Here is a 55,900-nt window from a genome sequence, read left to right as displayed (position 1 = left end):
ACAAAATGTTGCCGAATAATAAAGGGACTGCGACTGTTGTCACAGCACCGACCACGGCACCTGTGGTTAGCTCTACTGAACCGACTGCAAGCAGTCAGAATGCCAGTTCGTCCATCACCGCATGGCGCTGGCCAACCGACGGCAAGATTATCGAGAACTTCGCAACCTCTGAGGGTGGGAACAAAGGGATCGATATCGCAGGCAGTAAAGGACAGGCTATCATCGCGACCGCAGACGGACGCGTTGTGTATGCCGGTAACGCGCTGCGCGGTTACGGTAATCTGATTATCATCAAACATAACGATGATTACCTGAGTGCCTACGCCCATAACGACACAATGCTGGTCCGGGAACAACAAGAAGTTAAGGCGGGGCAAAAAATCGCTACCATGGGTAGCACCGGAACCAGTTCTACACGCTTGCATTTTGAAATTCGTTACAAGGGGAAATCCGTAAACCCGCTGCAGTACTTGCCGCAGCGATAAATTGACGGGGCATGCCAGCCAGGGTGTCTCGTTCAGGGATCACGGGTAGGAGCCACCTTATGAGTCAGAATACGCTGAAAGTTCATGATTTAAATGAAGACGCGGAATTTGATGAGAACGGAGCAGAGGCTTTTGACGAAAAAGCCTTAGTAGAAGAGGAACCCAGTGATAACGATTTGGCTGAAGAAGAGCTGTTATCGCAGGGCGCCACACAGCGTGTACTGGACGCGACTCAGCTTTACCTTGGGGAGATTGGTTACTCCCCACTGCTAACGGCCGAAGAAGAAGTCTATTTCGCACGTCGTGCTTTGCGTGGTGATGTTGCCTCGCGTCGTCGCATGATCGAAAGTAACCTGCGACTGGTCGTGAAAATTGCCCGCCGTTACGGCAATCGTGGTCTGGCTCTGCTGGATCTGATTGAAGAGGGCAACTTAGGTCTCATCCGCGCAGTTGAGAAGTTTGACCCGGAACGCGGGTTCCGTTTCTCAACCTACGCGACCTGGTGGATTCGTCAGACCATCGAACGGGCTATTATGAACCAGACCCGTACGATCCGACTGCCGATCCACATCGTCAAAGAGTTGAACGTCTATCTGCGTACCGCGCGCGAGTTGTCCCATAAACTGGACCACGAGCCAAGCGCAGAAGAAATTGCCGAACAACTCGACAAACCGGTTGATGACGTAAGCCGTATGCTGCGTCTCAACGAGCGCATTACCTCGGTTGACACCCCGTTGGGTGGCGACTCCGAAAAAGCGCTGCTGGACATCCTGGCCGATGAAAAAGACAACGGCCCGGAAGACACCACGCAGGACGATGACATGAAGCAGAGCATCGTCAAATGGCTGTTCGAATTGAACGCCAAACAGCGTGAAGTGCTGGCACGTCGTTTCGGTTTACTGGGGTATGAAGCTGCGACACTGGAAGACGTCGGCCGCGAAATTGGCCTGACCCGTGAACGTGTTCGTCAGATTCAGGTAGAAGGTCTGCGCCGCCTGCGTGAAATCCTGCAGGGGCAAGGTCTGAATATCGAAGCGCTGTTCCGCGAATAAGCATCCTTTCGTCAAAAAAGGCCCGTCGTGAGACGGGCCTTTTTCTTTTGTGCTACGGCTGGGCCGTTTCGTGCAGCAGACGCCATGTAATCCCGCCGCCTTCCTGATTAAGCACCGCGGTTGACCAGCGCACGTTGACGGGCAGGTCCGGCCGGGTTTGCGTCTCCCGGTAGTGCAGTACCGCGCCACGATCCCAGCGCTCGATCGTGGATAATTCGTTAATGACGATCTTCAGTCCGGGGCGGCATCCTCGCTGACTGTGCAGAAAGTCCACAAGGCCGTGATAGTCGATATGAACGCCACCCGGTGGGATCATCAGAAAATCTGGCCGGAAACGGGCGAGCAGGGCGTCGGAGTCGCCTTCGCCTTTGCCTAACCAGTTTTCAAGCGCAATGTGGAGGTCGATAATGTCGTGTTCAAAAGGCGTCATGAATTCTCCTGTCGCAGCTGGGCGAGCACCTGCGTATTGTTAAGTCGGAAAACGTACAGTACAGGCAATAGGGTCATGCCTGCGGCAAAAAGAAACATTCCGTGCCAGGCGGCGAGCGGCGCCAGATAACTCTGCGCCAGACTCAGCACCTCTGCCAGCAGCAGGGCACCGGCAAAAAAACTCAACTGACGATTGAGATTCCACAGCGCGCTGGCATCCGGCATCTCTTCCCGGCGCGTTGTCAGAAAAGCGCTGCTCTGAGCGGTACTGCTGCACAGGCTTCCCCCCGCGCCCATCAGGGTAAACGCAACGACAGGAAGCAGCGTAGCCGAACTGACGTTAAGCAAAAGCAGAATGCCCGTCGCCTGCAGCAGGCAGCCGATAACAATCAGCGGCTTTGGGCCGATACGGTTAAAATAGCGTCCCGTCGCCGTGATGGCGATAAACGATGCCACGGACCACGGCAGCATGAGCATACCCGTTGCGGCTGGGCTCATGTTCGCCTCGTGCTGAAGATAAAACATGCCCGTAACGTTCACCCCGATAAATACGCCAGGAACGCATACATAGACAAGCATGGCAAAACGCAAAAGCGGGTCCGCGAGCAACCGCAGGTTGAGCAGCCTGGCCGCTTTCATCGCGGGTATTTCATGTTTAAGCCACAGGCAGGCCAACACAAAGGTCAGGATGGCCACCGGAAGCGTCGCGAAAAATATCCACCGCCAGCTTAGCATCTGTACCAGCAGGCCCCCGATAGCGGGGGAGCAGGCGGGAGCAAGCAGCGCGATCAGCATGACCGCCGAGGAGAGTCTGGCTCGCTCGTGAGGCTGAAACAGTTGCCAGGTCAGCGCCTGTCCGACGGGGATCAGTAAGCCACCGCCCACGCCCTGCAGCACGCGCCAGGCGATCAGACTTTCCAGCGTTGCAGACAAGCCTGCCGCAGCAGAAGCTGCGCTGAACAGAAAAAGCGAGATCAGGATGACCCGCTTTGGTCCGAAACGGCGCGTGAGCATGCTGCTGAACGGGATCGCCAGCGTCAGGCCGGCAATGTACCCGTTACTGATCCAGGCAAGCGCTGAAGGCGTGGCGTTAAGAGCTTGCGCCATCGCCGGAAAAGCGACGCTGGCAATAAACATGTTGATCAAATCAAGAAAAAAGCCCAGCAGATAGACAGCGGCGACTTTGCTGCGATACGTCATGGTGGATCCTCCCGTGAGGTGGCGTATCGTATCGACCCCGGAAGCACGGATAAACCTGGCAAAGCGCGATATACTGTCAAAAAAATTTTGACGGTAAAAGGCGTAATGATGATTAACCTACAGCGGACGCAGATGTTTGTTGCGGTGGCCGATACCGGCAGCTTTACTGCCGCAGCCGATGCACTGGGCCTGACAAAAGCCGTGGTCAGCTTCAATATTCGCCAGCTCGAAGCCGAGCTGGGGGTGACGCTGCTGCTGCGCTCCACCCGCCGCCTGACATTAACCGAGGCGGGAGCGCTTTTTCATCAGCGCAGCGTGGCGCTTCTGAAGGACGCAGAACGGCTGCAGGATGATGTTCGCGCGAATCATGCAGGACTCACGGGTGAATTGCGGATCACCACCACCCCTGAGTATGGTTCGCGGGTCGTGGTACCGTTGCTGGCAAGGTTTAGCCAGCTGCACCCGGAGCTTCGCGTGCGTCATGTTTCGTCTTCACTCCATGCCGACCTGATCTCAGAGCGCTTTGACGTGGCTATTCGGTTGGGAACGCTTACCGACTCGCGCTACCACGCCGCATTGATTTCACATTTTTCCATCCTGCCCGTCGCGACGCCGGAATGGCGGATGAATCATCCGGTTGAATCGCTTGCACAGCTGGCGCAAGCCGACTGGATTATTCACGAGCGCTTAGCGTCGCCGCTGCGCTGGCAGGTAAAAGATGCCAGCGGTGCGTCTGAAATGCTTGAGATAAAAAAAGCGCCGCGCCTGTTTGCCGACAGCGCGCAGGCGCTTATGGCTTTTGCGCTTGCGGGAAGTGGCGTGGCGTTACTGCCGGAATGGCTGGTGCGCGATGCGCTTGATGCGGGAAAACTGGTCCCGGTTTTACCGGAATATACCTTCGCGCGGCAGGGCATCCACGCGGTTTATCCGGATGCCCGGCACGTGCCTGCGAAAGTGCGCACCTTTATTGATTTTATGCGCGCCAGCGTGAATTAATCGTGCATCATCTTTTTGATGAGCGCAGAGAACTGCTCCCGTTCGGCCTTATTAAGACGCCCTAAAAACGCCTCATCCACCTCGTTGCCGACCGGCTGGCAGTCTGCAAGCAGGGCTTCGCCTTCCGGCGTCAGGAAGACAAACCGGCGGCGCTTGTCTGCGGGATCGTGCTCGCGTTTGACCAGTCCGCGCGCCTCCATTCGGCTGAGCATCTCCGCCAGCGTCGCCTTCGTGCTGACCGCCACTTCGGTCAATGCCACCTGCTCAATGCCCGGGTGCTCGGCAATGGAGCGCATAACAGCATACTGCGGCTTGGTCAGTTCCGGCAGGGAATGTTGCCACTTAGCGGTATGCTGTTGAAAAAGCTGACGTAACAGGTGGAACGCCTCTTGTCTTAGTTCCATGAACACTCCGACAGAAAAAATCACCCCCTATGATAGCCGCTAAAGCCCGGGATGATAACGCGGGATTTTTTAGCAATTAATGTGATCGTGTACGAACGATCTTGTCAGTAGAGCGATCCGGGAGTAGTTTATCTATAAATGTTCGTACACGAACAAATTGATTGAGGTGATGAATGAGATTGATCGTGGGAATGACAGGAGCAACGGGGGCTCCGCTGGGCGTGGCGCTGCTGCTGGCGCTGAGGGAAATGCCGGAGGTAGAGACCCATCTGGTCATGTCGAAGTGGGCAAAAACAACCATTGAGCTGGAAACGCCTTACAGCGTGCAGGACGTTGCTGCGCTGGCTGACGTTGTTCACAGCCCGGCTGACCAGGCCGCCACTATCTCCTCCGGCTCGTTTCGCACCGACGGCATGATCGTCATTCCCTGCAGCATGAAAACGCTGGCGGGGATCCGCGCGGGCTACGCCGAAGGGCTGGTGGGCCGTGCGGCAGATGTGGTGCTGAAAGAGGGGCGCAAGCTGGTGCTCGTTCCCCGCGAAACGCCGCTCAGCACCATTCATCTGGAGAACATGCTGGCGCTTTCACGCATGGGCGTGGCGATGGTGCCGCCCATGCCTGCGTATTACAACCACCCGCAAACCGCCGATGACATCACCCAGCATATCGTCACCCGTGTGCTCGACCAGTTTGGTCTGGAGCACAAAAAGGCGCGCCGATGGAACGGGTTGCGGGAGGCGAAACATTTTTCACAGGAGAACAAAGATGGCATTTGATGATTTGAGAAGCTTCCTGCAGGCGCTCGATGAGCAAGGGCAACTGCTGAAAATTGAGGAAGAGGTGAATGCGGAGCCGGATCTGGCGGCGGCAGCCAACGCCACAGGCCGTATTGGCGACGGCGCGCCCGCGCTGTGGTTCGACAATATTCGTGGCTTTACCGATGCCCGCGTGGTGATGAACACCATCGGCTCGTGGCAAAACCACGCCATATCGATGGGGTTGCCAGCGAATACCCCGGTAAAAAAACAGATCGACGAGTTTATTCGCCGCTGGGACAAATTCCCCGTTACGCCGGAGCGCCGCGCTAACCCGGCCTGGGCGCAAAATACGGTCGACGGTGAAGACATTAACCTGTTCGATATCCTGCCGCTGTTTCGCCTGAACGACGGTGACGGCGGTTTTTATCTCGATAAAGCGTGCGTTGTCTCGCGCGATCCGCTCGACCCGGACCATTTCGGCAAGCAGAACGTCGGGATCTACCGCATGGAGGTCAAGGGCAAGCGCAAGCTCGGCCTGCAGCCGGTACCGATGCACGATATCGCCCTCCATCTGCACAAAGCGGAAGAGCGCGGGCAAGATCTGCCGATCGCGATTACTCTCGGCAACGACCCGATTATCACCCTGATGGGCGCCACGCCGCTGAAATACGATCAGTCCGAGTATGAAATGGCCGGCGCGCTGCGCGAAAGCCCGTACCCGATTGCCACCGCGCCGCTGACCGGCTTCGACGTGCCGTGGGGGTCTGAAGTGATCCTGGAAGGGGTGATTGAAGGCCGCAAACGTGAAATCGAAGGGCCGTTCGGCGAGTTTACCGGACACTATTCCGGTGGCCGTAATATGACGGTGGTCCGTATCGACAAAGTTTCTTACCGCACCAAACCGATCTTCGAATCCCTTTACCTCGGCATGCCGTGGACCGAGATTGACTATCTGATGGGACCAGCCACCTGCGTGCCGCTTTACCAGCAACTGAAGGCGGAATTCCCGGAAGTGCAGGCGGTGAACGCGATGTACACCCACGGTCTGCTGGCAATTATCTCCACCAAAAAACGCTACGGTGGTTTTGCCCGCGCGGTCGGTTTACGCGCCATGACCACGCCGCACGGTCTGGGCTACGTGAAGATGGTGATTATGGTGGATGAGGATGTCGATCCGTTCAACCTCCCGCAGGTGATGTGGGCGCTCTCATCGAAGGTCAATCCGGCAGGGGATCTGGTGCAGCTGCCGAACATGTCAGTGCTTGAACTCGACCCTGGCTCCAGCCCGGCGGGCATTACCGACAAACTGATTATTGATGCCACCACGCCTGTTGCACCGGACACCCGTGGCCACTACAGCCAGCCGGTACAGGATCTGCCTGAAACTAAAGCCTGGGCTGAAAAACTGACCGCGATGCTGGCAGCACGCCAATAAGGAGGAAAAGATGATTTGTCCACGTTGTGCCGATGAGCATATTGAAGTGATGGCGACGTCACCGGTGAAAGGGGTCTGGACCGTTTACCAGTGCCAGCATTGTCTTTATACCTGGCGCGATACCGAACCGCTGCGTCGTACCAGCCGCGAGCATTACCCGGAAGCGTTCCGCATGACGCAGAAGGATATTGATGAAGCACCGCAGGTGCCGACGATCCCGCCGCTGTTGTAAAAATAAGCCCGGTAGCGCTGCGCTTACCGGGCCTACGGGTTTTGTAGGTCGGGTAAGGCGAAGCCGCCACCCGACAAAACAGACCGCAGAAAACTAAACCAGACTCTTCAACCGGTAAATCCACTCCAGCGCCTGACGCGGCGTCAGCGAATCCGGGTCGAGGTTCTCCAGCGCTTCCACCGCAGGCGACGTTTCTTCAGCTGGCGCCAACAGCGACATCTGGGTGCCATCAATCTGCGTCGCCGCCGCATTCGGCGAGAGGCTTTCCAGCTCACGCAGCTTCTGGCGAGCGCGCTTGATCACCTCTTTTGGTACACCTGCCAGCGCCGCAACGGCCAGGCCATAGCTCTTGCTCGCCGCGCCATCCTGCACCGTGTGCATAAAGGCAATGGTATCGCCGTGCTCCAGCGCATCAAGATGAACGTTAGCCACGCCTTCCATTTTCTCCGGCAGTTGCGTCAGCTCGAAGTAGTGGGTGGCGAACAGCGTCATGGCCTTGATTTTATTCGCGAGGCTTTCAGCACAGGCCCAGGCCAGAGACAGGCCGTCATAGGTTGAGGTTCCGCGTCCCACTTCGTCCATCAGCACCAGGCTGTGCTCCGTCGCGTTATGCAGAATATTAGCCGTTTCGGTCATCTCGACCATGAAGGTTGAGCGACCGCTCGCCAGATCGTCCGCTGCCCCAACGCGTGTGAAGATACGATCGATGGGGCCAATCTCCACTTTTTGCGCCGGGACGTAGCTGCCGATATAGGCGAGCAAAGCAATCAGCGCCGTCTGGCGCATGTAGGTACTCTTACCACCCATGTTCGGGCCGGTAATGATCAGCATTCTTCTCTGCGGCGACAGGCTCAGCGGGTTGGCGATGAACGGTTCGTTCAGCACCTGCTCAACGACCGGGTGACGGCCTTCCGTAATGCGAATGCCGGGCTTGTCGGTAAAGGTCGGGCAGGTATAGTTCAGCGTTTCAGCCCGTTCAGCCAGGTTCACCAGCACGTCCAGCTCCGCCAGCGCGCTGGCGCTGAGCTGCAGGTCAGCAAGGTGCGGCATCAGCATGTCGAACAGCTCGTCATACAGCTGTTTTTCCAGCGCCAGGGCTTTACCTTTCGAGGTGAGTACTTTGTCCTCGTACTCTTTCAGCTCGGGAATGATGTAACGCTCGGCGTTTTTCAAGGTCTGACGACGTACGTAGTGAATCGGCGCCAGATGGCTTTGCCCGCGGCTGATCTGAATGTAGTAACCGTGTACCGCGTTATACCCCACTTTCAGCGTGTCGAGCCCAAGACGCTCGCGTTCGCGAATTTCCAGCTTATCGAGATAGTCCGTCGCGCCGTCGGCCAGCGCGCGCCATTCGTCCAGCTCCTCGTTGTAGCCTGGAGCAATCACGCCGCCATCGCGCACCAGAACCGGAGGGGCATCAATAATGGCGCGCTCCAGCAGCTCGCGAAGCTCGGTGAATTCGCCCATCGTTTCACGGAGTTTCTGCACCGGCGCGCTGTCAACGTCGCTCAGCTGCGCACGCAGTTCCGGCAGCTGCTGGAAAGCATGACGCATCCGCGCGAGGTCACGCGGGCGCGCGGTGCGCAATGCCAGACGGGCAAGAATACGTTCCAGATCGCCCACCTGACGCAGGACCGGCTGCAGCTCGGTGTAGCGATCCTGCAACGCAGCAATCGTCTGCTGGCGGCAAACCAGCGTATCGGTATCGCGAATCGGCATATGCAGCCAGCGTTTCAGCATGCGGCTGCCCATCGGCGTCACCGTGCTGTCGAGCACCGACGCGAGCGTGTTTTCAACGCCACCTGCCAGGTTCTGGGTAATCTCCAGGTTACGGCGCGTGGCGGCATCCATGATGATGCTGTCCTGCTGGCGCTCCATGGTGATAGAACGGATATGCGGCAGGGCGGTGCGCTGGGTGTCTTTCACGTACTGCAGCAGGCAACCTGCGGCACACAGCCCGCGTGGAGCATTTTCCACGCCAAAGCCAATCAGATCGCGGGTACCGAACTGCAGGTTCAGCTGCTGGCGCGCGGTATCAATTTCGAATTCCCACAGCGGGCGACGGCGCAATCCGCGACGGCCTTCAATCAGCGCCATTTCGGCGAAGTCTTCGGCGTAGAGCAATTCTGCCGGGTTGGTGCGCTGCAGTTCGGCAGCCATCGTTTCGCGGTCAGCCGGCTCACTCAGGCGAAAACGCCCGGAGCTGATGTCCAGCGTGGCGTAGCCAAACCCTTTGCCGTCCTGCCACAGCGCCGCCAGCAGGTTATCCTGGCGCTCCTGAAGCAGGGCTTCATCACTGATGGTGCCTGGCGTGACGATGCGCACGACTTTACGCTCAACCGGGCCTTTCGAGGTTGCCGGATCGCCGATTTGTTCGCAGATGGCAACGGACTCACCCTGATTCACCAGCTTGGCCAGATAGTTTTCAACCGCGTGGTGCGGGATACCGGCCATCGGGATGGGCTCGCCTGCGGATGCGCCACGTTTGGTTAGCGAGATGTCGAGCAACTGCGAGGCACGTTTAGCATCGTCATAAAACAGCTCGTAAAAATCGCCCATGCGGTAAAACAGCAGGATTTCCGGATGCTGTGCCTTCAGCTTCAGGTACTGCTGCATCATCGGCGTATGTGCGTCGAAATTGTCGATTGTGCTCATGGAGTTATGATGTCCATTTCTTTGAAAATAAACCGTTTTGAGCGGCTCATTGGCCGTTTGTTCGTTCTATTGTCGCATGAAAAAAAGGTACGGCGCAGAAAAATGTGGCGGCTTTACGAGGCACCTTCAGACATTAACTCAATGACGATTTTTCCATGCTCAACGTCCACCCTGACCTGGGAGTTGGTGGTAAAGCCCGCCTTTTCAAGCCAGTCTCCTTTTAAGCTCAGCGCCGCATGCACGCTGTATCGCTTTGGTATCTTCGTTTTTCGATCCTCGTGACGTTTTCTGAAATATCCCACTTTTAAATGGCGGTAGGGTTTGCCGATCGCGATCTCTTTCATAGGGTCTCCAGACTATACGGACAACGGTCATTCCTGATGCCTGTATAAAATACCAGTGATTTTCAGGAGGTGCAGGGTTAATAGTGGAATCAGGCTTCAGAAAACGGAATGCAACACCTGAAATCCACAGTTTTAAAGTGTATTATTGATACATCTTATTATTTGGTAAGTCGCAATGACCGGTAAACGCATATCACGTGAAAAAGAGACCATCGCGAAAATGATCGCGTTGTACGCAAAGCAGTGTCCACAGGCTTCTCAGGAAGCGGGGCATTATCAGGCGCTCAACGCGTATGCTGATAAGCGCCTGGATAAGTGCGTTTTTGGTGAAGAAAAGCCCGCCTGTAAACAATGCCCGGTGCACTGCTACCAGCCTGCCAGACGTGAAGAGATGAAGCAGATTATGCGCTGGGCAGGCCCGCGTATGTTATGGCGTCACCCCATTCTGACCGTCCTCCATCTGATGGATGACCGTCGTCCGGTGCCGGAACTGCCGGAGAAGTATCGCCCGAAAAAGTGAACCGATCAGCTTCGTAGCGGGCGGCAAATCACGTTCAGGGCCAGCGCGCTGCAGAGTGGAAAGAGCGCCAGCAGCAGCCACGGATAAATCGCCTGCGTTGAAGGCACCAGCGCGCGATCCAGCAGGCTGCCAAATAACAAATTTCCAGCCAGTACCGCAATACCTCCGGCGGTGGAGAGTGCGCCATAGTGCGCGCCCAGCGTGGATTCATCGGCGAACCGCGGAATGAGATCTTTTGCCGAGGGCACCAGCAGCATCTGCCCCAGCGTCAGCAGCGTGACAAACGAGACCGAGGGCAGAAGCCGCAGCCAGCCCTCAGGCGGTTCTGTTGCCGCAAACATTGCCACGCTCGCAAAGGCGGCGGAAAGCAGCAAAAAGCCCACCGGAAGAATGTTCACCGCGCCCACGCGTCGGGCGAAACGCGCCAGCGGCAGCTGTAAGGTAATGATCAGAACGGAGGCCAGCATAAAAAGCGGGCCGAGATCTTTCTCGTTACCGCCGGAGCGCTGGATCTCCACCGGCAGCGCCAGATAGAGCTGGTTGTAGCTTAACAGCCAGGAGCTGTAGGCAATGATAAAGGCGACAAAGCGCTGCTGGCGGAACGTCGTCCACCAGGGCACTATTTTTATCTTCTGTGAACGTTGCCCGGCAGCAGGCAGACAGAAGTAAAGCACCACTAGCGCAATGATAAAGACGCCTGCCCCCGCCAGCGCCACCTGGCGGAAGCCAAGCCCCGTTAGCAGAGCGCCAGCAACCGGGCCCAGTACCGCGCCGAGCTCCCCGCAGACGGCAAAGAGCGCAAACCACTCCGCCCGGCTTCGTTTCCCTTTCGCCTCGCTGTGGGTACCCGCTTTCGCCAGCAGAGCCTCAATTGAGGGAGAAAATAACGCGCCGCCGACGCCCGTCAGACACGCGCCCAGAATAATCGGCCACAGCGATCCCCCGAAGGCCAGAAGCAGATAGCCTGAAACACGAACTATGCAGCCGCTGAGGATGATGACCTTCGCGCCAAACCGGTCCGAGAGCGCACCGCCAACGATAAACATCCCCTGCTGCGAGAACGTGCGCAGGCCCAGGATCAGCCCGATGAGCCCGCCGGAGAGCAGCATGTCGTCACGCAGAAATATCGCCAGGAAGGGAACGACGGCGTAAAAACCAATGTTAAAAACAAACTGGCTACCCAGTAAAACGGGCGGCCAGAGCGTGGTGGCGGGGCGAAGGGTCATTGTCGATCACTCGTCCCTAAACGATAAAGTGAATGTGCTTTTTGCCATGAAACGGCGAGATCTCAATTTTGGTTTTGACCCGGAAGACATCCCAGAGCAATGACTCGGATAAGATGTCCTGCGGCGTTCCGGTCGCCACAATTTGCCCTTTCTGCATCACAATCAGCGAGTCGCAGAACATTGAAGCGTGGTTGAGATCGTGGATGGCGACGATACTGGTAACGGGTAATTGGCTGATCAACTGCATCAGCTGCATCTGATGATGGATATCCAGGTGGTTGGTCGGTTCATCCAGCAGGATTTCGGTTGGCGTTTGCGCCAGCGCGCGGGCAATATGCACCCGCTGACGCTCGCCGCCGGACAGGCTCAGCCAGCCCTGCTCGCTGCGGTCCAGCATATCGACACGCTGCAGAGCCGCGGTGACGGTGTCGTCATCCTGCGCGCTCCAGTTAGAAAAAGGGGAGTGGTGCGGAATACGTCCAAGTTTGACCACGTCGCGCACGCGCATATTGGCGTCGGTCATCCCGTGCTGCTCAACGAACGCCACCCGGCGGGCAAGTTGCTTTTTGGCGATGCGGGAAATGTCCTGCCCGTCCAGGGTCACGCTGCCCGCATCCGGGCGACGCAGGCCTGCCAGGATACGCAAAAGGGACGATTTGCCGCAGCCGTTAGGACCAAGCAAACCCACCGTTTCGCCGCGTGAAACCTTCAGCGAGACACCATTGACGATAACTTTTTTGCCTACCTTCCAGGTAATATTTTCAGCGCAGATACTCATCACTTATTCCTTGAACGGTAGATAATCACGGCAAAGAAAGGTACGCCCACCAGCGCGGTGACCACGCCGACGGGCAGGCTCTGCGGCGCAATCAGCATCCGCGAGGCGATATCGGCCAGCACCATCAGGATCGCCCCCGCCAGCGCGCTGGCAATCAGCAGCGTGCGGTGCAGCGGCCCGAACAGGAAGCGCATAACGTGCGGCACCACCAGCCCTACAAAGCCGATTGAGCCCGCCATGCTGACGATGGTCGCGGTGATCAGGGCCGTGGTGGTAAACAGGGCAAGACGCACCCAGGGCACGGCAATGCCTAAAGAGGCAGCCGCGTCATCACCAAAGGTAAAGGCGTCCAGCGCCCGGGAATAGTAGAGGCAGACGGCAAGGCCCGCCAGCACGACAACCAGCGCCAGCTGGAATTCCGGCCAACGCACGCCGCTAAAGCTGCCCAGCAGCCAGAACATCACGTCGCGCGCCTGCTGCGCGCTGGCGGAGGTGCTGATGGTGTAGGCGGTAATGGCATTGAAAAGCTGAGATGCAGCAACGCCTGCCAGAATGGTGCGTTCATTGCCGCCGCGCGCGCCGTTCGTCAGAAAGGCGACAAACGCAAAGGCGGCGAACGCCCCGGCAAACGCGCCCGCAGAGAGCGACACCGCGCCGGTGCCGATGCCCAGGACGACGACCGACACCGCCCCGGTTGAGGCACCCGCCGACACGCCGAGCACGTAGGGTTCCGCCAGCGCGTTCTTCAGCAGGCTTTGCAGCACGGCCCCGCAGATGGCTAAACCGGCTCCGCAGCAGGCCGCCACCAGCGCGCGGCTCAGGCGAAAGTCCCAGATTACGCTCTCATAGATGCGGTTGAGCGGAACGTCGGTCAGCCCCAGCTTATTACCAATAGCGTAAAAGACGTTGGACAGCGGAATCGACAGCTCGCCGACGCTGACGCCAAGAGCAATCACTAAAAACAGCAGGACAACGGCAAGCAGAGCGGAAGTGGTCAGGATCAGGCCCTGGCGGGCCTGAAGTACGGCTGCCGTCATCAGTTCAGCCCCAGTTTTCTGAGCTGTTCACCCACCTGTTCAGCACCGTAAATCGTACGAATCGTCGGGTTCATCGCCTGACCGTCCATCACCACGATATGGCCTTTTTTGACGGCATCAAGCTGGCTCACGGCAGGATCGCTTTTCAGGAATTTGATTTTCTCATCCGCGTTATCCAGCGCCCAGCGGTTGCGGTCCAGACTGGAGACGACAATCACATCAGGGTTCGCGGCAATAATACTTTCCCAGCCGACGGTCGGCCATTCGGTCTCAGCGGTAATGGCGTTATGGCCACCCAGCACGTTAGCAATAAAACCGGAGGCGCTGTTTTTCCCGCCGACATAGGCATCTGCCGAAGGCGAGGCGCTTGAGAACCAGAAAACAAACGAGAGATCTTTTTTGTTTTTACCAAATTCCTGACGCAGGTCGGCCTCACGTTTTTTGAAATCAGCGATAACGGCCTGGCCGCGCGCTTCAACGTTAAAAATCTTCGCGAAATCTTCAATCTCTTTATAAAGGTACGTCATATCCCACAGCGTCTGGCGGCTGCCGTACATATCGCCTGCCGCTTTTTTGGTGGCGCACATGCCTGGAGATAAATAGCTGTTCACGCCGACGGTAGCCAGATCTTCACGTTTTGCGACCTTACTTTCCGGCCCAAGCAGCAGCGGCAGCTGGGCAGGAACAAAATCGGGGTTTTGCGCAAGGATGGATTCAAGAGTCGGAATTTCGACGGTCAGGGTTTTGATTTTTGCATTCTGCTCAGCCAGCTGCGGCAGCACTTTGGTCGGCCAGAAGGCACTGGCCTTGACCTTATCTTCCAGCCCCAGCAGGAGCAAAATTTCCACGGTGTTCTGACCGAGGGCCACGACGCGTTCCGGCGCTTTAGTGAATGTCTCTTTATAGCCACAGTTTTCAATCGTCAGAGGATATGTGGTTGCCAGAGCAGAACTGACCGACGCAATCGCCAGGCCTAACGCGCAGATGACCTTCTTCATGAAACGCTACCCTTCATTAATATTATTTTTGATGCAAATGAAACGCATTATTAAGGCGGAATTTTATACAGAGGAAAATATATTGTGTCAATGAGGGACAATTGCGCAGGGTGACGAAAAGCGGCGCCATAAGCGGCGCCGGAATGACGGGTTAAAGCAGGCTCTCTTTATCGATTCCCAGACGCTTCATGCGAGAGAGCAGGGTAGTGCGTTTCAGCCCCAGTCGCTGAGCTGCGCCCTTCGGTCCGGCTACCACGCCGTTGGTCTCTTTCAGCACGCGCAATATCAGCTGATATTCATCTTCGCCTTCCTGCGCGACTTCTGCCGAAAGCGTGGGGGCTTCCTGAAGGGAGACTTCAGGCAAAGAGAGCTGAAGGACGTTCCCGCGCGTCAGCAGCACCGCGCGCTCAATGACGTTTTCCAGCTCGCGCACGTTGCCGGGCCACTCCATCGACGAGAGGGTACGTAGCGTTTCGGCGGGAATACTGTCGATATTCCTCCCCATCCGGCGGGCAATCTTCGCGGTAAAGGCCTTCACCAGCAGCGGAATATCTTCCGGGCGCTCGCGTAGCGGCGGCAGGCAGATCGGAAAGACGTTCAGGCGATAGTAGAGATCGCTGCGAAACTCGCGGTCGGCGACCATCTTTTTCAGGTCGCGGTTGGTGGCGGCAATCAGCCGCACGTCGGTCTGGATCAGCTTGTTGCTGCCGAGGCGCTCAAACTCCTGCTCCTGCAAAACGCGCAGCAGCTTGGGCTGCAGCTCCAGCGGCATATCGCCCACTTCGTCGAGGAACAGCGAGCTTTTATCCGCCAGTTCGAAACGGCCAAGCCGCTGGCTGCTGGCGCCGGTAAAGGCGCCGCGCTCGTGGCCGAAGAGGTCGCTTTCCAGCAAGCCAGCTGGCATCGCCGCGCAGTTCATCTTCACCATCCGGCGGCTGTTGCGGTTACTCAGGTTATGGATCGCCCGGGCAATCAGCTCTTTCCCGGTGCCGGTTTCACCGAGGATCAGCACCGTGCTGTCGCTCTGGGCCACCATTTCCACCTGCTTGAGGACGCTGTACATGGCATCGCTGCGCCCGATGATTTCGCCAAACTCGCTGTCCACGTTGTTGAGCTGTTCGGTCAGGGCCAGGTTTTCGTCCACCAGCCGCTCTTTCAGGCGGTGGATCTCCTGATAGGCGAGGGCGTTATCCAGCGCGATGGAAATACGCTCGGCGATCTGGCGCAGCAGCTTCAGGTTGGCGGTGGTAAACACGGCTTCATCGCACTGCGCCAGTTTGAGCACCCCAAGCATGGTACTGCCGGACATCAGCGGCAGCAGGCACAGGGTCTGAATTTTGTTGCCCCAGGTGTTAAACAGCATCCGCTCGTACGGCGCCACCGGGTCCTGCTCGCTAAGATTCAGCAGCAGGATCTCTTTGCTTTTAAATACCCGCTCAGAAAGGGTGCCCGCTTCGTCCACCTCGCTCTGCTCGTGCGCCGGATTGGCCTCATCAAGATAGTGGGTGGAGTAGATGTTCAGCTTGCCTTTGCGGTTCCCGCGTAGCGCGATGCTGATGGCGTCGATCCTGAAATAGTGGTGGATCTCCTTGGCGACTTCGCTGACCAGCTCGTCCATGTCGAGTCTTGAGAGTACGGCGTTGGTGATGGCGACCAGAATGCGGAAGTTATCGCGCTCGCGGCTCAGCAGGTCGTAATCCACGTTATTGGTGACGCGGCTTTGGATCTGCTCCGCGACGACGGCCACAATCTGGGCAAAGGTGTGCAGCCGCTCGTACTCCGCCTCGCTCCAGGGCTGGTCGGTATTGCGGATAAACTCGCAGCCGCCAAAAATATGGCCCTCCGCCGCCAGCGGCAGCATGCCGTAATGACCGAAAGGCTGATAGAGATTGCTCTCTGCCAGCCGCGGCCATGCCATCCGAAACTCTTCAAAATTGCAGTGCAGCACTTCAGGCCGGGAGAGAATGCGGCGCACCGGGCCGTGCGCGAGGTACGTTTCGTCTTCGTATTCAAACGTTTTGCCATTCTCGCGCGTGGAATAGTAGCTCGCGCGGTGCGTTCCACTATGCCAGAGCACAATCGCCGCGCTGTCCGCCAGCGCTGATTGCCTGACCAGCCGCGTCAGGGCATCGCTCAGCGCGCCGAGATCGGGCTGTTGTAAAAGTGTGCGCGTGATGTCAAACAGGCCCTGCTGTCCAAGATCGCTCATCGGTGTATACGGCATTATTGCTTTCCAATAGAAACTGGCAAAAAAGAGACTTCACTGCTGACCACTTATGGTGCGGTTCTAGCAAATTCGGGGTAACGGCTCAGCGTGCGGCAGGTCCAGCGTGCGCTTCACGCCGTAAAGTCCGGTCAGGCGCACCCCTTTGCGCTCAACCACGTCGCCAATGATGGCCGCGTCTTTCCCTAAGGGATGCGCTCTCAGCTGTTCAAGTACGGCTTCCGCCGCCGAACGTTCCACGCCGATCGCCAGCTTGCCCTCGTTGGCAAAGTTTAGCGGGTCAAGCCCTAAAAGCTCACACAGCCCCCGCACGGCAGGCTTAACGGGCAGGTCGCGCTCGCTCAGTTCAATCCCGCACCCGCTGCTTGCGGCAAACTCGTGGACAACGGCATTCACCCCGCCCCGGGTGGCGTCGCGCAGGGCTTTGACGCCCGGCATGTCGCGCAGCGTCTGGATAAGCGGGGTGAGCACCGCGCAGTCGCTGCGAAGCTCGCCGTCCAGCCCCAGGCCTTCGCGCAGGTTCAGGATGGTTGCCCCGTGGCAGCCCAGCGTGCCGGTTACCAGCAGCACGTCGCCCGCGCTAAGGCGTTGCGCGCCCCAGTGAATGTCGGCAGGGATCGCCCCCATGCCGGCGGTGTTGATGAAGAGCTTATCCGCCGCGCCGCGCTGGACCACTTTGGTATCCCCGGTGACGATAGCGATCCCCGCCTCGCGGGCGGTGTGCGCCATGCTGTTGACCACTGCCGCAAGCGTCTCCATCGGTAATCCTTCTTCGAGGATAAATCCGCAGGAGAGGTAGCGCGGAATGGCGCCGCTGACGGCCACGTCGTTGGCCGTACCGCAGACGGCGAGCTTGCCAATATCGCCGCCCGGGAAGAATAGCGGGTCAATCACGTAGCTGTCGGTGGAGAACGCCAGCCGGTCGCCGTGTGCGGTGAGGGTTGAGAGCGCGATGCGCGCCTGATCCTCCTGCTCGGCGAGCCAGGGGTTATTAAAGGCCTCCATGAACAGCCTGTTAATCAGCTGCTGCATCGCCTGTCCACCGCTTCCGTGCGCCATTTCCACCGTGTTCATGCTTCACACTCCTGGTTGCGATACTGATACCACGCGGCGCATGCCCCTTCAGAGGAGACCATCAGCGCGCCAAACGCGGTTTGCGGGTTACAGGTGTTGCCAAATAGCGGGCAGTGATGAGGTTTGCATTTGCCGGTAAGCACCTCGCCGCAGCGGGCCCGGGGATCGTCGCACACCTGCTGCGGCTGAGGGCGGAAGTGCGCTTCGGCATCAAATTCGCGATAGGCAGGCGTCAGGCGAACGCCGGATTCCGCAATCAGCCCCAGCCCGCGCCACTCGCTGTCGCCCTCAACGCTAAACACGTCAGCTATCGCCTGCTGCGCCCGTTCATTTCCCGCATCGGGCACCACGCGGCGGTACTGGTTTTCGACCGCGCTCAGGGACGCTATTTTCTGCTCAACCAGCATGGCTACGCCTTGCAGTAGATCAAGCGGTTCGAAACCAGCCACCACTAACGGACGATTGTGCTGATCAGCGATAAAACCGTAGGCGTCTGTGCCAATCACCATGCTGACGTGGCCCGGCGCCAGAAACGCGTCGATGCCGTTGTCTGGCTCTTCGAGCAGGCAGCGCAGCGTGGGAATGAGCGTAATATGCTGGCAGAAAAAGAAAAAGTTAGTGACGTTGCGCGCTTTCGCCTGCTGCAGCGTGATGGCCGTAGCGGGCATGGTGGTTTCAAAACCCAGCCCGAAAAAGACGACCTTGCGCTCAGGGTTAGCCTCTGCCAGCGTCAGGGCATCCATCGGCGAGTAAACGATCCGCACGTCCGCGCCGCGCGCCTTCGCCTGCAGCAGCGAGCCGTTTTTCCCCGGCACGCGCATCGCGTCGCCAAACGTGCAGAAAATGACGTCGGGCTGGCCGGCAATTTCGATGCAGCTGTCGATACGCCCCATCGGCAAAACGCACACCGGGCAGCCGGGGCCGTGAATAAACTCGATGTTCTCCGGCAGCAGCTGGTCGAGGCCAAACTTGAAGATGGCGTGCGTGTGCCCGCCGCACACCTCCATGATCCGCAGCGGCCTTTCGTTCGTGTAGTCCAGCAGCGCCGCGCGCGTTTTCAGATGTCCGAGAAGCTGCATCACCTGTTCTGGCGCGCGGTATTCATCAACGTAACGCATAGGCTAGCGCTCCTCGCCGTACAGGAGCGCGCCCACGTCCGGCTCCACGTCAAACATGTTTTGCAGCGCGTCCAGCGTGTCGCGGGCTTCCGCTTCGTTAATCACGCTCATCGCAAACCCCACGTGGACCAGCACCCACTGGCCGAGGCGCGACGCGCCCGTCTCATCCGTGCAGCCCACCAGCGTCAGGTCGACGTCGCGCAGGATGCCGCAAACCTCCACTTTAGCCTGATTGCCGTCGAGGGAATGGATTTGTCCCGGTACGCCTATGCACATCGTTCGCTCTCCAGCCAGTCCAGCCAGGCGTCCATGCCGTCGCCGCGCGTGGCGGAAACCAGCAGGATGTGAATGTCCGGGTTCACCTCGCGGGCATAGGCAAGGCACTTATCCACGTCGAAGTTCAGGTAGGGCAGCAGATCGACTTTGTTCAGCAGCATGAGGGAGGCGGCGGCGAACATGTGCGGGTACTTCAGCGGCTTGTCCTCCCCTTCGGTCACGGAGAGCACCGCCACTTTATGCTGTTCGCCGAGGTCGAAGCTTGCCGGGCAGACCAGGTTACCGACGTTTTCGATAAACAGGATGCCGTTATCCGCCAGCGGCAGGCGAGGGGCGGCGTCGGCAATCATCTGCGCATCCAGGTGGCAGCCCTTGCCGGTGTTAACCTGGATGGCGGGCGTCCCGGTTTCGCGGATGCGCGCCGCGTCGTTAACGGTTTGCTGATCGCCTTCGATAACCGCGCAGGAGACGCGTTGGTTCAGGCGCGTGAGCGTTTCGGTCAGCAGCGTGGTTTTGCCGGAGCCGGGGCTGGAGACCAGGTTCAGCACCAGCAGTTGACGCGCGGCAAAGCGGGCGCGGTTGCGGGCGGCGATCTGGTTATTTTTGTCCAGCACGTCGATCTCCACCTCCAGCATCTGGCGCTGGCTTATGCCCGGCGCGTGGGTACCCGCTTCGCCGTGGCCGTAATGCAGATCGCCCGCGTCGGAACGCTGCGGCGCAAAAGTGATGCCGGTCAGGGCCGCCGCAGGACGCGGGGCAGGGGAAAAGGGCGCGGAGCGAAACGCGGAGTGGGGACGGTGTTCATCCCCTTCTATATACAGGTTGCCTTCGGCGCAACCGCAGGTGCTACACATACATTACTCCTTCTCGATTTCGAGGCGTTGGATCTGCATACCGTCATCCGCCACGATGCGAAGACCCGTGCTCTGACACTGCGGGCAGCGCTGAACCTTTGATGAGAGCAGGGTGACGTACTGCTGGCACTGCTCGCACCAGCACTCCGCCTGCTGCTCGTCGATATGCAGCGCGCAGCCTTCCGCCAGCGTGCCGCGGCACACCAGCTCAAAACAAAAGTTCAGGGCGCTGGTCTCGACGCAGGAAAACGCCCCGACCTTCAGCCAGACGCCGGTGACGCGCTTCGCGTGGTTTTGCACTGCCTGCTGTTCGATAAGTTCCAGAGCCCGCTGGCAGAGGGTGATTTCGTGCATGACGCCTCCTCAATGATTTGCGCCAGTAAATGCAATAACGGTGCCAGCTTGTTTTGCGTTACGGCGTGACGATGTCAGCGCTGTCGAAATGACACGTCGACACGGCGGCGTTGACAGTGTCTTTTTTTATAAAAATTATTTAAATCAACAAATTAAAAACTGGCACGGAATCTGCTTAACAGCCGCTATCTCCATTAACCGGATACCTTCTATGACTATTTGGGAAATTAGCGAAAAAGCGGATTACATCGCGCAGCGCCACCAGCAGCTTCAGGATCAGTGGCACCTCTACTGTAACTCTCTGGTTCAGGGGATCACCCTGTCAAAAGCCCGACTGCATCATGCAATGAGCTGTGCGGCGCAGGGGGATATGCGCTTTGTCCTGTTCGGTCATTTCACGGTCTTTGTGGCCCTGGCAGACAGCTTTAACAGCCACACCATCGAGTACTACGTTGAGAATAAAGAGGGTGAAAAACAACGTATTGCGCAGGCGCAGCTGATGGCCGACGGCATGGTCGACGGCTACGTCAGCAACCGCGATCGCCAGCAGGTGCTTGAGCACTATCTGGAGAAAATCGCGCCGGTTTACAACGGTCTCTACGCCGCGGTTGAGCACGACTTGCCGGTCGACCTCAAACAGCTCGTCGTGGGAAAGGCCCCCGCAAATCTTGCCTGATAACCGAATGTCGAAAAGTGTCGATGAGACAGTTTCTCGTCGTCAAAAATGACCATCACCAGAGGATTGCCCGGTGAACCGTTTTGTAATTGCTGACTCGACGGTCTGTATTGGCTGTCGGACCTGTGAGGCGGCGTGTTCGGAAACGCACCGCCTGCACGGGCTGCAGTCCATGCCGCGCCTGCGCGTCATGCGTAATGAGAAAGAGTCTGCCCCGCAGCTCTGCCACCACTGTGAAGATGCCCCGTGCGCGGGCGTCTGTCCCGTCAATGCCATCACCCGCGTCGATGGCGCGGTCCAGCTGAACGAAAGCCTGTGCGTGAGCTGCAAGCTGTGCGGCATCGCCTGCCCGTTCGGTGCCATTGAATTCTCCGGCAGCCGCCCGCTGCATATCCCGGCGAACGCCAATACCCCGAAAGCGCCGCCTGCGGCACCGGCTCCGGCACGCGTGAGCACGCTGCTGGACTGGGTGCCCGGCATCCGCGCTATTGCGGTGAAGTGCGACCTGTGCAGCTTTGACGAACAGGGCCCGGCCTGCGTGCGGACCTGCCCGACCAAAGCGCTGATCCTGGTTAACATCCGCGATATCGCCCGCACCAGCAGGCGCAAGCGCGAGCTGACCATTAATACCGACGTCGGCGATCTTTCGCTTCTGCAGGTGCTAAACGAGGGGGCGAAATGAACGTGATATTTATGATTAACAGCGCCGTGGCGTACTTTGCCGCTGCCGCCGCGCTGGCGCTGGTGTTCTCTTTCCATAAAAACCTGAGCGGCTGGATAGCCGGTATCGGCGGGGCGGTCGGCAGCCTGATGACGCTGGCGGCGGGCGGTGTCGTCCTGCTCGGCGGACAATCCGTGGAAACACTCATGCCGCTGATTCGCCATACCGTGGCGATTACGCCGCTGAACGCCATCTGGCTGGTGACCTTTGGCCTGTGCGGGCTGTTTATCAGCCTGTTCAATATTGACTGGCACCGCCATCAGCAGACCAAAGCCAACGGCCTGCTGGTCAATCTGCTGATGGCCGCCGCGGTCTGCACGGTTATCGCCAGCAACCTCGGCGCGCTGGTGGTGATGGCGGAGATCATGGCGCTGTGTGGCGTGTTCCTGACCGGCTGCAGCGCCTCCAGCAAGCTATGGTTTGCGCTCGGACGCCTCGGCACGCTGCTGCTGGCGCTGGCCTGCTGGCTGGTGTGGCAGCGTTTCGGCACCCTGGACTTTGCCGCGCTCAACGGCCAGCCGCTGGGGAACGACGTCTGGCTGCTGGGCACAGTCGGCTTTGGCCTGCTGGCCGGGATTATCCCGCTGCACGGTTGGGTCCCGCAGGCGCACGCGAATGCCTCTGCGCCCGCCGCCGCGCTGTTTTCGACGGTGGTAATGAAGGTCGGTCTGTTCGGTATCCTGACGATTACCCTGACGGGCGGTCAGCCGCCGCTGTGGTGGGGGGTAGCGCTGCTGATTGCGGGGATGATCACCGCCTTTGTCGGCGGGCTGTACGCCCTGATGGAGCACAACATCCAGCGTCTGCTGGCCTATCACACCCTGGAAAACATCGGCATCATCCTGCTCGGCATGGGCGCGGGCGTCACCGGGCTGGCGCTCAACCAGCCGGCGCTGATTGCCGCCGGGTTTATCGGCGGTCTGTATCACCTCGTCAACCATAGCCTGTTTAAAACCACTCTGTTCCTCGGCGCGGGCAGCGTCTGGTTCCGCACCGGCCATCGCGATATCGAAAAGCTCGGTGGGATTGGCAAAAAGATGCCGATGATTTCACTCGCCATGCTGGTGGGGCTGATGGCGATGGCCGCGCTGCCGCCGCTGAACGGCTTTGCCGGGGAGTGGGTGATCTATCAGTCCTTCTTCGCGCTCGGCCAAAGCGACGCGTTTATCGCGCGGCTGCTCGGCCCGCTGCTGGCGGTGGGCCTGGCGATTACCGGGGCGCTGGCGGTGATGTGCATGGCGAAGGTCTACGGCGTCACCTTCCTCGGCGCGCCGCGTACCCGTGAAGCGGAAAACGCCTGCTGCGCCCCGGTACTGATGGCCACCAGCGTGGTCGCGCTGGCGCTGTGCTGCATTGCGGGTGGGGTTGCCGCGCCGTGGCTGCTGCCGCTGCTGGGCCACGCCGTTCCGCTGCCGCTGGCGACGGCGCATACCGTTGTCTCCCAGCCGATGATTGCGCTGCTGCTGATCGCCGGGCCGCTCCTGCCGTTCGTGCTGATGCTGTTCTTCAGACGCGACCGTCTCGCCTCCCGCTCTCGCGGCGCGGCGTGGGCCTGCGGTTATGAACACGAGCCGTCAATGGTTATCACCGCCCACGGTTTTGCCATGCCGGTGAAGGAGAACTTCGCCGCCGTGCTGAAGCTGCGCCAGTGGCTTAACCCGCAGGGCTGGGTGCCGGGCTGGCAGAGTGCTGCCGTGCCCGTGCTGTTCCGCCGGCTGGCGCTGATCGAGCTGGCGGTGCTGGTGGTGATTGTGATTTCACGAGGAGCCTGACATGAGTCTGTTACTGGCAATTCTTCAGGCGCTGGTGCTGTTCGCCGCCGCGCCGCTGCTGTCGGGCATCACGCGCGTGGCGCGCGCCCGAATGCACAACCGTCGCGGGCCCGGCGTGCTCCAGGAGTACCGCGATCTCTTCAAGCTGCTCTCCCGCCAGAGCGTCGCGCCGGATGCCGCGGGCTGGGTGTTCCGCCTGACGCCGTTCGTGATGGTCGGCGTGATGCTCACCATCGCCACCGCGCTGCCGGTGGTCACGGTAGGCTCGCCGCTGCCGGTGCTCGGCGATCTGATTACGCTCATCTACCTCTTCGCCATCGCGCGCTTCTTCTTTGCGATTGCGGGCCTGGACACCGGCAGCCCGTTTACCGGCATCGGCGCCAGCCGCGAGGCGATGCTCGGCGTGCTGGTGGAGCCGATCCTGCTGCTGGGGCTGTGGGTAGCCGCGCAGGTTGCAGGTTCGACCCACATCAGTTTTATCACCGACACCGTTTACCACTGGCCGGTGGCCCGCTCCATCCCGCTCGTGCTGGCACTCTGCGCCTGCGCGTTCGCCACGTTTATTGAGATGGGCAAGCTGCCGTTCGATCTCGCGGAAGCGGAGCAGGAGCTACAGGAAGGGCCGCTTACCGAGTACAGCGGCTACGGCTTCGCGGTGCTGAAGTGGGGCATCAGCCTTAAGCAATTGGTGGTGTTGCAGATGTTTGTTGGCGTTTTCTTCCCGTGGGGGCAGATGACGCACTTCTCTGCAGGCGGCCTGCTGCTGGCCGTGGTGGTGGCCGCCCTCAAGCTGCTGGTCGGCGCGCTGGTCATCGCCCTGTTTGAAAACAGCATGGCGCGCCTGCGTTTTGCGGCAACCTCGCGCATCACCTGGGCCGGTTTTGGTTTTGCATTTTTAGCGTTCGTCTCCTTGCTGGTGGCGTGATTAAAGAGAGTGTTTATGTCTGAAGAAAAGAAAGGTCAGCAGTATCTCGCCGCGTTGCATCAGGCTTTCCCCGGCGTGGTGCTGGAGGAGTCCTGGCAAACCAAAGATCAGATCACCATTACCGTGAAGGTGAACTACCTGCCGGAAGTGGTGGAGTTTCTTTACTACCGGCAGGGCGGCTGGCTGTCGGTGCTGTTCGGCAACGACGAGCGCCAGCTGTGCGGTAACTACGCGGTGTACTACGTGATGTCGATGGAGCAGGGCGAGAAGTGCTGGCTCACCGTGCGCGTCGAAGTCGACCCGAATAAGCCGGAATACCCGTCCGTGACGCCGCGCGTTCCTGCCGCCGTCTGGGGTGAGCGCGAGGTGCGCGACATGTACGGCCTGGTGCCGGTCGGCCTGCCGGACGAGCGTCGTCTGGTGCTGCCGGACGACTGGCCGGATGAACTCTATCCGCTGCGCAAGGACAGCATGGATTACCGCCAGCGTCCGGCCCCGACCACCGACAGCGAAACCTACGAGTTCATCAACGAGCTGGGCAGCAAGAAGAACAACGTAGTGCCGATCGGCCCGCTGCACGTCACCTCCGACGAACCGGGCCACTTCCGCCTGTTCGTCGACGGCGAAAATATCATCGACGCCGACTACCGCCTGTTCTACGTCCACCGCGGCATGGAGAAGCTGGCGGAAACCCGCATGGGCTACAACGAGGTCACGTTCCTCTCAGACCGCGTGTGCGGCATCTGCGGCTTCGCCCACAGCACCGCCTACACCACCTCGGTGGAGAACGGCATGGGGATCGTGGTGCCGGAGCGCGCGCAGATGATCCGCGCCATTCTGCTGGAGGTGGAGCGCCTGCACTCGCACCTGCTGAACCTCGGCCTGGCCTGCCACTTCGTCGGCTTTGACTCCGGGTTTATGCAGTTCTTCCGCGTGCGCGAAGCGTCGATGAAGATGGCGGAAATTCTCACCGGGGCGCGTAAAACTTACGGCCTGAATCTGATCGGCGGGATCCGCCGCGACCTGCTGAAAGACGACATGATCAAGACCCGCCAGCTGGCGCAGCAGATGCGTCGGGACGTGCAGGAGCTGGTGGACATGCTGCTCAGCACGCCAAACATCGAGCAGCGCACCGTCGGGATTGGTCGCCTCGATCCGGAAATTGCCCGCGACTTCAGCAATGTCGGCCCGATGGTGCGCGCCAGCGGCCACGCCCGCGACACCCGCGCCGATCACCCGTTCGTCGGCTACGGCCTGCTGCCGATGACCGTGCACAGCGAACAGGGCTGCGATGTTATTTCTCGCCTCAAGGTGCGTATCAACGAGGTCTACACCGCCCTGAACATGATTGACTTTGGCCTCGATAACCTGCCGGGCGGTCCGCTGATGGTGGAGGGCTTCACCTACATTCCAAACCGCTTTGCCCTCGGCTTTGCCGAAGCGCCGCGAGGGGATGATATCCACTGGAGCATGACCGGCGACAATCAGAAGCTCTACCGCTGGCGCTGTCGCGCGGCGACCTACGCCAACTGGCCTACCCTGCGCTATATGCTGCGCGGTAACACGGTCTCTGACGCGCCGCTGATCATCGGCAGCCTCGATCCGTGCTACTCCTGCACCGACCGCATGACGGTGGTGGACGTGCGCAAGAAGAAAAGCCAGGTGGTGCCGTACAAAGAGCTTGAGCGCTACAGCATCGAGCGCAAGAACTCGCCGCTGAAATAAGGACACGCCATGTTTACCTTTATCAAAAAAGTGATCAAAACCGGCGCGCAGACCAGCAGCTATCCGCTGGAGCCGATCCCGGTGGATAAAAACTTTCGCGGCAAGCCGGAGCACAACCCGCAGCAGTGCATCGGCTGCGCGGCCTGCGTCAACGCCTGCCCGTCGAACGCCTTAACGGTGGAAACGGACCTCAAAACCAGCGAGCTGGCCTGGCAGTTTAACCTCGGGCGCTGCATCTTCTGCGGCCGCTGCGAGGAGGTCTGCCCGACGGTCGCCATTCGACTTTCCCAGGAGTACGAACTGGCGGTGTGGAAAAAAGAGGATTTTCTCCAGCAGTCGCGCTTCGCGCTGTGCAATTGCCGCGTCTGCAAGCGTCCGTTCGCCGTGCAAAAAGAGATCGACTACGCCATCGCGCTGCTGCAGCACAACGGCGACGCCCGCGCAGAGCATCACCGCGAAAGCTTCGAAACCTGCCCGGAGTGTAAGCGCCAGAAATGCCTGTTGCCGTCTGACCGCATTGATATTACCCGCCATATGAGAGAGGCCAGCTGATGGAAAACTTACTCGGCCCGCGCGACGATAACGGCATTCCGGTGCCGCTGACGGTGGAGGAGTCCATCGCCAGCATGAAAGCGTCGCTACTGAAAAAAATCAAACGCTCGGCCTACGTCTACCGCGTGGACTGCGGCGGCTGCAACGGCTGTGAGATCGAGATCTTCGCCACCCTGTCGCCGCTATTTGACGCCGAGCGCTTCGGCATCAAAGTGGTACCGTCCCCGCGTCATGCGGACATTCTGCTGTTTACCGGGGCGGTGACCCGCGCCATGCGATCGCCCGCGCTGCGCGCCTGGCAGTCCGCGCCGGATCCGAAAATCTGCATCTCCTACGGCGCCTGCGGCAACAGCGGCGGCATCTTCCACGATCTTTACTGCGTCTGGGGCGGCACCGACAAAATCGTGCCGGTGGATGTCTATATTCCGGGCTGCCCGCCGACGCCTGCCGCCACGCTGTACGGCTTTGCGATGGCGCTCGGCCTGCTGGAGCAGAAGATCCACGCCCGCGCACCTGGCGAGATCGACAACCAGCCCGCGGCCATTCTGCATCCGGACATGGTCCAGCCGCTGCGCGTGAAGGTGGACCGCACGGCGCGCAGGCTGGCGGGCTATCGCTACGGTCGCCAGATTGCCGACGATTACCTGCGCCTGCTGAGCCAGGGCGACCATCAGGTGGCGCGCTGGCTGGAGGCGGAAAACGATCCGCGTCTCAATGAGATCGTGGCGAACCTGAACAGCATTGTGGATGAGGCGCGTATCCGATGAGTGAAACGGTGGTGTTCAGCCAGCTGAGCCGTAAGTTTATTGATGAGAACGATGCCACGCCGGATGCGGCGCAGCAGGTGGTCTATTACAGCCTGGCGATTGGGCACCACCTCGGGGTGATCGACTGTCTGGAGGCGGCGCTAACCTGCCCGTGGACGGAATACCTGGCGTGGATCGCCACGCTGGAGGAGGGCAGCACCGCGCGGCGCAAGATGGAGGGCGTGCCGAAGTACGGCGAGATCGTTATCGACGCCAACCATATCACGATGCTCGCCAACGCCTTTGACGCGGCGCTCGGCAGGCAAACCCCGGCGCAGCAGGCGTGGAGCAAAACGCTGCTCGGCATGCTGCACGATATTCATCAGGAGAGCGCCATCTACCTGATGGTGAGGAGATTACGTGACTGACGTTTTACTGTGTGTCGGCAACAGCATGATGGGCGACGACGGCGCGGGCCCGCTTCTGGCGGAGATGTGCGCCGCGAACCCGCAGGGCGATTGGGTGGTAATCGACGGCGGTACCGCGCCGGAAAACGATGTGGTCGCCATTCGCGAGCTGCACCCGGAAAGGCTGCTAATCGTCGATGCCACCGATATGGGGCTCAACCCGGGCGAGATCCGCCTGATTGATCCGGACGACATCGCCGAGATGTTTATGATGACCACCCACAATATGCCGCTGAACTACCTGGTCGATCAGATTAAAGACGACGTGGGCGAGGTGCTGTTTTTGGGTATTCAGCCGGACATTGTCGGCTTTTATTACCCGATGATGCCGCCGGTGAAGGCGGCGGTGGAAGAGGTGTATTCGCGGCTGGCGGGGTGGGTTGGGGATGGAGGGTTTTCTCCGCTCTGAGCAGTGCCGGGTGGCGGCTACGCCTTACCGGGCCTACAAAACCGTAGGCCCGGTAAGCGCAGCGCCACCGGGCAACTGGCTACTCCAGATCCGCCCCGTTACTCGCAATCACCTTCTTATACCACCAGAACGACTTCTTGCGCTTGCGGTCCAGCGTGCCGTTCCCGGCGTCGTCGCGGTCAACGTACACAAACCCGTAGCGCTTGCTCATCTCGCCCGTTGAGGCCGACACCAGGTCGATGCAGCCCCAGGTGGTGTAGCCCATCAGCGGCACGCCGTCCTCAATCGCATCGCCCATCGCGCGGATATGCTCGCGCAGATAGCTGATGCGATAGTCGTCGTTGATCTCGCCGTTTTCATCAACGACGTCCTTCGCTCCCAGGCCGTTTTCCACCAGGAACAGCGGCTTCTGGTAGCGGTCGTACATCATGTTCATGGTGATGCGCAGGCCGAGCGGATCGATGCCCCAGCCCCACTCGCTTACCTGAATATGCGGGTTACGCAGGGACTTCACGATGTTTGCCGCGCTGGTGTTGCCCGCGTTCATGTCCGCCGACGCGCAGCGCGAGGCGTAATAGCTGAACGAGACAAAGTCGACGGTGTTTTTCAGCAGTTCGTCGTCGCCGGGATCTTTCACAATCACCACGCCTTTTTCGCGGAACACGCGGGCAGAGTAGGCCGGATAGCTGCCGCGCGCCTGCACGTCGATAAAGAACAGGTTCTCGCGGTCTTTCTCCAGCGCCATCCACACGTCTTCCGGCTTGCAGGAGTACGGGTAGAAATTTCCGCCTGCCAGCATGCAGCCGACCTGGTTTTCCGGGTTCACCTCGTGGGCAATTTTGGTCGCCAGAGCGCTCGCCACCAGTTCGTGGTGTGCGGCCTGGTATTTCACCTGATCCTCGTTTTCACCTTCCTCAAACACCAGCCCCGCGCCGGAGAACGGGCTGTGCAGCATGATGTTGATTTCGTTGAAGGTCAGCCAGTATTTCACCAGCCCGTTAAATTCCTCGAAGCAGGTGCGGGCGTAGCGGGCGAAGAAATCGACCATCTTACGGTTGCGCCAGGAGCCGTACTCCGTCACCAGGTGCATCGGCACGTCGAAGTGGCAGAGCGTTACCAGCGGCTCAATGTTGTACTTTTTACACTCCTCGAACACCGCGCGGTAGAAGGCGATGCCCTCTTTGTTCGGCAACGGCTCGTCGCCGTTCGGGTAGAGGCGGCTCCAGGCAATCGAGGTGCGGAACACCGTAAAGCCCATCTCCGCCATCAGGGCGATGTCCTCTTTATAGCGATGGTAAAAATCAATCGCTTCATGGCTCGGGTAAAACTCATCGTCACGCAGCGAAAAACGCTTTTCCTGACCGACCTTCACCGCCAGGCGATGCGCGCCGTGGGGGATCATATCGACCGTCGTCAGTCCTTTGCCGCCTTCACGGTAAGCACCTTCACTCTGGTTGGCGGCAAGCGCGCCGCCCCATAAAAATCCTTGTGGAAAAACAGACATTCTTACCTCGCTTTCAATTTATGCTTTTGCTGCGTTGTTCTGTACCGGTGCGGTCTGCAGGGCGCGCGCTTTTTCAGCCTCGTCTTCGACCGGGATATCCTCAAACCCTAACAGCAGGGTCAGAACAAATGACAGCACCACCGCCAGCCCCATTACGCCAAACACCCAGACGATGGTCATCGGGTTGGCCGGGTCGAAGAACTGCACGCTGGTAAACAGCCCCGGCGCCGCCATCGAGTGGCTGGCAAGGCCTGCCATACCCGCCACCGCGCCGCAGATAAAGCCGCTGATCAGGCTCGCAATCAGCGGACGCTTCAGGCGTACCGCTACGCCGTACAGGGCCGGTTCAGAGATCCCCGCCATGATGGCGGAGGCCGCCGCGGCCAGCGCCGTCTGGCGCAGTTCCGGGTTTTTCGTTTTCCATGCCACCGCCAGCGACGAGCCGCCGAGCGACAGGTTGGCGCCGATTTCTGACGGCATCACCATTCCTTCTTTGCCCGTTTCGGCAATGGTCTGAATGATGGTCGGCGTAAACACGCGGTGCATCCCGGTCATCACCAGCAGCGGCCACAGTGCGCCCATGATGGCGACGGAGAGCCAGCCCAGGTAGCCGTGAATGGTGTAAACCAGCGCGGAGATGGCGCTACCGATCCAGATCCCCAGCGGGCCAATCAGCACGATGGCGAGCGGGGCGGCAATCAGCACGATCAGCATCGGCTTGAGGAAGTTTTTGGTCACCGCCGGGGTGATGCGATCCACCCAGCGTTCGATATACGACAGGCACCAGGTCATGACCAGCGCCGGGATGACGGTATAGGTGTATTTCACCGCCGTCACCGGAATAAAGGCGAACTCAACGTGCTCGCCCTGCGCGGCTTTCGCCATTAGCTCGATAAAGCTCGGGTGCACCAGCACGCCCGCGATGGCGATCGCCAGCGACATGTTGGTTTTAAACTTCACCGCCGCCGAGGCCGCTACCATCAGCGGCAGGAAGAAGAACGCCCCGTCGCCAATGACCGTCAAAATGGTGAGCGTCGGCGCGCCTTTTTCCAGCACGCCAGTCATTTCGAGGATCATCGCCAGCAGCTTGACCATCGAACCGCCGATGATTGCCGGGATCAGCGGCGACATGGTGCCGATCAGCGCGTCGAGGATCCCGGCACCAATGCGGCGTAACGTCAGCTTCTGCGGGCCTTCCGGTACCACGGGCTGCAGGTCAACGGGCAGCAGGCTCACTACTTCGCGGTACGCCTGTGAAACCGTGTTGCCAATAATCACCTGGCACTGGTTGTCGTTACGCACCACGCCAAGCACGCCGCTGATGCTTTTCAGGCGCGCAACGTCGGTAAGATTTTCGTCTTTCAGAACGAAACGCAGGCGCGTCATGCAGTGGGTGACGGCGACGATGTTCTCTTTGCCGCCCAGCGCGCTGATAACGTCGTTTGCCAGCGCAGCGTAGTTTTTGGCCATCGGATCTGTTCCTGTTATCGTTGTGTGAAATGTAGGAAACCGGTTCCACATAATCATCATGAGTTTCTTTTGTTGAAACAAGACCGCTTTTTGGACATTTTTTCTTTTCGTGATGAAGATCGCAGTGGGGTGTAGAAAGCGTGACGTCGTCGCTGCGACAATTTTTTCGCGGTGCAGTACACTGCCCGCATGAGTTTCGGATGGAAGAACAATATGACCACGATGCTGGAAGTGGCGAAGCGGGCAGGCGTGTCGAAAGCGACGGTTTCCCGGGTGTTGTCGGGCAACGGCTACGTTAGCCAGGAGACCAAAGACCGGGTTTTTCAGGCCATTGAAGAGAGCGGCTATCGCCCGAACTTGCTGGCGCGAAACCTGGCGACCAAACGCACCCAGACGCTTGGGCTGGTAGTGACCAACACCCTGTATCACGGCGTCTACTTTAGCGAGCTGCTGTTTAACGCCGCGCGGATGACGGAAGAAAAAGGGCGGCAGCTGATCCTCGCCGACGGCAAGCACAGCGCCGAAGAAGAGCGCGAGGCGATCCAGTATCTACTGGATATGCGCTGCGATGCGGTAATTATCTACCCGCGTTTTCTGAGCGTGGAAGAGCTGGACGAGCTCGTCGAGAAATGCGAGCAGCCGATTATGGTGCTTAACCGCCGCCTGCGGAAAAACAGCAGCCACAGCGTCTGGTCCGATCATAAAGCCTCGTGTCAGGACGCGGTGTCGCAGCTGATTGCGAAAGGGCACCGGGAGATTGCCTTTATCACCGGTTCGCTGGATTCCCCCACCGGGGTTGAGCGTCTTTCCGGTTACAGGGATGCGCTGGCGCAGCACGGTATTGCAGCGCGTGACGCGCTTATCGCCGAAGGGAAGTGGAGCCCGGCCAGCGGCGCGGCGGCGGTCACTCAACTCCTCTCCCGCGGCGAACCGTTTACCGCGCTGGTGGCGAGCAACGACGATATGGCGATCGGCGCCATCAAGCAGCTGCACGACAGCGGCGTCGCCACCCCGGACGCGGTGTCCGTTATCGGCTTTGACGACGTGGCGATTGCGCCCTACATCGTGCCGTCGCTCTCCAGCGTGCGTATTCCGGTGACGGCGATGATCCAGGAGATCGTCAGTCGCCTGATTTTTATGCTCGACGGCGGAGAGTTCAAATATCAGCAAACCTTTTCTGGCGAGCTTGTCCTGCGCGACTCCGTTACCGATGGTCCGCACCGCTGACGTCGACATCTGTCATCGTCACTAATGACGATGACAGAAACGCTGCGTTTTTATTATTGTTAAAAATCAGTGGGTTAAATATTGGCACGGTTTGTGAATAGCTTCGCGCATAACAGTTATGCCGGAGAAGCAGATGAACCGTTTTATTATGGCCGATGCCAGCAAGTGCATTGGTTGCCGTACCTGTGAAGTGGCGTGCGTGGTTTCCCACCAGGCGGAGCAGGATTGCGCCTCTCTCACTCCCGATACTTTCCTGCCGCGCATTCACGTCATTAAAGGTGTGAATATTTCCACCGCCGCCATCTGTCGCCAGTGCGAAGATGCGCCGTGCGCGAACGTCTGCCCGAACGGGGCGATTAAGCGCGAGAAGGGCTTTGTGCACGTGATGCAGGAGCGCTGCATCGGCTGCAAAACCTGCGTGGTGGCCTGTCCGTATGGCGCGATGGAGGTGGTTGTCCGCCCGGTGGTGCGCAACAGCGGCATGGGGCTGAGCGTGCGGGCAGAGAAAGCCGAAGCCAATAAATGCGATCTTTGCTATCACCGCGAAGCCGGCCCGGCCTGTATGGAGGCCTGCCCGACGCACGCGCTGGTCTGCGTGGATCGTGACAAGCTTGAGCAGATGAGCGCAGAAAAACGCCGTCGCGCGGCGTTCGACACCTCGTCATCGCTGCTGTTTTAAGCTGCGATGAGCGTTAACGGCGTACTGCTTCGGGTGCGCGGCAAAGTGCAGGGCGTGGGGTTTCGGCCCTTCGTCTGGCAGCTGGCGCACCGGCTGAAGCTTGTGGGCGATGTCTGCAACGACGGAGAGGGTGTCCTGGTGCGTCTCGCGGGTAATGGGGGGGACTTTACCGCGAGGCTGCATCAGGACTGCCCACCGCTGGCGCGCATCGATCGCGTTGAAACGCAGCCGTTCACCTGGGCGGACATGCCTGAGGACTTTACCATCCGCCACAGCGATCGCGGGGCGATGGATACGCAAATCGTACCGGATGCCGCCACCTGCCCGGCGTGTCTGGCTGAAATACGCGATCCCCGCGAGCGCCGCTATCGTTACCCGTTTATCAACTGCACCCACTGCGGGCCGCGGTTTACCATTATCCGCGCCATGCCGTACGACCGTCCGGCCACGTCGATGGCCGCATTCCCGCTCTGCGCGCCGTGCGAAACCGAGTACCGCAACCCGGCCGACCGCCGCTTCCACGCCCAGCCGGTGGCCTGCCCGGACTGCGGGCCGCAGCTGGAATGGCGAGCCGGAGACACTATTGCCACTCGCGAATCGGCCTTAAACGCGGCGGTGAAGAGGCTGAAAAACGGCGGGATCGTGGCGGTTAAAGGGCTGGGGGGATTTCATCTGGTCTGCGACGCGCTTAACCCGCAGGCAGTGGCGACGCTGCGGGCACGCAAGCAGCGCCCGACGAAGCCGCTGGCGGTGATGCTACCGGATGCGGACGATCTGCCGGAGACGATACAGACGCTGTTACGCTCGCCCGCGGCACCGATCGTGCTGACGCCGAAAGCTTCGCTTCCCGCGTTTCCCGAGGAAATTGCCCCAGGGCTCGACTGCGTAGGCGTGATGCTGCCCGCGAACCCGCTCCAGCATCTTTTGCTGATGGACTGCCGGCGCCCGCTGGTGATGACCTCCGGCAACCTCTGCGGCAGGCCGCCTGCCGTCACCAACGCGCAGGCGCTGGAGGAGCTCGGCGGCATCGCGGACGGCTTCCTGCTGCACAACCGCGACATCCTGCAGCGCATGGATGATTCGGTGATGGATCGGGATGGCGCTATCCTGCGTCGTGCCCGGGGTTTTGTGCCCGATGCCGTCACGTTGCCCGCGGGTTTTGAGAATATCCCCGCCATGCTGTGTACCGGTGCAGAGATGAAAAACACCTTCTGCCTGGTGCGCGGCAACCAGGCGGTGCTGAGCCAGCACTTTGGCGATCTGAGCGACGAGGGCGTAGAGGCGCAGTGGCGCAGCGCGCTCTCGACGATGCAGGACATCTACGCTTTCCAGCCTGATAAGCTGGTGTGCGATGCCCATCCGGGGTATCGCGCGCGCCGGTGGGCGCAGGAGCAGGCGCTGCCCGTCGAAACCGTGCTGCATCATCACGCTCACGCGGCGGCGTGCCTGGCGGAGAACGGCTGGCCGCTCGACGGCGGAGACGCTATCGCTCTGACGCTGGACGGGATCGGCATGGGTGAGAACGGCGCGCTGTGGGGCGGAGAGTGCCTGCGGGTGAACTATCTCGACTGCGAACGGCTCGGCGGCCTGCCTGCCGTGGCGCTGCCGGGCGGCGATCTGGCGGCAAAGCAGCCGTGGCGTAATCTGCTCGCCCACTGCCTGGCGTTTGTCCCGGACTGGCAACGCTACCCGGAAACGCGAGCGGTTCAGCGCCACAGCTGGCCGCTGCTGGCAACGGCGATCCAGCGTGGCATCAACGCGCCGCAGGCGTCGTCCTGCGGGCGTTTGTTTGACGCGGTCGCCTGCGCGCTGGGCATCGACGCGCAGCGCTACGAAGGCGAGGCAGCGTGCAGGCTGGAGGCGCTGGCATCGCAGTGCGCGGGCGTTGACCATCCGGTGATTCTGAAAGCGAATAACCTTGCGCTGTTCTGGCAGCAGTGGCTGAACTGGCAGGCGGAGCCCTGCGAGCGCGCGTGGGCGTTTCACGACGCGCTGGCAAAAGGGCTGGCTCAGCTCGCCGCGCGCCATGCCCGACGCTTATCGATTTCGACAATCTGCTTCAGCGGCGGCGTGTTGCACAACCGCCTGCTGCGCGCGCGCCTGCGTCATCATCTCTCTGATTTTACGCTTCTTTTTCCTTCGCGCCTGCCCGCAGGTGACGGAGCGATCTCCTTCGGGCAGGCGGTGGTTGCCGCTGCCCGGTCATGTTCAAAAAGGATTTAAAATGTTACGACTGTTACGCAACGAACCTCGCGCCGCGCTTCTGCTGCTGGCTCTGGTAATGGCAAACCTGCTGGCCTGGGGATGGGCATGGCACTCTTTTAGCGGCAGCACGGCGCTGATGGCCGCCAGCCTGCTGGCGTGGTGCTACGGGCTGCGCCATGCGGTGGATGCCGACCACATCGCGGCCATTGATACCGTGACGCGTAAGATGATGCAGCAGGGCAAACGCCCGTGCGGGGTGGGGGCGTGGTTCTCGCTGGGGCACTCCACCATCGTGGTGCTGGCCTCCATTGCCATCGCCGCCACCGCCACGGCGTTTCAGAAAAACATGGAATGGTTCCACGAAACCGGCAGCCTGATTGGCACTGCGGTATCCGCCACCTTCCTGCTGGCGATGGCGCTGGTGAATATGGTGATCCTGCGCGGCGTCTGGCGCAGTTTCCAGGCGCTGAAAAAGGGCCAGACGGTGCAGGGTGACGTCACGCTGCCTGCCCAGGGGGGCGTTATGAACTGGCTGTTCCGTAAAACCTTCCGCCTCGTCAATAAAAGCTGGCAGATGTATCTGGTGGGTTTCCTGTTTGGCCTCGGCTTCGACACGGCCACCGAAATTGGCGTGCTGGGGATCTCCGCCGCCAGCGCCTCCAGCGGGATGTCCGTGTGGTCAATCATGATCTTCCCGGCGCTCTTCGCCAGCGGCATGGCGCTGGTGGATACGCTCGATAACCTGCTGATGGTCGGTGCCTACGGCTGGGCGTTTGATAAACCGCAGCGCAAGCTCTACTACAACATGACCATCACCGGCACCTCCGTGGTGGTGGCGCTGTTTATCGGCGGGCTGGAAGCGCTGGGCCTGCTGATGGATAAATTTGCCCTCAGCGGCGGCATCTGGGATCTGATCGGCGCGGTAAATGACAACCTGGGCAACGCCGGGTTTGTGGTTGTCGGGCTGTTCGTTGCCTGCTGGCTCATCTCCATGGCCAACTATCGCTGGCGCGGCTACGACGCGCTGGTGGTGCGTTCCTGAACTCCCCACCCTGTTTTACCCGGCGGCGCTACGCTTGCGCGGGTCTGCATGTAGGCCGGGTAAGCGGAGCGCTACCCGGCAATACGAGGGTTAAGCAGGCAGCGATTTCAGCAGGGCGAAGGCCTCCTTCATCCGGTCTTCGCTGACGACAAAGGCGCATATCTGACCGTCAGCATCGGTGCCGCGCGCCACCATGCCCTGCGGCGAAAGGGCAATCTGCCAGTCCAGATCCTGACGCTGCGTTTCACCTGCAAGATGCAGCGGCAATTCCGGCGTTTTGACCTTTACCAGCATGGCGGGTAATTTCAGCGGCGCGCTGCCGCCGAGCAGGTTTTTTGCCAGATACATGGCGCTTAACTGAATCGGCTGCAGGAAGGGCAGCACCTGGCCGTTAATTTCCGCGCAGTCGCCCAGGGCATAAATATCCGGCCGCGTGGTTTGCAGGTAGCTATTTACCTTCACGCCGCGGTTTATTTCAGCCCCTGCGCGATGCGCCAGCGCGGTTTCCGGGCGCAGGCCCGTCGCGGCAACCACCGCATCCACTTCTACGCTGCGGCTTCGGTCGAGCGTGGCACGGATACCGCCTTCGGTTTTGCTCAGGCTTTGTAGCTGCGATTTCAACATCAGATGCACGCCCATATCAGTCAGACGATGCTGTAAGCGACTGCTTACTTCTGCCGGCATCAGCGCCGACAGAATGCTCGCCGCGTGGTCAACCAGGGTGACGGATTTACCCGCCCGACAGAAGTCCATCGCCAGCTCGGTGCCAATCAGCCCGCCGCCGACAATCATCACCCTAGCGGCATCGCGTAGCTGGGTTTCGCTGGCCTGATACTCCTGCTGGCTGTTGAGGGTGACCATTAGCTCGCGGCCCTCAACCGGCGGCACAAACGCAGAGGCGCCCGTCGCCAGCACCAGCCTGTCGTACTGCCAGGTTTTCGCTTTCGTTTTTACCACGTGGGCGTCGGCATCGATATCGGTGACCCAGGTGTACGGAAACAGACGCAGGTTGAACTGCTCCGCGAACTCCCCCGCCGTCTGGCGGGTGAGGTCATCGGCGCGCTGATTCTGGCTAATGACGTGGCTTAAATCAGGCTTGTTGTAGTCGTCCATGCTGTCGGCGGCGATCAGCGTCAACGGCACGTTTGCATCCTGTTTGCGGATATTTTTCACCAGCTGGCGGGCAGCAAAGCCCGAGCCGATGATAACGATGCCGTTGCTCATTTTGCCTCCGTTGCCAGTTCATCAAAGACGTCTTTGCCGAGGGAGCATTCCGGGCAGAGGAAGTTGTCTGGCACCTCGCTCCACGGCGTGCCCGGGGCAACATCCTGCAGCGGTTCGCCAAGCTCAGGATCGTAGATCCACTGGCAGACGCTGCACTGCATGCGCGGACCGAGATCGGCGCTGGCTGCCGTAGAACAGATTTGTGGCTGTTCCGCAGGTTTTGCGGTGACTTCAGGAAGCGGGGCGAGTGCCCACTGACGGGCGATGTCGCGGCCATGCTGGCGGCAGATTTCCAGCGCGTCGATATCCGGACGCCATTTCGCCTTCAGGCTCATGGACATCTCAAAACCTGCATCCTGTAAACGGGTGGAAAGACGGTCTACCGCGCCGCCGCTCCAGCCGTGTGAACCAAAGGCGCTGGCGCGTTTGTTACGAAAGCGCAGGCCGGTCATCTCTTCCACCAGGCCGGCAATCTTCGGCATCATCACGTTATTCATGGTGGAGGTACCCACCAGCACGCCCTTGGAGCGGAAGACGTTGGTCAATACCTCGTTCTTATCGCTGCGCGCCACGTTGAAGATTTTCACCGCCACGTTCGGGTCAACTTCATTGATCCCCTGGGCAATCGCGTCCGCCATCATGCGGGTGTTGTTGGACATGGTGTCGTAGAAGATAGTGATGCGGTCTTCCTGGTAATCCGCGGCCCATTTCAGGTACAGCTCGACGATCTGGGTGGGGTTTTCACGCCACACCACGCCGTGGGAGGTCGCAATCATGTCCACCGGCAGGTTGAAGCCGAGGATCTCGGTAATTTTAGGCGTCACCAGGCGGCTGAACGGAGTCAGGATATTGGCGTAGTAGCGCTGACACTGTTCGAACAGCTCGGTCTGATCCACTTCATCATTAAACAGGCGTTCGTCGCAGTAGTGCTGGCCAAAGGCGTCGTTGCTGAACAGCACCGCGTCGCCGGTCATGTAGGTCATCATGCTGTCCGGCCAGTGCAGCATCGGGGTTTCGACGAAGATCAGCTGCTTGCCGTTGCCGATATCCAGCGTGTCGCCGGTTTTTACGGTGTGGAAGTTCCACTCCGGATGATGGTGGTGGCCGTTAATTGAATCAATGGCGTTGGTGGTGCAGTAGATTGGGGTATCCGGAATGTGGGACATCAGCTCGGTCAGGGCCCCGGCGTGGTCCTCTTCCGCATGGTTGATGATGATGTAGTCGATGTCATTCAGGTCGATTTCACCGCGCAGGTTCTGCACGAACTCACGGCTGAATTTGTGATCGACGGTATCGATCAGGACGTTTTTACCTTCGCGGATGAGATAGCTGTTGTAGCTGCTGCCGCGCAGCGTTTTGTATTCCGTCCCGTGGAAATCGCGCACTTCCCAGTCACGTTGACCCACCCAATGAATGTTATTTTTAACCAGAATAGACATAGCAACCTCAACTTAATACAGCGTTTTTATATAAGATGGTTTGCTTATATCAAGTTGCGTGCCAACTTTTTAAGTTATTAATATTCAATAGGTTGTGATTTAATGCCCCATAATGAGTAGTCATTATGACTATCCTAAAAAGAGTCAATATGACATTATGCATTGTCAAAATGACAGTGAGGCAGACATGAGCTTTTGCGTAGACGTCCTGGCGAAGATCGCCATAGAACTGCAAACCGGTATCGGCCATCAGGACCGCTTTCAGCGCCTGATCTCCACGCTGCGCCACGTGCTGGATTGCGATGCGTCGGCGCTGCTGCGTTACGAAGGGCGGCAGTTTATTCCGCTGGCTATCGACGGCCTGGCGAAGGACGTACTCGGGCGGCGCTTTACGCTGGAGGGCCACCCGCGTCTGGAAACCATCGCCCGCGCGGGCGACGTGGTGCGTTTCCCGGCAGACAGCGATCTGCCCGATCCGTACGACGGCCTGATTCCGGGGCAGGAGAGCCTGAAGGTGCACGCCTGTATTGGCCTGCCGCTGTTCGCCGGGCAGAATCTGATTGGCGCATTAACCCTCGACGGCATGTCGCCGGATCAGTTCGACACCTTCAGCGACGAAGAACTGCGCCTGATTGCCGCGCTGGCCGCCGGAGCGCTGAATAATGCGCTGCTGATAGAGCAGCTGGAGAGCCAGAATATTCTTCCCGGAAGCCCGGCGGCGTTTGAGCAGGTGGCGCATACGGAGATGATCGGCCTTTCGCCCGGCATGGCGCAGCTCAAAAAAGAGATTGAGATTGTTGCCGCGTCCGATCTGAACGTGCTGATCTTCGGAGAGACCGGTACCGGTAAGGAGCTGGTGGCGAAGTCCATCCACGAAGCTTCGCCGCGCGCGGTCAACCCGCTGGTGTACCTTAACTGCGCCGCGCTGCCGGAAAGCGTGGCGGAGAGCGAGCTGTTCGGTCACGTCAAAGGGGCGTTTACCGGGGCCATCAGCAACCGCAGCGGCAAGTTTGAAATGGCCGATAACGGCACGCTGTTTCTTGATGAGATTGGCGAGCTTTCCCTTTCACTTCAGGCCAAACTGCTGCGCGTATTGCAGTACGGCGACATCCAGCGCGTGGGGGATGACCGCAGCCTGCGGGTGGACGTGCGGGTCCTTGCTGCGACCAACCGGGATCTGCGCGAAGCGGTGCTGGCCGGGCAGTTCCGCGCCGACCTGTTCCATCGCCTGAGCGTGTTCCCGCTGTCCGTGCCGCCGCTGCGTGAGCGCGGAGACGACGTGGTGCTGCTGGCGGGTTATTTCTGCGAACAGTGCCGTCTCAAAATGGGGCTGTCCCGCGTGGTGCTTAGCCCGGGGGCGAGAGCGCATCTGCTCAGCTACGGCTGGCCGGGCAACGTGCGCGAGCTGGAGCATGCGATTCACCGCTCGGTGGTGCTGGCGAGGGCGACGCGCTCGGGGGATGAAGTGGTGATTCATGCGCGCCATTTTGCGCTGCATGAGGAAAATGCTCCGACCGTGAAGCCTGCTGTGCCTGAGATCGCAATCGAAAACCTGCGCGAAGCGACAGAAGAGTTTCAGCGTCAGATGATTACCCGCGCGCTGGAGCAGAATAACCGCAGCTGGGCGGCGTGCGCGCGGGCGCTGGAGATGGACGTCGCCAACCTGCACCGGCTGGCGAAGCGTCTTGGGCTGAAGGGTTAAATAATCCCGGCCTGGTAGAAGTCCTGCAGGTTGATAGCGCCGCACAGCCTGCCGTGCTCGTCCACCACCGGTGCGGCGGTGATTTTGCGCTTCATCAGCACCTCTTTGGCTTCAATGGCGCGGCTGTCGGCGTTGAGCGTCAGCCCGCCTTTGGTCATGGCGTCAGACACGTTTGTTTCCAGCCTGCCGCCGCCCACCAGCCAGCGGCGCAGGTCGCCGTCGGTGAAGACGCCCTTCACGTTTCCGCCGTCATCGCATACCGCCACCAGCCCCAGACCGGTGCGGCTCAGCTCCAGCATCGCGTCCATCACGCTGGTATCGAGTTTGACCTGCGGAATGGCATCGTCAGTGCGCATCAGATGGTGAACCTTGTTGAGCAGTCGCGCGCCGAGCGCACCTGCCGGATGCGAACGGGCAAAATCTTCCTCATTGAATCCGCGCGCCTGCATTACCGCCATCGCCAGCGCGTCGCCCATCATCAGGGTGTTAACGGTGCTGGAGGTCGGGGCGAGGTGCATCGGGCAGGCTTCACGCTCAACGGAAATATCCAGCGTCGCTTTGGCGGCCAGCGCCAGCGGCGAGCGGGGTTTCCCGGTCATCGCCAGCAGGGCGACCGATTTTTCCTGCAGGCGCGGAATAATCAGATCCAGCTCTTTGGCCGAACCGGAGTAGGAGATAAACAGCATCACGTCGCGGCTTTCGATCATCCCGAGATCGCCGTGCAGCGCCTCTGCCGGATGCACGAAGAACGCCGGGGTACCGGTGCTGGCGAGCGTCGCGGCAATCTTCTTGCCGATATGGCCGGATTTACCGATGCCCGCCACAATCACTTTGCCTTCGCAGTGGATAATGGTGTTGGCGGCGCGGACAAAATCCTCGCCCAGACGTTCCGGCAGGCGGCTGGCTTCCTGCAGCTCCAGCATCAGCGTCTGGCGGCCCGTTTCTAACAGAAAATCACTCATCTCTTTCTCCGGTTACGATCACGTCGATCCCTTTCTCTTCCAGCGCTTTTTTGAACGCCGGATCGATACCCGCGTCGGTAATCAGCTTATCAACGCTTTCGAGGCTACAGACAATATTGGGGCTTTTGCGGCCAAACTTCGACGAGTCGGCCATTAAAATCACTTCCCGCGCGGCGTTGCACATGGCTTTGCTGACGCTGAACACCTCGTTAAACGTTGTGACGCCTGCGTTAAGGTCGATGCCGTCCGTGCCCATAAACAGTTTATCGAAGCTGAAGTGGTCGAAAGCGTTCTCCGCCAGCTGGCCGTGAAAGGACGCCGATTTTTTGCGGAAGGTGCCGCCGGGCATCAGGATGGTCTGCTCGCTGTCGAACTCGGACAGCGCGTTGACGATGTGCAGGCTGTTGGTCATCACCGTGATGTTGTTAAAGCGGCTGAGCAGGGGGATCATCTGCAGGACGGTACTGCCTGCGTCGAGGATGATGGAATCGCCGTCCTGGATAAATTTGACGGCGGCTTCGGCAATCAGCGCTTTCTGGTGGGTATTGATCAGCGTTTTGTGATCGATTGGCGGGTCCGCTTCGTCCTTGTTGAGCACCACGCCGCCATAGGTGCGAATAACGGCGCCAGAGTTTTCGAGCAATACCAGGTCCTTGCGTATTGTCGTGCCGGTGGTGTCAAAGTAGTGGGCCAGATCCTCTACCGAGCATTTTCCCTGCTTTTGTAGATGCTCGAGAATGGCCGCCTGCCGCTGACGTGGTTTCATAGGCGCTTCGTTCCTTAGGTTGCGAAATGATAATTTCGCAAGTCTATAACTTTCACAACGAAATTATCCATGTTTCAGATTGAGCGCTAATGATAGTGCATTCTGACAGAGTGGATCATGGGGAAAGATCACATCAGGCTGCAATTCCTGTAACAAGAGGCCGTTGATTGCCTGGATTTTGGCCGGACGGGCAAATACCGTTATGCCACGCATGAGGAGGGAATCGCACACCCGGTCGTGCTCGTCCAGCGCTACAGCGACGACCACGCGCGGTTTAAAGCGTCCGCCGGAACGCCCGACGCCGACGCGGCCCTTCTGACACAGCGCATCAAACGCGCGGTTAAACTGGTGGATCTGCCAGCCGCCAAACGCCATCTGGCACAGCCAGGCGAGGCCGGCGACGGTGATGAGTGCGGTTACCATATCGACTCCTTGTTTTGTTCCCTCTCCCGGTGGGAGAGGGTTAGGGTGAGGGCACCAGGCCGCTCGATCAGAACATCACCTGCCCACCGGTCACGTTAATCGACTGTCCGGTGCAGTACGACGCTTTCGGACTGGCGTAAAACAGCAGCATGTTCAGCACGTCCTGATAGTCACACCCGCGCTTCAGCGGCACTTTATCGATGTAGTACTGCTCCACTTCCTCAGCCTTGATGCCGAGCTTGGTGGCGTACTGCGGCAGCAGGGACTGGAACATCGGCGATTTCAGCAGGTTGCCCAGCATCAGCGAGTGCACGGTAATCCCGTATTCGGCCAGATCCAACGCCAGGGACTGCGTCAGCCCCACGCCGCCAAACTTCGCCGCGCTGTACCCGGAGTTGTGCTTGCTGCCCACTTTCCCGGATTTTGAGTTGATCTGAATGATGCGTCCCTGAATGCCGTCGCGGATCATCAGGCGTGAAAACTCGCGGGCGCAAAGGAAATAGCCCACCAGATTCACCTGCAGCGAACGGTCAAAATCCCCCAGTTCGAAATCGCTGATAAACGCCGCTTTCGCAATCCCCGCGCTGTAGACCAGCAGGTCGGTGCGCCCAAAAATCTCGTCCACGCCGCGGGCCAGCGCCATCACGCTCTGCTCGCTGGTGGCGTCGGCACCAAACCCGTACGCCATCCCTTCGCCAAACTCGGTATTGATGGTGTCCGCCACGCGGGCGGCTTTTTCACTCTGAATGTCCACTACCGCCACGCGGTAACCTTCTGCGGCAAGCCCACGGCAGAGAAACTCGCCTAAGGTTTGTCCCCCACCAATGACAACGGCAACCTGACTCATGTGACTCTCCTTAATTACGCAACAAATTTTAACGTGCAGCCTGGGGTGACAGCCTGCGGAACCGGGCCATCCACGTGAACCGTACCGGGGTATTCCGCCTGCGGCTGGCCGTCGAAGCGCAGGGTGATGTGGCCGAGCTCGCGCAGGTTTTGCTCGGCCACGTCGCCGACGGCGGTGACGGCATAGCGCGCCTCGCCCAGCTCCAGCTGGCTTCCGGCCTTCAGCTCGCCGTTCAGTTCGCCGTGGCAGTGGATAAAGCAAAACTCTTCGATATCCGCCGGAGCGCCTTCGCGGAAGGTGATCAGCATCTGGTCGCTCAGCGCGTCCGCTGCGCTCTGGCCGATGCGGGTAATGGTGGTCTGGTAAATGACGTTCATTGCAGGAACCTCTTATTGATAGATAAAGCCGGAGACAAACCAGGCAATCAGCACCGTCGGCGCGCCCGTCAGGAAGCGGCTCACCAGCACGGACGGTACGCCCACGCGCACGGTGTCCTGGCGCGCTTCGGCCAGCGACAGCCCCACGGGGATGAAGTCGCACGCCGCCTGGGCGTTAATGGCAAACAGGGCGGGCAGGGCGAGGTGCGGGGGAATGTTGCCCAGACCAATCTGCACGCCAATCAGCACGCCGATGACCTGGGCAATCACCGCGCCCGGGCCGAGGAACGGCGACAGCAGCGGGAAGGAGCAGATCAGCGCCAGCGTCACCAGCCCGAGCGGGTGGCTGGCGAGCGGGGCGAGGACGTGGGCAATCCAGTCGCCCAGACCGGACGCCATGATGATGCCGATCAGCGCCGAGACGAACGCCATAAACGGCAGAATCGTTTTCAGCACCGTATCGATAGTGTCGCGCCCGGACTGGAACAGCACCGCCACGGCGGAGCCCATCCCCATCCCGACCTTCGCCAGCAGGCCGTCGCTCTGCTCGGTGATCTTCTTGCTGGTGTCGTACTCGCGCGGGGCTGCTTTTTGCGGCGCGGCAGTGCCATTCACCAGAGTGATGTTGTCCTCCTTCACGCCCGAGACATAAATGTCCTCGAGGATGTACTGCGCCAGCGGGCCGGATTTCCCGGTGGAGTGAATATTCACCGTCGGAATGCGGCGCTTCGGATAGATGCCGCAGCGCAGCGTGCCGCCGCAGTCAATCACCGCCACGCCGATGTCCGCTTCCGGCGGCTCGCCCTCTTTAAAGCCGTCAACCGCTTCCCAGCCGGTCAGCTCGCGCAGCTTGTCGACAATCGCCGGGCGCGTGCCCGCGGTGATGTAGACGATCTTTTTGCCTTCGGTGGCGTCGAACTCCAGCGGGCCGCCCCAGCCGCCCGTGCCTTTCTCAATGCGGATCCGGTTCATGCTGTCGCTCCTGAAAGATGGACCTTCTGTTCAAGCTGGATGCCCATTTTTTTCTCGAAAATAGCGGTGGTGAGGTCGGTCACCCAGCCGCGGAAGAAGTTGGTCACCAGGCCAACCAGCAGGTAGCTCACCGCCAGCGGGCCGAGCGGCAGGCCAAGCGTGGTCAGGCCGCTGGCGATCCCGAGATAGACAAACAGCTCTCCGGGGTTGATGTGCGGGAACAGGCCGTTCATCGAATGGCAGCTGTAGGAGGCGGCGGCGTAGTAGCTCGGCTTGTACTTTTCCGGCATAAAGCGGCCGAGGCTTAAGGTCATCGGGTTACAGAAAACAAAGGTGCCGATGAATGGCAATATCAGGTAGCGGGACAGCGGGTTACCGGCGCAGCGCTGGGCAAAGCGTTCGATGCGCTGCTGGCCGATAAAGTTGATCAGCGCGTTCATGATCACCAGCAGGCTGATCAGCAGGGGCAGGATCCCGGTCACCATGCCGGTGAACACTTCTCCGCCTTTCTGAAACAGCCCGATGAACCACTCGGCGCCGTGGGTGATGGTCTCTATCATTCTTCTCTCCTGTGGGGCTTTTTTGTTTTTGTATAACTGCGGCTAATAATAATCACTTTGAAAGGTTTTAAAGTGTTAGTTAGATCTCACAATGAAAGAAAAATGTATTATTTTGAAAGTTAATTGATGAGGTGAATGATTTTCGGTGGAAAAAAGCGCGGATTTGCGTTGTGGAGGCGCGTACCGCTTCCTTGAGGTGTTGCGGATGCTTTACCATACTGGGTTCTTGTCGAACCCGTTAAATGGATGTCTCATGTTCAAGCGTCGTTATGCAGCGCTGTTGCCTGCGCTTATCCTGCTGTCTGCCTGTAGCAGCAAACCTAAGACCGAAGCCGTTCAGCAAACGGCGGGCGCACCTTCCGGGGGATTCCTGCTGGAGCCGCAGCACAATATGATGCAGATGGGAGGCGACTTCGCGAATAACCCGGCGGCCGAGCAGTTCATCGATAAAATGGTGAGCAAACACGGTTTCGACCGCCAGCAGCTGCATGAAATTCTGTCTCAGGCGAAGCGTCTGGACTACGTTCTGCGCCTGATGGACAGGCAGGCACCGTCCGCCCAGGTGCCGAGCGGGCCGAACGGCGCGTGGCTGCGCTACCGCAAACAGTTTATTACCCCGGACAACGTGCAAAACGGCGTGGCGTTCTGGAACCAGTATGAAGATGCGCTCAACCGCGCGTGGCAGGTTTATGGCGTGCCGCCGGAAATCATCGTCGGGATTATCGGCGTAGAGACCCGCTGGGGTCGCGTGATGGGCAAAACCCGCATCCTCGACGCACTGGCGACGCTCTCCTTTAACTACCCGCGCCGCGCGGAGTATTTCTCTTCCGAGCTGGAAACCTTCCTGCTGATGGCGCGCAACGAGCAGGACGATCCGCTCGATCTGAAAGGGTCATTTGCCGGCGCGATGGGCTACGGCCAGTTTATGCCGTCCTCCTATAAGCAGTATGCCGTCGACTTTAACGGGGATGGTCACATTAACCTGTGGGATCCGGTGGATGCCATCGGCAGCGTGGCGAACTACTTCAAAGCGCACGGCTGGACGCCGGGCGGCCAGGTTGCCGTGCAGGCGAACGGCGAAGCGTTTGGTCTGGAAAACGGCTTTAAAACCAAATACAGCGTTGCACAGCTGACGGCGGCAGGCTTAACGCCAACCCAGCCGCTGGGCAATGTTGACCAGGTGAGCCTGCTGCGTCTGGACGTGGGAACCGGCTACCAGTACTGGTACGGCATGCCGAACTTCTACACCATCACCCGCTACAACCATAGCACCCACTATGCGATGGCGGTGTGGCAACTGGGGCTGGCGGTATCGCAGGCTCGCGTCCCGGCGGCGTCGCCGTTTAGTCAGTAACTCGCCTTATTCCGCCCTCTCCCTGTGGGAGAGGGCACCCGCGCGCACCTCTTTCCCGCAGAAACATTTCGCCACACTCCCATGTCACTCCCGCCGTTTACATCTTCATCGCCTTTCATTATTGTTATGTTATAACATTATTTTTGAGTTGAAATATCAATGTCCCTGTTTTCTCTCTCATCCCCGGTTCGGCTGCTGCTGGCGATGGTGCTCATTCTTTTTCTCGGGCTGGCCGTGCGCTGGGCGGTGGCGCTGCCATGATCGTGATGAACGCACTGGTTGCGGGCTACGACCGCCAGCCCGTCACGCGTCCGCTTTCGGGCGTGATTGAACGCGGCAGCATGACCGCGATTATCGGCGCCAACGGCTGCGGCAAATCCACGCTGCTGAAAACCCTCGCCGGATTTATTCCGCCCGTCAGCGGCAGATTTTACTGGCAGGGTAGACGACCAGTAATCGGATGGCTGGCGCAGCGTCACGCGCTGGAAGCGCAGTTTCCGCTGACCGTGCAGGACGTGGTGAGCATGGGCTGCTGGCCCGGAATTTCGCTTTTCGCCGGTTTTCGTCGCGAAGCGCGTCTGCGCATTAGTGGTGCACTTGAGCGCGTGGGGCTGGAGTCGATGGCGCTCTCCACCATTGATGAACTCTCCGGCGGCCAGTTTCAGCGCATGCTTTTTGCCCGCGTGTTAGTACAGCAGGCGCCGCTGGTGATGCTCGACGAGCCCTTCACCGGCGTTGATGAAGCGACCTGCAACGTGCTGATGGATCTGATGCTGGAGATGTATATGCAGGGGCAAACGCTGCTCGCGGTACTGCACGACAGCGAGCGCGTGGCGCGCCACTTCCCGCAGACGCTGCGGCTGGATGCTGACGCCCCCCAGTGGAAAACCGAACGGGTGAGGGTGGCATGATCTGGCACACATTCTTCCAGCCGTTTATCGAATTCGGCTTTATGCGTCGCGCGCTGGTGGTTTGCCTGGCGCTCTCCGTCAGCACCACCGCGCTCGGCGTGTTTCTTCAGCTGCGCCGGATGAGCCTGATGGGCGATGCGCTTTCTCACGCCATTTTGCCCGGCGTCGCCGTGGGGTATTTGCTCAGCGGGATGTCGCTGTTGGCTATGACCGTTGGCGGGTTTATCGCCGGGATTGCCGTTGCGCTGGTGGCCGGGCTGGTCAGCCGCCGCACGCCGCTGAAAGAGGATGCCAGCTTTGCCGGTTTTTACCTGGGGTCACTGGCGCTGGGCGTCACGCTGGTATCTCTACGCGGCTCGAATGTCGATCTGCTGCATCTGCTGTTTGGCTCAATCCTCGCGGTGGACAACGACGCCGCGCTGTTTGTGACCGGCGTGTGCATCTTCACCCTTATCATGCTGGCCCTTTTTTACCGCGGGCTGGTGACGGAGGCGTTTGACACCGCCTGGCTGCAGGTGAATGCCCGCTGGCTACCAGGCTTATTGCACGGTCTGTTTCTGGCGCTGCTGGTCCTGAACCTGGTGGCCGGTTTTCAGGTGCTCGGCACGCTGATGGCCGTCGGGCTGATGATGCTCCCGGCGGTGGCGGCGCGCTGTTGGGTCCGCACCTTACCCGGATTACTCCTGATGGCTGGTATCAGCGGTATTTTCTGCGCGTGGTTGGGGCTAAGCCTCTCCTGGGCGGCAAGTTTACCCGCGGGGCCATCTATTGTGCTGACCGCCAGCGCGCTGTTTTTTATTTCCGTTTTATTTGGCACGCGCAGCAGGCTGGCTGGCAGCCTGCGGGCGCTTTTTTAACGCAAGGGGAAACGATGAAAAGTACAGGATTAATCATGGCGCTAGCGCTGGGGATGATGTCGCATAGCGTGATGGCGAAAACGCTGAATGTGGTCACCAGCTTTTCGATACTGGGGGATATCGCGCAGGAGGTGGGGGGCGATCGTGTAAATGTGACGACGCTGGTGGGGCCGGACGGCGATCCCCATACCTTCGAACCGTCGCCTAAGGACAGCGCGGCGCTGAGCAAGGCTGACGTGGTCGTGGTCAACGGTTTAGGGCTGGAAGGCTGGCTCGACCGCCTGGTGAAAGCCTCCGGGTTCAAAGGCCAGCTGGTCGTTGCCTCAAACGGGGTGAAAACCCACACGCTTGAGGAAGATGGAAAGACCGTGACCGATCCGCACGCCTGGAACAGCGCGGCGAACGGTGCGCTGTATGCGCAAAATATTCTGAACGGGCTGGTGAAAGCCGATCCGGAAGACAAAGCGGCGCTGGAGGCTTCAGGAAAACCATACATTGCGCAACTGACGCAACTGGACAGCTGGGCCAAAACGCGCTTTAGCCAGATCCCGCAGGAAAAGCGCAAAGTGCTGACCAGCCATGACGCGTTTGGTTATTTTGGCCGCGCTTACGGCGTAACCTTCATGGCACCTCAAGGACTCTCTTCAGAGAGCGAGGCCAGCGCGTCGCAGGTGGCGGAGATTATCAAGCAGATTAAAGCCGACGGCGTGAAAACGTGGTTTATGGAAAACCAGCTCGACCCGCGTCTGGTGAAGCAGATTGCGTCGGCGACGGGCGCACAGCCGGGCGGCGAACTTTACCCGGAAGCCTTGTCGGCAAAAGGTGGAGCAGCAGACACCTACGTTAAGGCGTTTCGCCATAATGTCGATACGCTTGCGAACAGCATGAAATAATATTTCTACAGCCGGTGCGCCCGCACCGGCTTTTTTCTGAAGCCCCCTCGTAAAACCTGAAGCGCATCCCCATATCTGACGAGAAAGTGCTATCTTGTGCTGCACGTTTTTCTCAAGCCTGGAGCAAGAATGACTGACCATGAATTGATGCAGCTAAGCGAGATCGTTGGCCTTGCCCTGAAGCAGCGTGGCGCGACTATTACCACCGCGGAATCCTGCACCGGCGGCTGGGTGGCGAAAGCGATTACCGATATCGCCGGCAGTTCCGCCTGGTTTGAACGTGGCTTTGTGACCTACAGTAACGAAGCTAAGGCGCAGATGATTGGCGTGCGCGAAGCCACGCTGGAACAGCATGGCGCGGTCAGCGAACCGGTTGTCATTGAAATGGCCATTGGCGCGCTGAAAGAGGCGCGGGCAGATTACGCCATTTCCATCAGCGGCATCGCGGGGCCGGACGGCGGCAGCGACGTGAAGCCTGTCGGCACCGTCTGGTTCGGGTTTGCCACGTCCAAAGGGGAGGGGATCACCCGCCGGGAGTGCTTCAGCGGCGATCGCGAAAGCGTGCGTCGTCAGGCTACCGTTTATGCGTTAAAAACGCTCTGGCAACAATTTCTACAAAATACTTGATACTGTATGACTATACAGTATAATTGCACCAACAGAACAGAAGTCCATGGTGAAGCGCAGTTGCTTCTCCCGGCATGACAGGAGTAATAATGGCTATCGACGAAAACAAACAGAAAGCGTTGGCGGCAGCACTGGGCCAGATCGAAAAGCAATTCGGTAAAGGCTCCATCATGCGCCTGGGTGAAGACCGTTCCATGGATGTGGAAACAATCTCCACCGGTTCGCTTTCTCTGGATATCGCACTGGGCGCGGGCGGTTTGCCGATGGGGCGTATCGTAGAAATCTACGGTCCGGAATCCTCAGGTAAAACGACGCTGACCCTGCAGGTTGTTGCAGCGGCGCAGCGCGAAGGTAAAACCTGTGCGTTTATCGATGCCGAGCACGCGCTGGACCCGGTCTATGCCCGTAAGCTGGGCGTTGATATCGACAACCTGCTGTGTTCCCAGCCGGACACCGGCGAGCAGGCGCTGGAAATTTGTGACGCGCTGGCACGTTCCGGTGCGGTTGACGTGATCATCGTCGACTCCGTTGCGGCGCTGACGCCAAAAGCGGAAATCGAAGGTGAAATCGGTGACTCTCACATGGGCCTCGCGGCACGTATGATGAGCCAGGCGATGCGTAAGCTGGCCGGTAACCTGAAGCAGTCCAATACGCTGCTGATCTTCATCAACCAGATCCGTATGAAAATTGGTGTGATGTTCGGTAACCCGGAAACCACCACCGGTGGTAACGCCCTGAAATTCTACGCCTCTGTCCGTCTGGATATCCGCCGTATCGGCGCGGTGAAAGAGGGCGAGAACGTGGTGGGTAGCGAAACCCGCGTGAAGGTTGTGAAGAACAAAATCGCAGCACCGTTCAAACAGGCTGAATTCCAGATCCTCTACGGCGAAGGTATCAACTTCCTCGGCGAACTGGTTGACCTGGGCGTGAAAGAGAAGCTGATTGAAAAAGCGGGCGCCTGGTACAGCTACAACGGTGACAAGATTGGTCAGGGTAAAGCGAATGCTATCTCCTGGCTGAAAGAGAACCCGGCTGCGGCGAAAGAGATTGAGAAGAAGGTGCGTGAGCTTCTGCTGAACAACCAGGACTCCAAACCTGATTTCGTGGTGGATGCCGCGGATGCTGAAGAAACCAACGAAGACTTTTAAGTCTCTCGTGTAAAGATGAAGGGCTGCTGACGCGGCCCTTTTTGCATTTCTGATTCTGCAGGTTTTTTATGAGTGAACCGACATCACGCCGACCCGCCTACGCGCGCTTGCTGGATCGTGCGGTACGCATTCTCGCCGTGCGCGACCACAGTGAACAGGAGCTGCGGCGGAAGCTGTCAGCGCCCGTCATGAGCAAAAACGGGCCGGAGGAGATTGATGCCACTGCGGAAGACTACGACCGCGTGGTGGCCTGGTGCTATGAGCATCATTACCTGGACGATGACCGGTTTGCCTCGCGTTTTCTCGCCAGCCGTGGTCGCAAAGGGTATGGGCCCGCGCGCATCCGCCAGGAGCTTAACCAGAAAGGGGTGGCCAGGGAGTCCATCGAAAAAGCGATGCGCGAAAGCGACACGGACTGGTGCGAACTGGCAAAAGAGCAGGCGATTCGTAAGTACGGCGAACCGTTGCCGCGTGAATTTTCAGAAAAAGTCAAAATCCAGCGCTTTTTGCTCTACCGCGGCTTTCTGATGGAAGATATTCAGGATATCTGGCGTAATTTTGCCGATTGAACGCATGCGGGATTTTACTTCCCACTAAAGAAAACTTATCTTATTCCCACTTTTTCCAGTAGCTGGTCCGTCCAACGGTTTACCGATACAGGCTGGCTACGACATTTCGTTAGCTTGATTTCAGGATAATTATGAGCAAGAGCACCGCTGAGATCCGTCAGGCGTTTCTCGATTTTTTCCATAGTAAGGGACACCAGGTTGTTGCCAGCAGCTCCCTGGTACCGAACAACGATCCGACTCTGCTGTTTACCAACGCCGGGATGAACCAGTTCAAGGATGTGTTCCTTGGTCTCGACAAGCGTAATTATTCCCGCGCCACAACCTCACAGCGTTGCGTGCGTGCGGGCGGTAAACACAACGACCTGGAAAACGTCGGTTACACCGCGCGCCACCACACCTTCTTCGAAATGCTGGGTAACTTCAGCTTCGGCGACTACTTCAAACATGATGCCATTCAATACGCATGGGAGCTGCTGACCGGTGAAAACTGGTTCAACCTGCCGAAAGAGCGTCTGTGGGTGACCGTCTACGAAACCGATGACGAAGCGTTCGAAATCTGGGAAAAAGAAGTGGGTATCCCGCGCGAGCGTATTATTCGCATCGGTGATAACAAAGGCGCGCCATATGCGTCTGATAACTTCTGGCAGATGGGCGACACCGGTCCTTGCGGTCCGTGCACCGAGATCTTCTACGATCACGGCGACCATATCTGGGGCGGCCCTCCAGGCAGCCCGGAAGAAGACGGCGATCGCTATATTGAGATCTGGAACATCGTCTTCATGCAGTTCAACCGCCAGGCTGACGGCACCATGGAGCCGCTGCCGAAGCCGTCCGTTGATACCGGTATGGGCCTGGAGCGTATCGCCGCGGTTCTGCAGCACGTTAACTCCAACTACGAGATTGACCTGTTCAGCACTCTGATCAAAGCCGTTGCGAACGTTACCGGCGCGACCGATCTGAACAACAAATCGCTGCGCGTTATCGCAGACCATATTCGTTCCTGTGCGTTCCTGATTGCCGACGGCGTTATTCCGTCGAATGAAAACCGTGGCTACGTGCTGCGTCGCATCATTCGCCGTGCGATCCGTCACGGCAACATGCTGGGCGCGAAGGACACCTTCTTCTATAAACTCGTTGGGCCACTGATTGGCGTGATGGGGTCAGCCGGCGACGAGCTGAAACGCCAGCAGGCGCAGGTTGAGCAGGTTCTGAAAACCGAAGAAGAGCAGTTCGCTCGTACGCTGGAGCGCGGTCTGGCGCTGCTGGACGAAGAACTGGCGAAGCTTAAGGGCGACACGCTGGATGGCGAAACCGCTTTCCGCCTGTACGACACCTACGGCTTCCCGGTTGACCTGACGGCGGACGTTTGCCGCGAGCGCAACATCAAAGTTGATGAAGCAGGCTTTGAAGCCGCGATGGAAGAGCAGCGTCGTCGTGCGCGTGAGTCCAGCGGTTTCGGTGCAGACTACAACGCGATGATCCGCGTTGATAGCGCGTCTGAATTCAAAGGTTATGAAGCGCTGGAACTGACCGGCAAAGTGACCGCCCTGTTTGTTGACGGTAAAGCCGTAGACAGCATCAGCGCGGGTCAGGAAGCCGTCGTCATTCTGGACAAAACGCCGTTCTATGCGGAATCCGGCGGCCAGGTTGGCGATAAAGGCGAACTGAAAGGCAACGGTTTTAGCTTCAGCGTCAGCGACACCCAGAAATACGGTCAGGCGATCGGTCACCAGGGCAAACTGGTATCCGGTTCTCTGAAAGTGGGCGAGGGCGTACAGGCTAACGTTGATGAAGCACGCCGTGCGCGCATTCGTCTGAACCACTCTGCAACCCACCTGATGCACGCAGCCCTGCGCGACGTGCTGGGTACCCACGTTGCACAGAAAGGTTCTCTGGTAAACGATAAAGTGCTGCGCTTCGACTTCTCGCATTTTGAAGCGATGAAGCCGTCTGAAATTCGCGCGGTGGAAGACCTGGTGAACGCGCAGATCCGTCGTAACCTGCCAATTGAGACCCACATCATGGATCTTGAGGACGCGAAGAAAAAAGGTGCGATGGCGCTGTTTGGCGAGAAATATGACGAGCGCGTTCGCGTGTTGAGCATGGGCGACTTCTCTACCGAACTGTGCGGCGGTACCCACGCCTCGCGCACCGGTGACATCGGCCTGTTCCGCATTGTTTCCGAATCCGGTACGGCTGCAGGTGTGCGTCGTATTGAAGCGGTGACCGGTGAAGGCGCAATCGCCAGCCTGCATGCGCAGAGCGATCAGCTGCACGACATCGCGCAGCTGCTGAAAGGCGATAGCCAGAATCTGGGCGAGAAAGTGCGCGTTGCGCTGGATCGCACGCGTCAGCTGGAAAAAGAGCTGCAGCAGCTGAAAGAGCAGGCTGCGGCGCAGGAGAGTGCAAACCTCTCCAGTAAAGCGGTAGACATTAAGGGCGTCAAACTGCTGGTCAGCGATCTGGCGGGCGTTGAGCCTAAGATGCTGCGTACTATGGTCGACGATCTCAAGAACCAGCTTGGTTCTACCGTTATCGTGCTGGCGACAGTGGCAGAAGGTAAGGTTTCTCTGATTGCGGGCGTCTCTAAGGATGTGACCGACCGCGTTAAAGCAGGGGAACTGATTGGTATGGTCGCTCAGCAGGTGGGCGGCAAGGGTGGCGGTCGTCCGGACATGGCGCAAGCCGGTGGTACGGATGCGGCGGCACTTCCTGCGGCATTAGCCAGCGTTGAAAGCTGGGTAAGCGCGAAACTGTAATAACTACAAAGCACAAGCAGACGCCATAGCGGCAACGTTATGGCGTCTTGTTCACTGTGCTATCGATAACGATAAAGTCAGGTTGAGTTTGTGTATATCGGCTAAACTTACGTTTAACAGAATGTGATGCCGTGACTGCTTACACTTTACGTGTTTGTCATCGCTTACTTTTTGGCGTTATATGATGGATAATGCCGGGATACAAGAGACCCGACTCTTTTAATCTTTCAAGGAGCAAAGAATGCTGATTCTGACTCGTCGAGTTGGTGAGACCCTCATGATTGGGGATGAGGTCACCGTGACAGTTTTAGGGGTAAAGGGTAACCAGGTACGTATTGGTGTTAACGCTCCTAAAGAAGTATCTGTCCACCGTGAAGAGATCTACCAGCGTATCCAGGCTGAAAAATCCCAGCAGTCCAGTTACTGATATTGTCGCGTCTCGCTGTCGGGCGAGACGCAACCCTCCCGCTATTTTTCCTGCTCAAAGTTACCGTTTAATTTCAATCGCTCTCTTTTTAACCACTCCGTTACCCTTAACTCGTCTCAATACCGCCATTTCGGCAGATGTTTTCTGTGGCGTTGCCTGCAAAATCCGCTTATAAAACACCCTCTTTGCGGCTTTTACATGCGAATTGCGTGTGATTTGTGCAAACGATAAAAGCTTTTGGAAAATTGTTTGACTTATAAGTCCCAGAAAGTAATATATGCGCCACGCAGCGACGAGAAGCTCTTAACGAGTTGCTCGAAGCACTCGAAAGAGGCGTTGTGTGGTGAGGTGGCCGAGAGGCTGAAGGCGCTCCCCTGCTAAGGGAGTATGCGGTCAAAAGCTGCATCCGGGGTTCGAATCCCCGCCTCACCGCCATTTTGCATCCGTAGCTCAGCTGGATAGAGTACTCGGCTACGAACCGAGCGGTCGGAGGTTCGAATCCTCCCGGATGCAC

56 protein-coding genes and 2 tRNA genes (1 of these 58 only partly in view) are annotated in these 55,900 nt (G+C 59.1%); 32 read left to right on the top strand and 26 right to left on the bottom strand.

Translation table 11 applies throughout. The features are described 5' to 3' along the window. Window positions 1-485, top strand: the 3' end of a protein-coding gene (gene nlpD / locus IM303_RS06530; RefSeq protein ID WP_041908436.1) for a murein hydrolase activator NlpD. The gene continues 640 nt to the left of window position 1, outside the view; the window shows 485 of its 1,125 coding nt (coding positions 641-1,125); its start codon lies beyond the left edge, outside the window; its stop codon occupies window positions 483-485. A gap of 59 nt (window positions 486-544) precedes the next feature. Next, a complete protein-coding gene (gene rpoS, locus IM303_RS06525) occupies window positions 545-1,537 on the top strand; it encodes an RNA polymerase sigma factor RpoS (RefSeq protein ID WP_013098493.1) in 993 nt (330 codons plus the stop codon). Between the two features lie 52 nt (window positions 1,538-1,589). Here the strand turns inward: rpoS and IM303_RS06520 are convergent, their stop codons facing one another. Further along, entirely contained in the window at window positions 1,590-1,967 is a 378-nt protein-coding gene (locus IM303_RS06520; protein WP_193359738.1) for a DUF4440 domain-containing protein, read from the bottom strand. Then, complete coding sequence (locus tag IM303_RS06515) at window positions 1,964-3,166, bottom strand: MFS transporter (RefSeq protein WP_193359737.1); 1,203 nt, start codon at window positions 3,164-3,166, stop codon at window positions 1,964-1,966. Before IM303_RS06515 ends, IM303_RS06520 begins: the two co-directional genes overlap by 4 nt. A 108-nt stretch (window positions 3,167-3,274) precedes the next feature. Here IM303_RS06515 and IM303_RS06510 point away from each other — a divergent pair, with 108 nt between their 5' ends. Beyond that, the gene (locus tag IM303_RS06510) at window positions 3,275-4,162 is read left to right on the top strand and encodes a LysR family transcriptional regulator (RefSeq protein WP_059358076.1); all 888 of its coding nucleotides are present in this window, start codon (window positions 3,275-3,277) and stop codon (window positions 4,160-4,162) included. On the opposite strand, the gene IM303_RS06505 is transcribed toward IM303_RS06510, so the two are convergent. Then, complete coding sequence (locus IM303_RS06505; RefSeq protein WP_028014232.1) at window positions 4,159-4,566, bottom strand: MarR family winged helix-turn-helix transcriptional regulator; 408 nt, start codon at window positions 4,564-4,566, stop codon at window positions 4,159-4,161. The two genes, IM303_RS06510 and IM303_RS06505, sit on opposite strands and share 4 nt — an antisense overlap. A gap of 173 nt (window positions 4,567-4,739) precedes the next feature. On the opposite strand from IM303_RS06505, the gene IM303_RS06500 reads away from it, so the two are divergent. The 3 genes from IM303_RS06500 to IM303_RS06490 are packed head-to-tail and all read left to right on the top strand — an operon-like array spanning window position 4,740 to window position 6,991. After that, entirely contained in the window at window positions 4,740-5,342 is a 603-nt protein-coding gene (locus tag IM303_RS06500) for a non-oxidative hydroxyarylic acid decarboxylases subunit B (RefSeq protein ID WP_028014231.1), read from the top strand. Then, the gene (locus tag IM303_RS06495) at window positions 5,332-6,759 is read left to right on the top strand and encodes a non-oxidative hydroxyarylic acid decarboxylases subunit C (protein WP_041908445.1); all 1,428 of its coding nucleotides are present in this window, start codon (window positions 5,332-5,334) and stop codon (window positions 6,757-6,759) included. Before IM303_RS06500 ends, IM303_RS06495 begins: the two co-directional genes overlap by 11 nt. Before the next feature lie 10 nt (window positions 6,760-6,769). Then, window positions 6,770-6,991, top strand: coding sequence for a non-oxidative hydroxyarylic acid decarboxylases subunit D (locus tag IM303_RS06490; protein WP_003862116.1), 222 nt, complete (start codon window positions 6,770-6,772; stop codon window positions 6,989-6,991). A 93-nt stretch (window positions 6,992-7,084) separates the two neighbouring features. On the opposite strand, the gene mutS is transcribed toward IM303_RS06490, so the two are convergent. Beyond that, entirely contained in the window at window positions 7,085-9,646 is a 2,562-nt protein-coding gene (gene mutS / locus IM303_RS06485) for a DNA mismatch repair protein MutS (RefSeq protein WP_045261242.1), read from the bottom strand. Window positions 9,647-9,759: 113 nt separating this feature from the next. Beyond that, window positions 9,760-9,990 carry a SymE family type I addiction module toxin gene (locus IM303_RS06480; RefSeq protein WP_028014228.1) on the bottom strand — a complete coding sequence of 77 codons (231 nt, stop codon included), beginning with the start codon at window positions 9,988-9,990 and terminating at the stop codon, window positions 9,760-9,762. A 175-nt stretch (window positions 9,991-10,165) separates the two neighbouring features. Here IM303_RS06480 and IM303_RS06475 point away from each other — a divergent pair, with 175 nt between their 5' ends. Beyond that, complete coding sequence (locus tag IM303_RS06475; RefSeq protein ID WP_028014227.1) at window positions 10,166-10,510, top strand: nitrous oxide-stimulated promoter family protein; 345 nt, start codon at window positions 10,166-10,168, stop codon at window positions 10,508-10,510. Between the two features lie 5 nt (window positions 10,511-10,515). Here the strand turns inward: IM303_RS06475 and IM303_RS06470 are convergent, their stop codons facing one another. The 10 genes from IM303_RS06470 to hypA form a co-directional block, all read right to left on the bottom strand. Beyond that, window positions 10,516-11,736 carry an MFS transporter gene (locus IM303_RS06470; RefSeq protein ID WP_193359736.1) on the bottom strand — a complete coding sequence of 407 codons (1,221 nt, stop codon included), beginning with the start codon at window positions 11,734-11,736 and terminating at the stop codon, window positions 10,516-10,518. A gap of 16 nt (window positions 11,737-11,752) precedes the next feature. Beyond that, window positions 11,753-12,514, bottom strand: coding sequence for an ABC transporter ATP-binding protein (locus IM303_RS06465; RefSeq protein WP_048960092.1), 762 nt, complete (start codon window positions 12,512-12,514; stop codon window positions 11,753-11,755). Next, entirely contained in the window at window positions 12,514-13,551 is a 1,038-nt protein-coding gene (locus IM303_RS06460) for an iron ABC transporter permease (protein WP_028014224.1), read from the bottom strand. The genes IM303_RS06465 and IM303_RS06460 overlap by 1 nt, the downstream gene beginning before the upstream one ends. Then, entirely contained in the window at window positions 13,551-14,549 is a 999-nt protein-coding gene (locus IM303_RS06455; RefSeq protein ID WP_028014223.1) for an ABC transporter substrate-binding protein, read from the bottom strand. Before IM303_RS06455 ends, IM303_RS06460 begins: the two co-directional genes overlap by 1 nt. Before the next feature lie 151 nt (window positions 14,550-14,700). Next, window positions 14,701-16,773: a formate hydrogenlyase transcriptional activator FlhA gene (gene flhA, locus IM303_RS06450; protein ID WP_048960095.1), complete on the bottom strand. Its 2,073-nt coding sequence runs from the start codon at window positions 16,771-16,773 to the stop codon at window positions 14,701-14,703. A gap of 63 nt (window positions 16,774-16,836) precedes the next feature. Continuing rightward, a complete protein-coding gene (gene hypE, locus IM303_RS06445) occupies window positions 16,837-17,847 on the bottom strand; it encodes a hydrogenase expression/formation protein HypE (protein ID WP_192971681.1) in 1,011 nt (336 codons plus the stop codon). After that, on the bottom strand, window positions 17,844-18,965 hold the full coding sequence (gene hypD / locus IM303_RS06440) for a hydrogenase formation protein HypD (protein WP_192971682.1): 1,122 nt from the start codon (window positions 18,963-18,965) through the stop codon (window positions 17,844-17,846). The genes hypE and hypD overlap by 4 nt, the downstream gene beginning before the upstream one ends. 3 nt (window positions 18,966-18,968) lie before the next feature. Beyond that, window positions 18,969-19,241 (bottom strand): HypC/HybG/HupF family hydrogenase formation chaperone, encoded by a 273-nt coding sequence (locus IM303_RS06435; RefSeq protein ID WP_100170788.1) that lies wholly within the window; start codon window positions 19,239-19,241, stop codon window positions 18,969-18,971. Next, window positions 19,232-20,095, bottom strand: a complete 864-nt coding sequence (gene hypB / locus IM303_RS06430) for a hydrogenase nickel incorporation protein HypB (RefSeq protein WP_193359735.1) — start codon at window positions 20,093-20,095, stop codon at window positions 19,232-19,234. The genes IM303_RS06435 and hypB overlap by 10 nt, the downstream gene beginning before the upstream one ends. Window positions 20,096-20,098: 3 nt before the next feature. After that, window positions 20,099-20,449 (bottom strand): hydrogenase maturation nickel metallochaperone HypA, encoded by a 351-nt coding sequence (gene hypA, locus IM303_RS06425; RefSeq protein WP_028014217.1) that lies wholly within the window; start codon window positions 20,447-20,449, stop codon window positions 20,099-20,101. Between the two features lie 211 nt (window positions 20,450-20,660). Between hypA and hycA the strand changes: the two genes are divergently transcribed. The 9 genes from hycA to hycI all read left to right on the top strand — a co-directional run bounded on the left by hycA (window position 20,661) and on the right by hycI (window position 28,442). After that, window positions 20,661-21,125 (top strand): formate hydrogenlyase regulator HycA, encoded by a 465-nt coding sequence (gene hycA, locus IM303_RS06420; RefSeq protein ID WP_193359734.1) that lies wholly within the window; start codon window positions 20,661-20,663, stop codon window positions 21,123-21,125. Between the two features lie 73 nt (window positions 21,126-21,198). Continuing rightward, entirely contained in the window at window positions 21,199-21,807 is a 609-nt protein-coding gene (locus tag IM303_RS06415; RefSeq protein WP_193359733.1) for a 4Fe-4S dicluster domain-containing protein, read from the top strand. Further along, the gene (gene hycC, locus IM303_RS06410; RefSeq protein ID WP_193359732.1) at window positions 21,804-23,618 is read left to right on the top strand and encodes a formate hydrogenlyase subunit 3; all 1,815 of its coding nucleotides are present in this window, start codon (window positions 21,804-21,806) and stop codon (window positions 23,616-23,618) included. The genes IM303_RS06415 and hycC overlap by 4 nt, the downstream gene beginning before the upstream one ends. A 1-nt stretch (window position 23,619) precedes the next feature. Next, a complete protein-coding gene (locus tag IM303_RS06405; RefSeq protein WP_045629931.1) occupies window positions 23,620-24,543 on the top strand; it encodes a respiratory chain complex I subunit 1 family protein in 924 nt (307 codons plus the stop codon). Window positions 24,544-24,558: 15 nt separating this feature from the next. Continuing rightward, a complete protein-coding gene (hycE, locus tag IM303_RS06400) occupies window positions 24,559-26,268 on the top strand; it encodes a formate hydrogenlyase subunit HycE (RefSeq protein WP_063451860.1) in 1,710 nt (569 codons plus the stop codon). A 9-nt stretch (window positions 26,269-26,277) separates the two neighbouring features. Continuing rightward, on the top strand, window positions 26,278-26,820 hold the full coding sequence (locus tag IM303_RS06395) for a formate hydrogenlyase complex iron-sulfur subunit (RefSeq protein ID WP_193359731.1): 543 nt from the start codon (window positions 26,278-26,280) through the stop codon (window positions 26,818-26,820). Beyond that, window positions 26,820-27,587: an NADH-quinone oxidoreductase subunit B family protein gene (locus tag IM303_RS06390; RefSeq protein ID WP_028014210.1), complete on the top strand. Its 768-nt coding sequence runs from the start codon at window positions 26,820-26,822 to the stop codon at window positions 27,585-27,587. The genes IM303_RS06395 and IM303_RS06390 overlap by 1 nt, the downstream gene beginning before the upstream one ends. Beyond that, entirely contained in the window at window positions 27,584-27,994 is a 411-nt protein-coding gene (locus tag IM303_RS06385; protein WP_028014209.1) for a formate hydrogenlyase maturation HycH family protein, read from the top strand. The genes IM303_RS06390 and IM303_RS06385 overlap by 4 nt, the downstream gene beginning before the upstream one ends. Next, entirely contained in the window at window positions 27,987-28,442 is a 456-nt protein-coding gene (gene hycI / locus IM303_RS06380; protein WP_192971687.1) for a hydrogenase maturation peptidase HycI, read from the top strand. The genes IM303_RS06385 and hycI overlap by 8 nt, the downstream gene beginning before the upstream one ends. Window positions 28,443-28,521: 79 nt before the next feature. On the opposite strand, the gene IM303_RS06375 is transcribed toward hycI, so the two are convergent. Next, on the bottom strand, window positions 28,522-29,946 hold the full coding sequence (locus IM303_RS06375; RefSeq protein WP_193359730.1) for a 6-phospho-beta-glucosidase: 1,425 nt from the start codon (window positions 29,944-29,946) through the stop codon (window positions 28,522-28,524). Window positions 29,947-29,964: 18 nt separating this feature from the next. Then, entirely contained in the window at window positions 29,965-31,416 is a 1,452-nt protein-coding gene (gene ascF / locus IM303_RS06370; RefSeq protein WP_045261256.1) for a PTS cellobiose/arbutin/salicin transporter subunit IIBC, read from the bottom strand. Between the two features lie 213 nt (window positions 31,417-31,629). Between ascF and IM303_RS06365 the strand changes: the two genes are divergently transcribed. The 4 genes from IM303_RS06365 to IM303_RS06350 all read left to right on the top strand — a co-directional run bounded on the left by IM303_RS06365 (window position 31,630) and on the right by IM303_RS06350 (window position 36,569). Further along, window positions 31,630-32,643, top strand: a complete 1,014-nt coding sequence (locus tag IM303_RS06365; protein WP_192971689.1) for a LacI family DNA-binding transcriptional regulator — start codon at window positions 31,630-31,632, stop codon at window positions 32,641-32,643. 133 nt (window positions 32,644-32,776) lie between these two features. Next, window positions 32,777-33,322, top strand: coding sequence for an electron transport protein HydN (gene hydN, locus IM303_RS06360; protein ID WP_008499565.1), 546 nt, complete (start codon window positions 32,777-32,779; stop codon window positions 33,320-33,322). A gap of 6 nt (window positions 33,323-33,328) precedes the next feature. After that, window positions 33,329-35,545, top strand: a complete 2,217-nt coding sequence (hypF, locus tag IM303_RS06355) for a carbamoyltransferase HypF (protein WP_193359729.1) — start codon at window positions 33,329-33,331, stop codon at window positions 35,543-35,545. Window position 35,546: 1 nt separating this feature from the next. Next, the gene (locus IM303_RS06350; RefSeq protein ID WP_193359728.1) at window positions 35,547-36,569 is read left to right on the top strand and encodes a HoxN/HupN/NixA family nickel/cobalt transporter; all 1,023 of its coding nucleotides are present in this window, start codon (window positions 35,547-35,549) and stop codon (window positions 36,567-36,569) included. Between the two features lie 90 nt (window positions 36,570-36,659). Here IM303_RS06350 and norW read toward each other — a convergent pair whose 3' ends face one another. Beyond that, on the bottom strand, window positions 36,660-37,793 hold the full coding sequence (norW, locus tag IM303_RS06345; RefSeq protein WP_193359727.1) for an NADH:flavorubredoxin reductase NorW: 1,134 nt from the start codon (window positions 37,791-37,793) through the stop codon (window positions 36,660-36,662). Continuing rightward, window positions 37,790-39,232 (bottom strand): anaerobic nitric oxide reductase flavorubredoxin, encoded by a 1,443-nt coding sequence (norV, locus tag IM303_RS06340; RefSeq protein ID WP_193359726.1) that lies wholly within the window; start codon window positions 39,230-39,232, stop codon window positions 37,790-37,792. Before norV ends, norW begins: the two co-directional genes overlap by 4 nt. A 187-nt stretch (window positions 39,233-39,419) precedes the next feature. On the opposite strand from norV, the gene norR reads away from it, so the two are divergent. Next, window positions 39,420-40,934: a nitric oxide reductase transcriptional regulator NorR gene (norR, locus tag IM303_RS06335; protein ID WP_193359725.1), complete on the top strand. Its 1,515-nt coding sequence runs from the start codon at window positions 39,420-39,422 to the stop codon at window positions 40,932-40,934. Here norR and gutQ read toward each other — a convergent pair. The 7 genes from gutQ to srlA form a co-directional block, all read right to left on the bottom strand. Next, window positions 40,931-41,896, bottom strand: a complete 966-nt coding sequence (gene gutQ / locus IM303_RS06330) for an arabinose-5-phosphate isomerase GutQ (RefSeq protein ID WP_041908497.1) — start codon at window positions 41,894-41,896, stop codon at window positions 40,931-40,933. The genes norR and gutQ overlap by 4 nt on opposite strands. Continuing rightward, a complete protein-coding gene (locus IM303_RS06325; RefSeq protein WP_010434430.1) occupies window positions 41,889-42,662 on the bottom strand; it encodes a DNA-binding transcriptional repressor in 774 nt (257 codons plus the stop codon). The genes gutQ and IM303_RS06325 overlap by 8 nt, the downstream gene beginning before the upstream one ends. Before the next feature lie 63 nt (window positions 42,663-42,725). After that, window positions 42,726-43,085 (bottom strand): transcriptional regulator GutM, encoded by a 360-nt coding sequence (gene gutM / locus IM303_RS06320; protein WP_193359724.1) that lies wholly within the window; start codon window positions 43,083-43,085, stop codon window positions 42,726-42,728. A gap of 67 nt (window positions 43,086-43,152) precedes the next feature. Next, complete coding sequence (gene srlD, locus IM303_RS06315; RefSeq protein WP_023294411.1) at window positions 43,153-43,932, bottom strand: sorbitol-6-phosphate dehydrogenase; 780 nt, start codon at window positions 43,930-43,932, stop codon at window positions 43,153-43,155. Between the two features lie 14 nt (window positions 43,933-43,946). Beyond that, window positions 43,947-44,309: a PTS glucitol/sorbitol transporter subunit IIA gene (gene srlB / locus IM303_RS06310; protein WP_045261263.1), complete on the bottom strand. Its 363-nt coding sequence runs from the start codon at window positions 44,307-44,309 to the stop codon at window positions 43,947-43,949. A gap of 12 nt (window positions 44,310-44,321) precedes the next feature. Continuing rightward, a complete protein-coding gene (locus IM303_RS06305) occupies window positions 44,322-45,281 on the bottom strand; it encodes a PTS glucitol/sorbitol transporter subunit IIB (protein ID WP_193359723.1) in 960 nt (319 codons plus the stop codon). Then, window positions 45,278-45,841: a PTS glucitol/sorbitol transporter subunit IIC gene (gene srlA / locus IM303_RS06300; protein WP_003862164.1), complete on the bottom strand. Its 564-nt coding sequence runs from the start codon at window positions 45,839-45,841 to the stop codon at window positions 45,278-45,280. The genes IM303_RS06305 and srlA overlap by 4 nt, the downstream gene beginning before the upstream one ends. 253 nt (window positions 45,842-46,094) lie before the next feature. Here srlA and mltB point away from each other — a divergent pair, with 253 nt between their 5' ends. From mltB to IM303_RS06245, 11 genes are all read left to right on the top strand, one after another. Beyond that, window positions 46,095-47,195 (top strand): lytic murein transglycosylase B, encoded by a 1,101-nt coding sequence (mltB, locus tag IM303_RS06295; protein WP_168733281.1) that lies wholly within the window; start codon window positions 46,095-46,097, stop codon window positions 47,193-47,195. 257 nt (window positions 47,196-47,452) lie between these two features. Further along, on the top strand, window positions 47,453-48,106 hold the full coding sequence (locus IM303_RS06290; RefSeq protein WP_193359722.1) for a metal ABC transporter ATP-binding protein: 654 nt from the start codon (window positions 47,453-47,455) through the stop codon (window positions 48,104-48,106). Then, window positions 48,103-48,963 carry a metal ABC transporter permease gene (locus IM303_RS06285; protein WP_045629919.1) on the top strand — a complete coding sequence of 287 codons (861 nt, stop codon included), beginning with the start codon at window positions 48,103-48,105 and terminating at the stop codon, window positions 48,961-48,963. The genes IM303_RS06290 and IM303_RS06285 overlap by 4 nt, the downstream gene beginning before the upstream one ends. 14 nt (window positions 48,964-48,977) lie before the next feature. Next, window positions 48,978-49,856: a metal ABC transporter substrate-binding protein gene (locus IM303_RS06280; protein WP_028014191.1), complete on the top strand. Its 879-nt coding sequence runs from the start codon at window positions 48,978-48,980 to the stop codon at window positions 49,854-49,856. Between the two features lie 129 nt (window positions 49,857-49,985). Next, window positions 49,986-50,483 (top strand): nicotinamide-nucleotide amidase, encoded by a 498-nt coding sequence (gene pncC / locus IM303_RS06275; protein WP_028014190.1) that lies wholly within the window; start codon window positions 49,986-49,988, stop codon window positions 50,481-50,483. 89 nt (window positions 50,484-50,572) lie between these two features. After that, on the top strand, window positions 50,573-51,631 hold the full coding sequence (recA, locus tag IM303_RS06270) for a recombinase RecA (protein WP_028014189.1): 1,059 nt from the start codon (window positions 50,573-50,575) through the stop codon (window positions 51,629-51,631). A gap of 68 nt (window positions 51,632-51,699) precedes the next feature. Then, a complete protein-coding gene (gene recX / locus IM303_RS06265) occupies window positions 51,700-52,200 on the top strand; it encodes a recombination regulator RecX (RefSeq protein WP_028014188.1) in 501 nt (166 codons plus the stop codon). 131 nt (window positions 52,201-52,331) lie between these two features. Further along, a complete protein-coding gene (gene alaS, locus IM303_RS06260) occupies window positions 52,332-54,959 on the top strand; it encodes an alanine--tRNA ligase (protein ID WP_028014187.1) in 2,628 nt (875 codons plus the stop codon). 241 nt (window positions 54,960-55,200) lie between these two features. Beyond that, window positions 55,201-55,386 carry a carbon storage regulator CsrA gene (gene csrA / locus IM303_RS06255; RefSeq protein WP_000906486.1) on the top strand — a complete coding sequence of 62 codons (186 nt, stop codon included), beginning with the start codon at window positions 55,201-55,203 and terminating at the stop codon, window positions 55,384-55,386. Window positions 55,387-55,728: 342 nt separating this feature from the next. Further along, a tRNA-Ser gene (locus tag IM303_RS06250) sits at window positions 55,729-55,821 on the top strand. A gap of 4 nt (window positions 55,822-55,825) precedes the next feature. After that, a tRNA-Arg gene (locus IM303_RS06245) sits at window positions 55,826-55,899 on the top strand. Window position 55,900: the final 1 nt, after the last annotated feature.

Source organism: Enterobacter cloacae complex sp. P38RS (assembly GCF_014930775.1).
Taxonomy (GTDB): Bacteria; Pseudomonadota; Gammaproteobacteria; order Enterobacterales; family Enterobacteriaceae; genus Enterobacter; species Enterobacter bugandensis.
Note: the sequence above shows the minus strand (reverse complement) of the source record. Positions and strands in the feature narration are given on the sequence as shown.

Coding starts and splice junctions, on each gene's coding strand:
- rpoS (WP_013098493.1), top strand. CDS start 545: ATGAGTCAGAATACGCTGAAAGTTCATGATTTAAATGAAGACGCGGAA.
- IM303_RS06520 (WP_193359738.1), bottom strand. CDS start 1,967: ATGACGCCTTTTGAACACGACATTATCGACCTCCACATTGCGCTTGAA.
- IM303_RS06515 (WP_193359737.1), bottom strand. CDS start 3,166: ATGACGTATCGCAGCAAAGTCGCCGCTGTCTATCTGCTGGGCTTTTTT.
- IM303_RS06510 (WP_059358076.1), top strand. CDS start 3,275: ATGATTAACCTACAGCGGACGCAGATGTTTGTTGCGGTGGCCGATACC.
- IM303_RS06505 (WP_028014232.1), bottom strand. CDS start 4,566: ATGGAACTAAGACAAGAGGCGTTCCACCTGTTACGTCAGCTTTTTCAA.
- IM303_RS06500 (WP_028014231.1), top strand. CDS start 4,740: ATGAGATTGATCGTGGGAATGACAGGAGCAACGGGGGCTCCGCTGGGC.
- IM303_RS06495 (WP_041908445.1), top strand. CDS start 5,332: ATGGCATTTGATGATTTGAGAAGCTTCCTGCAGGCGCTCGATGAGCAA.
- IM303_RS06490 (WP_003862116.1), top strand. CDS start 6,770: ATGATTTGTCCACGTTGTGCCGATGAGCATATTGAAGTGATGGCGACG.
- mutS (WP_045261242.1), bottom strand. CDS start 9,646: ATGAGCACAATCGACAATTTCGACGCACATACGCCGATGATGCAGCAG.
- IM303_RS06480 (WP_028014228.1), bottom strand. CDS start 9,990: ATGAAAGAGATCGCGATCGGCAAACCCTACCGCCATTTAAAAGTGGGA.
- IM303_RS06475 (WP_028014227.1), top strand. CDS start 10,166: ATGACCGGTAAACGCATATCACGTGAAAAAGAGACCATCGCGAAAATG.
- IM303_RS06470 (WP_193359736.1), bottom strand. CDS start 11,736: ATGACCCTTCGCCCCGCCACCACGCTCTGGCCGCCCGTTTTACTGGGT.
- IM303_RS06465 (WP_048960092.1), bottom strand. CDS start 12,514: ATGAGTATCTGCGCTGAAAATATTACCTGGAAGGTAGGCAAAAAAGTT.
- IM303_RS06460 (WP_028014224.1), bottom strand. CDS start 13,551: ATGACGGCAGCCGTACTTCAGGCCCGCCAGGGCCTGATCCTGACCACT.
- IM303_RS06455 (WP_028014223.1), bottom strand. CDS start 14,549: ATGAAGAAGGTCATCTGCGCGTTAGGCCTGGCGATTGCGTCGGTCAGT.
- flhA (WP_048960095.1), bottom strand. CDS start 16,773: ATGCCGTATACACCGATGAGCGATCTTGGACAGCAGGGCCTGTTTGAC.
- hypE (WP_192971681.1), bottom strand. CDS start 17,847: ATGAACACGGTGGAAATGGCGCACGGAAGCGGTGGACAGGCGATGCAG.
- hypD (WP_192971682.1), bottom strand. CDS start 18,965: ATGCGTTACGTTGATGAATACCGCGCGCCAGAACAGGTGATGCAGCTT.
- IM303_RS06435 (WP_100170788.1), bottom strand. CDS start 19,241: ATGTGCATAGGCGTACCGGGACAAATCCATTCCCTCGACGGCAATCAG.
- hypB (WP_193359735.1), bottom strand. CDS start 20,095: ATGTGTAGCACCTGCGGTTGCGCCGAAGGCAACCTGTATATAGAAGGG.
- hypA (WP_028014217.1), bottom strand. CDS start 20,449: ATGCACGAAATCACCCTCTGCCAGCGGGCTCTGGAACTTATCGAACAG.
- hycA (WP_193359734.1), top strand. CDS start 20,661: ATGACTATTTGGGAAATTAGCGAAAAAGCGGATTACATCGCGCAGCGC.
- hycC (WP_193359732.1), top strand. CDS start 21,804: ATGAACGTGATATTTATGATTAACAGCGCCGTGGCGTACTTTGCCGCT.
- IM303_RS06405 (WP_045629931.1), top strand. CDS start 23,620: ATGAGTCTGTTACTGGCAATTCTTCAGGCGCTGGTGCTGTTCGCCGCC.
- hycE (WP_063451860.1), top strand. CDS start 24,559: ATGTCTGAAGAAAAGAAAGGTCAGCAGTATCTCGCCGCGTTGCATCAG.
- IM303_RS06395 (WP_193359731.1), top strand. CDS start 26,278: ATGTTTACCTTTATCAAAAAAGTGATCAAAACCGGCGCGCAGACCAGC.
- IM303_RS06390 (WP_028014210.1), top strand. CDS start 26,820: ATGGAAAACTTACTCGGCCCGCGCGACGATAACGGCATTCCGGTGCCG.
- IM303_RS06385 (WP_028014209.1), top strand. CDS start 27,584: ATGAGTGAAACGGTGGTGTTCAGCCAGCTGAGCCGTAAGTTTATTGAT.
- IM303_RS06375 (WP_193359730.1), bottom strand. CDS start 29,946: ATGTCTGTTTTTCCACAAGGATTTTTATGGGGCGGCGCGCTTGCCGCC.
- ascF (WP_045261256.1), bottom strand. CDS start 31,416: ATGGCCAAAAACTACGCTGCGCTGGCAAACGACGTTATCAGCGCGCTG.
- IM303_RS06365 (WP_192971689.1), top strand. CDS start 31,630: ATGACCACGATGCTGGAAGTGGCGAAGCGGGCAGGCGTGTCGAAAGCG.
- hydN (WP_008499565.1), top strand. CDS start 32,777: ATGAACCGTTTTATTATGGCCGATGCCAGCAAGTGCATTGGTTGCCGT.
- hypF (WP_193359729.1), top strand. CDS start 33,329: ATGAGCGTTAACGGCGTACTGCTTCGGGTGCGCGGCAAAGTGCAGGGC.
- IM303_RS06350 (WP_193359728.1), top strand. CDS start 35,547: ATGTTACGACTGTTACGCAACGAACCTCGCGCCGCGCTTCTGCTGCTG.
- norW (WP_193359727.1), bottom strand. CDS start 37,793: ATGAGCAACGGCATCGTTATCATCGGCTCGGGCTTTGCTGCCCGCCAG.
- norV (WP_193359726.1), bottom strand. CDS start 39,232: ATGTCTATTCTGGTTAAAAATAACATTCATTGGGTGGGTCAACGTGAC.
- norR (WP_193359725.1), top strand. CDS start 39,420: ATGAGCTTTTGCGTAGACGTCCTGGCGAAGATCGCCATAGAACTGCAA.
- gutQ (WP_041908497.1), bottom strand. CDS start 41,896: ATGAGTGATTTTCTGTTAGAAACGGGCCGCCAGACGCTGATGCTGGAG.
- IM303_RS06325 (WP_010434430.1), bottom strand. CDS start 42,662: ATGAAACCACGTCAGCGGCAGGCGGCCATTCTCGAGCATCTACAAAAG.
- gutM (WP_193359724.1), bottom strand. CDS start 43,085: ATGGTAACCGCACTCATCACCGTCGCCGGCCTCGCCTGGCTGTGCCAG.
- srlD (WP_023294411.1), bottom strand. CDS start 43,932: ATGAGTCAGGTTGCCGTTGTCATTGGTGGGGGACAAACCTTAGGCGAG.
- srlB (WP_045261263.1), bottom strand. CDS start 44,309: ATGAACGTCATTTACCAGACCACCATTACCCGCATCGGCCAGAGCGCA.
- IM303_RS06305 (WP_193359723.1), bottom strand. CDS start 45,281: ATGAACCGGATCCGCATTGAGAAAGGCACGGGCGGCTGGGGCGGCCCG.
- srlA (WP_003862164.1), bottom strand. CDS start 45,841: ATGATAGAGACCATCACCCACGGCGCCGAGTGGTTCATCGGGCTGTTT.
- mltB (WP_168733281.1), top strand. CDS start 46,095: ATGTTCAAGCGTCGTTATGCAGCGCTGTTGCCTGCGCTTATCCTGCTG.
- IM303_RS06290 (WP_193359722.1), top strand. CDS start 47,453: ATGATCGTGATGAACGCACTGGTTGCGGGCTACGACCGCCAGCCCGTC.
- IM303_RS06285 (WP_045629919.1), top strand. CDS start 48,103: ATGATCTGGCACACATTCTTCCAGCCGTTTATCGAATTCGGCTTTATG.
- IM303_RS06280 (WP_028014191.1), top strand. CDS start 48,978: ATGAAAAGTACAGGATTAATCATGGCGCTAGCGCTGGGGATGATGTCG.
- pncC (WP_028014190.1), top strand. CDS start 49,986: ATGACTGACCATGAATTGATGCAGCTAAGCGAGATCGTTGGCCTTGCC.
- recA (WP_028014189.1), top strand. CDS start 50,573: ATGGCTATCGACGAAAACAAACAGAAAGCGTTGGCGGCAGCACTGGGC.
- recX (WP_028014188.1), top strand. CDS start 51,700: ATGAGTGAACCGACATCACGCCGACCCGCCTACGCGCGCTTGCTGGAT.
- alaS (WP_028014187.1), top strand. CDS start 52,332: ATGAGCAAGAGCACCGCTGAGATCCGTCAGGCGTTTCTCGATTTTTTC.
- csrA (WP_000906486.1), top strand. CDS start 55,201: ATGCTGATTCTGACTCGTCGAGTTGGTGAGACCCTCATGATTGGGGAT.